The following is a 56116-nucleotide window of genomic DNA, read 5'->3' as shown; positions in this document are numbered from 1 at the left end:
CGGATACGGCTTCCCAGGCCAGCAGCTTCTGCAGCGAGGCTTCGAAATCTGCTGCGCCTGCATCCAGGCGCTGAATATTCAGTTCTGACATAACTCAGGCTCCACGCCGTGCCACAACAGCCTGCGCCATGCTGTCGACAATCGGCTGTATCAGGTCATATTTCATTTTCATCGACGCCTGCCCCACCACCAGCCTGGAGCTGATGGGTGCTATCAGTTCCAGCGGCTCCAGGCCGTTGGCCCGCAGCGTGTTGCCGGTATCGACGATATCAACGATCTGATCGGCCAGCCCCATGATGGGTGCCAGCTCCATGGCGCCATAAAGCTTGATGATATCCACCTGCAGCCCCTGGCGCGCAAAGTACTCGCGGGTCAGGTTGACGAACTTGGTGGCGATACGCAGGCGGCCCTTGACCGGTGCGGCCTTGACCAGACCCGCCGTCATCAGCTTGCAGCAGGCGATTTCCAGATCCAGCGGTTCATAGAGGCCTTCGCCGCCATGCTCCAGCAGGACGTCCTTGCCGGAGATCCCCATGTCCGCCCCGCCATATTCCACGTAGGTCGGCACATCGGTGGCACGAATGACCACCAGCTTCACATGGTCCTGATTGGTATCGAAAATCAGTTTGCGGCTGCTGAAAATATCTTCGGCCGGTACTATGCCCGCCGCCTCAAGCAGCGGCAGTGTTTCCTTCAGAATGCGCCCCTTGGAGAGCGCAATGGTCAACGGTTGAGTCATAAGTCTAGTGTGTCCCTGTCAACCCGGAATCCGAACGATGTGCGCACCCAGCTGGCGCATCTTTTCTTCAATATGTTCGTAGCCGCGGTCAATATGGTAAATACGATCGATCAGGGTGTCTCCGCGCGCCGTCAGGGCGGCAATCACCAGGCTGGCGGAAGCCCGCAGGTCGGTCGCCATGACCGGTGCGCCCTGCAGCTTTTCAACGCCTTCGATCATCGCATTGTGACCATCGATGGTAATTTTTGCGCCCATGCGGATCATTTCCTGCATGTGCATGAAACGGTTCTCGAACACCGTTTCGCGAATCTGGCTGACACCCTGAGCCACCACATTCATGGCCGCAAACTGCGCCTGCATGTCGGTGGGAAAAGCGGGATAAGGCGCCGTGGTAATGCTCACAGCCTTGGGCCTGCGCCCCTTCATGTCGAGCTCGATCCAGTCGTCACCGCTGGTGATTTCAGCACCGGCCTCGGTCAGCTTCTGCAGCACGGCATCCAGCGTATCAGGACGGGTGTCGGTGCAACGTACACGGCCACCGGTCGCCGCCGCCGCCACCAGGTAGGTGCCGGTTTCGATGCGATCGGGCAATACCGAGTAGCTACCACCGGCCAGGGACTCAACGCCCTGCACCCGAATGGTATCGGTGCCCTGGCCTGTGATCTTCGCACCCATGGCGATCAGGCAGTTGGCCAAATCCACCACTTCGGGTTCACGGGCGGCGTTTTCAAGAATGGTTTCGCCCTCTGCCAGGGTCGCCGCCATCAGAATATTTTCGGTGCCGGTGACGGTTACCATGTCGAAAAACACCCGGGCACCTTTCAGGCGACCGTTGCTGCGCGCATGGATATAACCTTCTTCCACCAGTATTTCAGCACCCATAGCCTGCAGACCGCGAATATGCTGATCGACCGGTCGGCTGCCAATGGCACAACCACCCGGCAGGGACACCTGAGCCTCGCCAAAGTGCGCCAGCATCGGGCCCAGTACGAGGATGGAGGCGCGCATGGTTTTCACCAGATCGTAGGGCGCGTGGTACTCGCGAATGGTACGGGCATCAATCTGTACATTCAGGTTTGCGTCAGCGACCACCTCCACGCCCATGCGCCGCAGCAGCTCGAGCATGGTGGTTACATCGTTCAGGTGCGGCAGATTGCTGATATGCACAGGCCCGTCGGCCAGCAACGCCGAGGCAAGGATGGGTAGCGCGGCATTCTTTGCACCCGAAATGCGGACTTCACCATTAAGGGTGACGCCGCCTTCAATCTTGAACTTTTCCATCAGGGGTCCTGTCGTTAAAAACGGCTTAGGATTGCAGCGTCTGCCACTGTTCCGGGGTGTAGGTCTTGATGGTCAGCGCATGAATGGCGCCACTGGCGATATGCTGCTGCAGGCACTGATATACAAGCTGCTGCTTTTTCACCGGCGTCAGACCGGCAAAGAGGTCACCTACGACGGTCACCTGAAAATCACAGCCTTCACCAGCGGGGTAAACACTGCAGCCATCAAGCTGAGATTCAATAATCTGCTTTACTTCTTGCGCTTGCATACCGCTCTCCAACACTCATTCTTCAAATCAAAACAGGCGCCGAATAATAGCCGAATGACGGCTAAAACGCGACGCCCCGCAGGGGCTGCTCCTGGACGATAAAGCGTTACCGCCGGGTACTAAGCCCTAAGCTTGAGTACCGCTCACTACTCACTGATCACGGAACTGAACAGGTGACCCAGACCGACCAGGCCGGCGATCGACAGCAGATCTTCCGGCACATAGCGGGCCTGCAGATCGATATTGCGCTCCTGCGCTTCGCGCTGACAGCACAGCCAGAGCGACAGCGCAGCGCTGTCGACACTGGTGACGGCGGAAAAGTCCACCACACAGTGCGACTCGCCGGTGGCAATAAGCCGCTCGAGGCGCTCACGCACCCCGGATACGGTGGCAAAACGCAGATCACCGCTCAGCGCCACCTCGTCGGCGGCGCGTACCTCGACAGAAGCCTGCATCAGCTGCCCTCGGTTTTGGTCACCCGGCTGTCAACCTGGCTTTCCCAGCTGGTGATAACCTGCTGGATATTGCCATTGTTGCGTTCAGCCAGATCGGCGAACTGATTGGTGAACGTCAGACGCAGGTTGATACCATCCAGAATAACGTTTACCAGCTGCCACTGGCCGTCGCGCTCCAGCATGTAGTTCACCAGGCTGTACCTGGTGCCGGCACCGGAGTAGACATTCAGGGTTACAACCTGCTTGTCGGGTTCAGGGCTTTCAGGCCCCTGAGGTGCCACTTCAACGCGGCTGATTTCAAAGCCGGCCAGTGCCTTTGTATAGGTTTTCACCATGGTGTGCTTGAAGACGGTGGCAAAGTGAGCACGCTCGGCATCATTGGCCCGACGGTAAAACTTGCCCATCACGCGCTGCGCGATGTAGTCAAAATCGATCAGGCCGTCCAGACGCTGTTCAACCCGAGCCATGGCGTCATTGAGGGATGCATCGTTATTGATATCGACACCCTCTTCCAGCAAGGTCACCATGTCCTGAGTCACTTTTTCAACCACACCGCTGGCCGCTTCCCAGCTGGCCTGAGCCGGCAGCGTTGGCAGCAGTAATGACAACATCAACGCAACGCTTGTTAACAATCGCTTCATGACAAACCTCACTCACTGACCTTGTTGAAAAGGAATTTGCTTACCAGGTTTTCCAGCACCAGTGCTGATTGAGTATTCTCCAGCGCATCGCCGTCCTCGAGCATCTCATCTTCAGCACCTGGCGTAATACCGATGTACTGTTCGCCCAGCAGGCCCGCCGTCAGAATCTGCGCCGAACTGTCACGGCTCAGATAATCCACCGAACTATTGATATCCAGTTCAACCACCGCCATCAGCAGGCGCTCATCAATCGAAATTGACTTCACCTGACCAATCTGGACGCCGGACAGCGTCACCTTGGCTCGGGGCGCCAGGCCACCGATGTTTTCGAACCGCGCCAACACGCGATAGCTGCTCCCGCTATCAGACACTTTCAGTCCGCTGACATTCAGTGCCAGCAGAATCAATGCCAGGATCCCTGTCAGCATGAAGCCGCCAACACTGATCTCCACCACCCTCGTACGCATCCTAAAACTCTCCAAACATCAAAGCGGTGAGAATAAAATCGAGCCCCAGTACCCACAGCGACGCATACACCACGGTACGCGTTGTCGCCTGGCTGATCCCCTCGGAGGTCGGCACGCAGTCATAGCCCTGGTATACCGCCACCCAGGTCACCACGAAACCGAATACCACCGCCTTGATCAGGCCATTGAGGACATCGTCATAGAAGTCCACCGACTGCTGCATATTGGCCCAGAAAGAACCCTCATATATCCCCAGCCAGTCAATGCTCACCAGGGCTCCGCCCCAGACACCAACCGTTGAGAAAATGGCTGCCAGGATTGGCAGACAAATAAAACCGGCCCAGAAACGCGGAGCGATAATACGCCGATAGGGATCAACCCCGATCATTTCCAGACTGGACAACTGCTCAGTGGCCTTCATCAGGCCAATTTCGGCCGTGAGGGCAGACCCTGCCCGGCCGGCAAACAAAAGTGCCGTGACCACGGGGCCGAGCTCGCGCACCAGGCTCAGCGCCACCATCTGACCGACGGCCTGTTCGGAGCCATAGCTGACCAGGATGGTGTAGCCCTGCAAGCCGAGCACCATGCCGATAAAGGTGCCCGACACCAGAATGATAACCAGCGACAACACACCCACGAAGTAGATCTGTTTCAGCAGCAGCGGAAACATCACCATGGGCTGGGGTCGCGCGATAAGTACGTGCGCCAGCAGCGACCCGGAGCGGCCCAGGGCAGACAGCCCTTCCAGTCCGATATGGCCCAGCGCCTGAAGGCGATCCAGCATCCTTTACGACCCTTTCATCAATTCGGCCTGGTAGTCACCGGCCGGAAAATGGAATGCTACAGGACCGTCCGGCAACCCGTGCATAAACTGTTTCACCTGTTCGGACTCATCGGCCCGCAGTTCGGCCGGAGTGCCGCTGGCAATCACCGAACCCCCCGATACCAGATAGATGTAATCAGCTATACCAAGGGTTTCCTGAATGTCGTGTGAAACGATAATGCTGGTATGCCCCAGCGCCTGGTTCAGACGCCGGATCAGATTGACCAGTACCCCCATGGCGATGGGGTCCTGCCCGGTGAAGGGTTCGTCATACATAACGATATGCGGATCCAGCACTATGGCCCGCGCCAGCGCCACGCGCCGCGCCATGCCACCGGACAGTTCGCTGGGCATCAGATCCTGGGCACCGCGCAGACCCACGGCCTGCAGCTTCATCAGCACCACATCACGGATCATGTCCTGAGGCAGATCGGTATGCACCCGCAGCGGAAAGGCCACATTCTCGAACACCGTCATGTCGGTGAACAGGGCTCCGCTCTGAAACAGCATGCCCATGCGCGCGCGCACCTCGAACAGGTCCGCCCGCGACAGCGTGGGAATATTGTCACCCTCAAGCTCAATGCGTCCGGTATCGGGCAGCAGCTGGCCCCCGATCAGTTTCAGCAAGGTGGTTTTACCTGTCCCCGAAGGCCCCATGATCGCAGTGATCTTGCCGCGCGGGATCTGCATGTTCAGATCGCGGAAGATGCTACGTTCACCACGGGAGAAACTCAGGTTACTGATATTGATTGTGAAATCTTCGATGTTTTCCATATATGAAGCAGCAGGTCAGCCTTGAGCCTGCCGTGATATTCGCCCTGGCAGATTAAAAGGCTGAAATATATCATTGCGGCGCACAAACCGGAAATTTTACTTAGGCAACGGCGCCCACAGGGCCTGATTTCCGGCTCCACGCTTGCACGGACTTGCCATTCTGTTCTAATAGATGCCCTGCGCAGCCTGCCACGGGGCCTGTGCCTTAGTGTGCAGCCAGATCCAGGCCGCTGCCGGGAGCTGTCCGTGCCGCTCCGTCATGCATTCAGTGCCGAAAATCCGGCCCTGCTCTGAGCGGCACTGTGACCGGCACTGCTGTACACTGTGCGTATTTTGAAAGCCACGACCATTTAACAACCCGCAAGGCCGAATTCGATGAGCGAACCCTTCGACTATCTCAGCACCGCACGCCGCACCATCGAACTGGAGCGTGACGCTGTATCCGACCTGCTCAATCACCTGAACGGCGATTTCACCCGCGCCTGCGACCTGCTGCTTGGCTGCGAGGGCCGCGTGATCGTGACCGGCATGGGCAAGTCCGGCCATATCGGCAACAAGATAGCCGCAACCCTCGCCAGCACGGGCACCCCGGCGTTTTTTGTTCACCCGGGTGAAGCCAGCCACGGCGATATGGGCATGATTACCAGCAAGGATGTGGTTATTGCTCTATCCAACTCCGGCGAAACCTCTGAAGTCGTGACCATTTTACCCCTGATCAAACGCATGAATGCCCCCCTGATCAGCATTACGGCCAACCCCAACTCCACCATGGCCCAGGCCTCGGATGCCAGCCTGCATATCGGTGTCGAGCGCGAAGCCTGCCCCCTGGGCCTGGCGCCAACGTCCAGCACCACGGCTCAGCTGGTGATGGGAGATGCCCTGGCCATCGCCCTGCTGGAAGCCCGCGGTTTCAGCGCCGAAGACTTTGCCTTTTCCCACCCCGGCGGCAGTTTGGGGCGCCGCCTGCTGCTCAAGGTCAGCGACCTGATGCACACCGGCGACGATATCCCTTGCGTCAGCAGCGATACTTCGATTAATCAGACGCTGCTGGAAGTAACCCGCAAGCGCCTGGGCATGACCGCGGTGACCGATAGCGAAGGCCGCCTGTGCGGTCTCTTTACCGACGGTGACCTGCGCCGCACTCTGGATCGCGACATCGACCTGAAGAACACGCCCATCAGCGAGGTCATGACACCGGACTGCACCACGGTCGCCGCCGGCATTTTGGCCGCCGAGGCGTTGCAGGTGATGCAGTCACGCCAGATCAACGCCCTGCTGGTGGTGGACGAGAACCGTCGCCCGGTCGGCGCCCTGAACATGCACGACATGCTCAAGGCAGGAGTGATCTGATGAGCCTTTACAACCCCTCTGCGTCACTACCCAGTGAACTGGTTGAACGCCTGCGCAAGGTTACCCTGGCGGTGTTTGACGTCGACGGCGTGCTGACCGACGGTCATCTTGATTTCCTCCCCGATGGCTCCGAAGTAAAAAGCTTCAATACCCTGGACGGCCTGGGCATCAAGCTGCTGCAGCAGGCCGGCATCGAAACCGCCATTATTACCGGTCGCCGCTCACCCCAGGTGGAAATGCGTGCCAAGGCACTGGGCATTACCCATCTGCTGCAGGGGCGTGAAGACAAGCTGGTCGCACTCAAGGAAATCTGGGCCCAGACGGCGCACGACAGCGACACCACCGCCTATATCGGCGATGACTGGCCGGATCTTGCAGCCATTCGCGCCGTCGCCTTTGGCGCTACAGTTCCCAACGGCCATCCGCTGATGCTGCAGCATGCACACTGGTGCACCCAGCGGGCAGGCGGCGCAGGCGCGGGACGCGAATTCTGCGAGCAGATACTCAGCGCCCGTGGCCAGCTCGAGTCCCTTATTAGCGAGTACCTCTAGATCATGTTGAGCAGCCGGACGCGTCTTATCCTCGCCACCGCCCTGCTGGCACCAATACTGCTTTACTGGGGGGCCGATCGCGCCCCCACTGAGGCAGCAGCACCCGAGCTAACACCAGGCAGCGCCGATACGGACTACTATCTGCGCGATGCCACCATTCGCCAGTTCGATGCCCGCGGACAGCTGCATCAGGAGCTCAGATCGCCGCAGCTCGAACACTACCCGCAGCCCGGCGAACTGCGCGCCCGGACGCCGGACATAGTGCTGTTTCGCAACGATAGTCGGGGCGAGGTGCTGATCAGCGCCCAGCAGGGCCGGATGCAGGACAGTGACGAGCAGGTCCGGCTCAACGGCGCCGTGCGCGTACAGAGCAGCAGTGACAAAGGCGCCAGCAGCACACCGCTGCGGCTGGAAACCGAAGCACTGACCCTGATGCCATCAGAACAATTTATCGAAACAGACACCGCCGTCACGCTGTTCAGCCAGGGGGGTGAAACCCGGGCCAATGGCATGAAGGCTTACCTGAATAGCCGCCAAGTCGAGCTACTGTCCGATGTCGAGGGACGCTATGAAACCAAATAATACCCGCCTCTGGCTGGCAGCCCTGCTGTCCCTGAGTCTTTCCGGCACCAGTCTGGCCCTGCCGACCGATCGCAACCAGCCGATCCATGTCAGCGCCGACACCGCCACCATCGATGACAACACCGGCATCACCACCTATAGCGGCAATGTCGAGATTGCCCAGGGCACGTTGAAAATCAACGCCCGCAATGTTGACCTGCACCGCAGCGAATCCGGCGTCAATCGCATTCTGGCCACGGGGGATGTCAAGTTCGAGCAACAGGCGGCCAAAGACAAGCCGGTGACCAATGCCTATGGCGAGCGCATGGACTACCAGGTCAATCGCCAGGAAATCACCATCACCGGCAAGGCCCGGGTGGTGCAGCAGAAAGACACCTTTACCGGGCAGAAGATCGTTTACAACCTCGACAAATCCCTGGTCAACGCCTTCAGCGGCGAAGGCGGCCAGGGCCGTGTGCAGATGGTCATCCAGCCCAAAGGGGCGGCGCAATGACCAGCACACTGGAAGCGCGCCAGCTGGCCAAAAGCTACAAGGGCCGGGCCGTTGTACGGGATGTTTCACTGAGCCTGAAAAGCGGCCAGATTACGGGGCTGCTGGGCCCCAACGGGGCCGGCAAGACCACCTGCTTCTACATGATTGTCGGGCTCGTTAACGCCGATCAGGGCCAGGTACTGCTCAACGACCAGGACATCACCTCCCTGCCGATGCACGGCCGTGCCCGCAAGGGACTGGGCTACCTGCCCCAGGAAGCGTCCATTTTTCGCAAGCTCAGCGTGCGTGACAACCTGATGGCCATCCTCGAGACCCGCAAGGATCTTGACCGCGCCGGCCGCGAGCAGCGTCTTGAGCAATTGCTGGAAGAATTCCACATTGTGCACATCCGCGACAGCCTCGGCATGGCGCTGTCCGGCGGCGAGCGTCGCCGGGTCGAGATTGCCCGCTGCCTGGCCACCGAGCCGACCTTTATTCTGCTCGACGAGCCCTTTGCCGGGGTGGACCCCATTTCGGTCAACGATATCAAGAACACCATCCGCCACCTGCAGACCAAGGGCATCGGCGTCCTGATCACCGATCACAATGTGCGCGAAACCCTCGACATCTGCGAACACGCCTATATCGTCAGCGAAGGCGGCATTCTGGCCCAGGGCACACCGGCGGACATCATCGCCAACAAGCAGGTCAAGGCCGCCTACCTGGGCGAACAATTCAGGCTTTAAGCCCGGACTGGGTGATATCTCTTTTTTTGGCGCTGCATGACCACCGCGGCGGTGTTTCTTCAGTCTGCCTGACAGATAGACGACGCCCGCCCCCGGTTAGGCATATAATGCACAGCAACTCGACCCACTCCCACAGATAACGCAGTCTTTCTATGAAGCAAGGGCTCCACCTAAAAATTGGTCAGCACCTGACCATGACGCCCCAGTTACAGCAGGCCATTCGCCTGCTGCAGTTGTCGACACTCGACCTCCAGCAGGAAATTCAGGAAGCGCTCGAAAACAATCCCATGCTCGAGTCCTCCGACGAGGATCACGACGAAGCAGCGGATGCCGATTACAACGAGCACCAGAACTCCGAGGCGCCACAAAAGGCCAGCGAGAGCGAGGGCGAACGCGCCAGTGCGGAAAACTCCGCCAGCGACGACAGCCCCCAGGCCGAAGACAGCTGGAATGACGACATCCCCGAGGAGCTTGGCACCGACAGTTCCTGGGACGACACCTTTCAGAGCAGCCAGCCCAGCGGCCCGGCCCGCGATGACGACGGCAGCATGGAGTCCAATGATACGGCGGAGGAAACGCTGCAGGATCATCTGGAGTGGCAGCTTAACCTGACACCCATGAGCGACCTGGACCGTTTTATCGCCACAGGCATTGTCGATGGCATCGATGCCAACGGTTACCTGCGTATATCTCTGGATGAACTGCTGGAACACTTCAAGCAGGAAAACCCGGAGGATTTCGAAGACGTCGACTCCGACGATATCGAAACCGTACTGCACCGTATCCAGCAGTTCGATCCCGCCGGCGTCGGCGGCCGGGATCTGGGCGAATGCCTGGCCATTCAGCTGCGTCAGCTACCGGAGTCGACTCCCTGGCGCAAGGAAGCAATTCGCGTGGTCAGCGAGTTTATCCAGCTGCTTGGCAGCCGGGATTACAAACAGCTGCTGCGCCGCACAAGGCTGAAAGAACACCAGCTGCAGGAAGTCATACTGCTGATTCAGAGCCTGAACCCACAGCCCGGCGCCAGCATCACCACCAGCACCGCCGAATATGTGATACCCGATGTTGTGGTCACCAAGGTCAAGGGCTTCTGGACGGTCGCGCTCAACCCCGACACAGCGCCGCGCCTGCGCATCAACACCCAGTACTCGGATCTGATCCGACGCGCCGACAACAGCTCCGACAACACCTATCTGAAGAACCACCTGCAGGAAGCACGCTGGTTCATCAAGAGCCTGCAGAGCCGCAACGAAACCCTGCTGAAGGTATCGCGGGAAATCGTCGTTCGCCAGGAGGGCTTTCTCGAGCAGGGCGAAGAGGCCATGCAGCCGCTGGTGCTGCATGACATCGCCGAGGCCGTCGAGATGCATGAGTCCACAATCTCCCGGGTCACCACCCAGAAGTACATGCACACCCCCCGGGGCATCTTCGAGCTGAAGTATTTTTTCTCCAGCCACGTCGGTACCAGCGACGGCGGCGCCGCCTCTTCCACCGCCATTCGGGCGCTGATAAAGCGCCTGGTGGCAGCGGAAAGTACCACCAAACCACTGAGCGACAGCAAGATCGCCACGCTGCTTGACGAGCAGGGTTTTCAAGTCGCCAGGCGTACAGTGGCGAAATACCGTGAAGCAATGAATATTGCACCTTCTAATGAGCGCAAGCGTCTGGTTTAATTGAGATGCAAACAAGGCGATCTTTCGCCGCTGTTGACTAGGAGAAAACTATGCAGATCAACATCACAGGACATCACGTCGAACTTACCGATGCACTGCACGAGTATGTACATAGTAAATTCGGCAAGCTTGAGCGGCACTTCGATAACATCACCAATGTCCAGGTTACCCTGAGTGTAGAAAAGCTGCGTCAGCAGGCCGAAGCCGATGTTCACCTTGCAGGAGGCAAGTTGTTTGCGACTCACGAACACCAGGACATGTACGCCGCCATTGATGGTCTGACCGACAAGCTTGACCGTCAAATCATCAAGCACAAAGAAAAAACCAAAAACCACAAATAACGGTAAACAAATAAGCCCATGTATCTGCATGAACTGCTGACCCCCGCTCTGACATTCTGCAACCTTGATGGGGGCAGCAAAAAACGTGTACTGGAAACAGCCAGTAACTTGATCGCCGAGCAGGCACAAGGGCTGGCCGCTGAAGAAATCTTCAGCGGCCTGATTGGCCGGGAACGGCTTGGCAGCACCGGTATTGGCAGCGGCATCGCCATTCCACACTGCCGGCTTGAGAACGCTACCCAGGCCAGCGGCATGATGATCAAGCTCGCTGAACCTATTGATTTTGACGCCATCGACAACCAGCCGGTGGACCTTCTTTTTGTACTGCTGGTGCCCTCCGAGGCCAGCGATGAACATTTGCAAACCCTGGCCATGCTGGCCGAACTCTTCAGCCGCGCAGAAGTACTGACAGCGCTTCGCGATACCACTTCTGACCAGCAGCTATTCGATACTGCCCTGCGTCTGGCATCGCACTGAGTACAAATCCCATGTCACAGGCCCTGCTTACCCCCACAGCATCCCGCCTGATGGCTCCAGCATGAAACTGGTGGTCATCAGCGGCCTGTCCGGCTCCGGCAAAAGCACCGCGCTCCAAGCACTGGAAGATGTCGATTTCTACTGTATCGACAACCTTCCTGCCCTGCTGCTGCCCAGCCTGATCGAGCAAATGCTGAAGGACCCTATGCCGCCGGAGAAACTGGCGGTCAGCATTGATGCCCGCAACCTGTTGAGCAACCTGCGTCAGTTCCCCAAGTTGCTCAAGAAGATGCGCACCCGCTATGCCGAGGTCAATACCGAGGTCCTTTACCTGGACGCCTCGGACCCGACGCTGCTCAAACGCTACAGCGCCACGCGGCGCAAGCACCCACTGTCCGGCGAGAACACAGGCCTGCAGCAGGCGATAAAAAACGAGCGGCTACTGCTCGAACCCATCGCCAATATGGCTGACCTGCGCATCGACACCACCCGCTTGAAGCTGTACGACCTGCGGGACAGCATCAAGCTGCGCGTATCCCAGCGCACCGAACAGCAGCTCTCGGTCCAGTTCGAATCCTTTGGTTTCAAACACGGTGTGCCACTGGATGTCGACTTCACCTTCGATGTGCGGGTACTGCCGAACCCCTTCTGGATTCCGGAGCTGCGCGGCTTTACCGGCCTCGACGATCCCGTCATCCGCTTTCTCGAACAGGCCCCGGAAGTGGCGGAAATGACCGGCGACATCCGGGACTTCATCGCCAAATGGCTACCGCGCTTCAAGAGCAACAACCGCAGCTATATCACCATCGGCATCGGCTGTACCGGCGGGCAACACCGCTCGGTCTTTATCGCAGAGCAACTCGCTGGTCATTTCCGGCGGTCTGTGGATAATGTGCATGTTCGTCATCGCGAACTGAATTAACCGCGGGACAAACGGATATATTGATCGAGGACAAGGCCCGGCATGATCGAAAAGCACGTCACTATTATAAATAAGCTGGGACTTCACGCCCGTGCTGCCGCCAAGCTCATCAGCACCACCGGGAAATTTTCCAGCCAGATCCGCATCAACAAGGACGGCCGCGAAGTCGACGGCAAAAGCATCATGTCTGTGATGATGCTCGCCGCCAGCAAAGGCACCGAACTGCTGATTCGCGCCGAGGGAGAAGACGAGCAGGCCGCCATTGATGCCGTCACCGCCCTTATCGACGACTATTTTGGTGAAGGCGAATAAAAAAACCGTTTTTGCACCCCGCCCGACGCCCGCCCCCGCTGATACCCGCCCCCTGATTCCGGTATACTGTCATTCCCAGCCCGGCCATCAGGCCCGAACCGCCCAGCACGGCACCCGGGGCAAAGCCATTTGAGCTCCCCCTTCCAGACCAGCCCCTGGGCAGCGCAAGGATGTCATGAGCAGCAAAGAGCCTCTCTCGCCGATTGAACGACTGAACGCCGCCATGGACAGCGGTGAACTGCGTCAGGTGCGCTATACGCTGAATAACAGCCTGCGCCCGGTGGAGATCGCCCATCTGCTGGACAAGTCCCCGCCCAAGGAGCGCCAGCTGCTCTGGGGCCTGGTCAACAAGGATCTGGAAGGGGATGTGCTGCAGCACCTGGGCTATGACGTCCAGGCCGAAATTCTGAGCCGCATGGAAACCCGGGAAGTCCTCGAGATCACCGAAGGCCTGGATATTGACGACATGGCCGACCTGCTGCAGCAGCTGCCGGAGCGCATCATGCGCGAACTGCTGCAGACCATGGACATCCAGAACCGCACCCGGGTCGAGCAGGTTCTGTCCTATGACGAGGACACCGCCGGCGGCCTGATGAACACCGACACCGTGACCATCCGACCGGATATCACGGTGGAAACGGCGCTGCGCTATATTCGCCGTCACAAGGAAATACCGGACATGACCGACAGTCTGTTCGTGGTCAGCCGCAGAGACGCCTATATTGGCATCCTGCCCCTGACCAAACTGCTGGTGTCGGATCCCGACATGCTGGTGCGCGAAATCATGAGCACCGACATTGAGCCCATCGAAGCCACGATGACAGACAGCGAAGTCGCCCAGCTGTTCGAGCAGCACGACCTGATTTCCGCGCCGGTCATCGACGAGGACGGCAAACTGCTCGGCCGTATTACCATCGATGACGTGGTCGACGTTATCCGTGAAGATGCCGACCACTCCCTGATGAGCATGGCGGGTCTGGGGGAAGACGCCGACACCTTTGCACCGCTGATGCGAACGACCCGCAACCGCGCTATCTGGCTGGGTATCAACCTGCTCACCGCCTTCATCGCCTCGGCGGTAATCGGCGTGTTTGAAGACACCATCGAGAAAGTCGTGGCCCTGGCCGTGCTAATGCCGATTGTCGCCTCCATGGGCGGTATCGCCGGCAGCCAGACACTGACGCTGGTGATTCGCGGCCAGGCGCTGGGGCACGTGGAGCGCAGCAACATCGGCTGGCTGCTGAATCGCGAACTGGTTGCAGGCGCCCTCAATGGCCTGCTCTGGGCTTCGGTGGTCGCCGCCGTCGCCATTATCTGGTTTCAGGATATCTATATCGGTGGCATTATCGCCGCCGCCATCGTGATTAACCTGATTGCCGGCGCTCTGGCCGGCACTCTGCTGCCCATCGGCCTCAAGGCCGCCGGCATAGACCCGGCCCTGGCCGGCAGCGTTCTGCTCACCACCATTACCGATGTTGTAGGCTTCTTCGCCTTCCTCGGACTGGCTACCTACTTTTACAGTTAAAGAACCGACCTATGACTAACGAAGAAGATTTTGAACAGCTAGACCCCGCCGACCAAGACGCAGAGCTGATCAGTAAAAGCCAGGCCAAACGCGACATGCATGCGCTGCAGGACCTGGGCAAAAAACTGGTCGCACTAAACAAGGATCAGCTGGCCAAAGTCCCGATGGATGAGACCCTGCGCGGCGCTGTAGAAGAATGCCGTCGGCTGAAAAAGGGCGAGGCCATTCGACGCCAGCTGCAATACATTGGCCGCCTGATGCGCCTGGCTGATACCGATGGCATCAGCCAGACAATGGACAGTTTCGAGGCGGGCAAGCAGGCCCACGACGCCCACTTCCATCGCCTGGAGCGCTGGCGCGATCGCCTGATCAACGGCACGCCCGACGACCTGACCGACTATGTGGCGGCCTTTCCCCATGCCGATATTCAGCATCTGCGCCAGCTGATACGCAACGCACAGCGCGAGGCGCTGCAGCAGAAACCACCGGCCAGCTCACGCAAGCTGTTCAAGTACCTGCGCGAGCTGGCTGAAGTGCCCAACTGATCCGGACCAGGCTTCGCCAGGAGCGCAGACAAAAAAAGCCGGAGTTGCACTGTGCAGCTCCGGCTTTTTGTTGTGGTACTCAAACGTTTACAGCGTTATTCGCCTATGCGCGCTCACCGGCATGCGCTGACGCAGACGCCGCAGTTCATCCAGATCGATCTCGGCACTGCACCAGCCCTCGCCCAGGGCCAGACTGGCGCTCACCTCGCCCCAGGGGCCGACAATCATGGAATGCCCCCAGGTTTCACGCCCCTTGCCATGCTGGCCACCCTGGTTGGCTCCCAGCACATAACACTGGAATTCCACCGCCCGGGCCCGCAACAGCAACTCCCAGTGCGCAGCACCCGTGACCGCAGTAAAGGCCGAGGGCACGCTGATCAACTCGGCGCCGGCATCGCGCAGGCGCTGGTAATGATCGGCAAAGCGCAGGTCGTAACAGATACTCAGCCCCAGGCGCCCGCAGGGTGTGTCGACCAGCACTATCTCGCTGCCAGGCTCGATATAGACGGATTCGCGATAACTCTGTTGCGCATCCGCCACTTCTACATCAAACAGATGCCGCTTGTCGTAACGCGCCCGCTGCCGCCCCTGATCATCAAATACAAGGCTGGCTGAACGCACCCGCCCATCGGCCACCTCAGCACCATCATCTCGCAGCATGAGCGGCACGGAACCCGCCACCAGCCAGATACCGGCGCTCTTGGCCAGGGCGCCGAGGCGTTGTTGCAACTCGCCCAGGCCCTGGGCACAGGCCAGGGCTCGCAAGCCGGATGAATCGAACAGGGCGAAATTCTCCGGCAGCAGCACCAGACGCGCGCCCTCAGCGGCGGCGGCGCGTACCAGTCGCTCGGCGGTGCCGAGATTGACCTCAAAGTCGGGCCCCGACACCATCTGTATTACTGCACAGCGCGACATCTTCACCTCCAGTTTGAAACTTGAGTTACCGCGGGCCTGCCGAGCGACAGGTACAAAGGTTCAACGTCTAGGGCGAGGCCGAACGCATGACCGACACCTCGGGATCATTCCAGTCACCGGACACGCGATAGCGAATCGAGGTCACCTTTTCCAGCTTGTCGCCAATCAGCTTGTCGATCAGAAACATGGCGCCGGCCACCTGGGGCGCCCCCAGCAACACTGCCGCCAGCGGTATGTTGCTGGTCAGCGGCAGGGTCACTTCCATTTCCTGCTCCACGGTTTCGTTCAGCAGATTCAGGCTGCCGGTCATGGTCATGTCGGCGGAGGGACCCTGCAGGCGCAGCGGCTCAAGTGTGCGGGCCAGGCCGCGCTCAAAGCGATAGCGGCCTGCCAGACTGTCGTAGGCCAGACCGCTTCTCAGCAGGTCGGAAAAATCCAGCTTGAAGCGCCGCGCCAGGCTGTTGAGATTCAGAATACCGAAAATGCGCAGTATATTACTGGCACCACCGCTTTCGATGATGCGCCCGTCCTCGAGCCTGAAGGCCAGCTCGCCCTGCGCCTGGACCAGCGATATATCCCAGGGCCGGCTCAACCAACCCAGCTGCAAATAGGCATCGCTCGCGTCGGACGTGAGCACTCGCCCACTGCCCCAGACTTCGAGCAGGGCACCTATATCACCCCCCTGCAGCTTGAGGGTCAGCTCCGTGCTAATGGCCGGCTGCTCGCGCCAGCTGCCCTCGCCGCGAACATCCAGCCCGCCGATATGCCCCTCAATCGCCTCGATCGCCAGACGTCCGCTTTGCGGGCGCAGCGCAAACTGCCAGCGCCCGAGGTTTCGGGCCCCCAGACTCAAACTGCTGATGCTAACATCCACCGCCGGTATACCACTGAGATCAATGGGCTCAAGGGCAGGCCCCGCGTTTGATTCCGCCGACTGCCGGGCTGACTCAGGCCGGGGCTCAGGCTCAGGCAGATTCAGCGCCTTGATCTGCAGCCGGTAAGGCTGCCCTGGCTGCACCGGCCAGTCCAGGGTGGCATCCATTTGCGCACTCTGTACAAAAAGTTGCCAGGGTGCCGTCCCCAGATGTACGCTGGCCTGGGTAAATGGCATGCCGCGCACATCCAGCTGCCCGACCTGCACATCCACCGCCCGCAGCGCCAGAAGCTCATCGACGACACCCGCTGCGCCCGCACTCGCAGCCTCGCCAGCCAGACCATCCAGCCACCCCTGCGACTGCAGGAAAGCCTCCAGCTGATTGGTACTCAGGGACTCGATGCGCCCATCCACCCAGAGCCCGGCCGACAGCGGCAGCTCGGGCCTTGCGCCGCCAAACGTCACCCGACCACGGCCGAGCAATGGCGGCGCCACACCAAAGACAGCCCGCAGACGCTCGTCGTAGTTCAGCCGCACCGAGCCCTCATCCAGCCCCAGCACTACAGTCAGCGCACGCGACTCTGCCCCCTGCTTGCCGAGAAACCCGGGCCAGGGCACCGCAACACCGGCAAGATCACTGCTAATCACCAGCCGATTGCAGTCGTCAGCACCGCTGCACAATTCAAGGCGGGCGTTATAGGCCGCCTTGCCGCTAAGATCCTGCAGAATATCCAGCTCGGACCACTGCGCCAGCTGCGCCATGGGCAGCTCTCCGGCCAGGCTGACACGGGTACGCCAGGGCTCGGTGCCGGGCGTGCTGATCTGGGCCCGCACCGGCTGGCCGAGCATATTGCCATCGAGCCGATCGCTGCGCAGACCCTTCGCCGTGCTGTAGTGCAGATCGCCGTGCAGGTCGGAAAATGTCAGGCGCAGCGATTCGGATGCCAGGGTGCCATTGGCCAGACGTGTCGCCACCCCGACACTGGGCAGCGGCTTGCCATCAAGCGGAATACTCAGCCGCAGCGCCGTCTCGGCAGGGCCGCTGAGCTTCCACTGTGCCAGCGCATCCCCCACCAGCGGCCGCAAGGGCGACTCCATCAGCAGGCGATGAATATCGGCGGCATCCCCGCCAAGCTGCCCGTCGATCTGCAGGGGCGCACCCGGCCCCTGCAGATAAACGCGGGCATGCTCAACCCGGGAGTCCATCAGCTGCCCCCGCTCCACTTCAACCAGCAACGCCCGGTCACGCAGCATGACAAAAACCTTGCCGTCCTTTACCGCCGGCCAGCCGGGCTGATAAGCCATGTCGGCCTGTTCCACATCGAAGAACATCTGCACCGTGGGCCCCACGCCATCGTCCAGCCCCCGGGTTCCGCCATGCAGCAAAAACCCGCCCTGCTGCACCCTGCCACCCTGAATGGCGCCGGCCAGCCAGTCATACAGACCACGTCCGACCGCACCCGGCGGCACATAGTTGGCCGTTTGCAGGGCATCGCTGTCGGTCATGCCGATCATGAGGGTCAGTTCGGTCTGTTCCTCATGCACATAGGGCAGACGCATGCTGAATCGCCCCGCCGCCGACACCGAGGCATTGGTCAGGTGCAGCAGTTCGCTGCCAATCACCACAGCATCCGGCTCCAGCGACCAGCGCACTATGCCGTCGGCCTTGTCGTAGGCCCAGCCACGGTCGTAGAGATCGGGAAAAAACAGTTCAAAGTCAGTCGTGGCCAGATGAATACGGCCGCCGCTCAGGTTCGCATCCAGCCGACCGCTGACACCGCTGACACGGGGTGCCCCCCAGGCCGCTTCGCTCGACAGACGATCCAGATCGGCCTGCAGTTCGAACGCACTCCAGTCGTCGTTCTCAGGCCAGTTGGCGCGAAAGCGGGTCAGCACACCGGTTGGCGCCAGTGGTAGCAAGGCTTCCTTCAGGCCCTGGGGCAGAAAGGGCTGCTGCTGCAGCCAGTGCGCCAGCGGCGCCAGATCAATGCCGGAGCCGGCAATCTGGCCGGGCTTGAGCTGTCCGTCCTGCCAGAGCGCCTCCAGCAGTAGCTGCGGCACCGCAAGTCCGGCGCCGGCACTGGTCAGCGCCAGCGCGTTGAGCTGCAGCTGATAACGATCACCGCTGCGCAGGAGCGCAAAATCAGTACGGGCTTCACTGATATCCGGCAGATCGGGGGATGCAGCGGAGAACTCCGCCACCGCAACAGCCCCCTGCAAACGTTCCAGCTGCCCCCCGGAGAAACGGCCCCAAAACTCGGTACTGGCCCGCAGACTGTCGATTTGAAACGGCAACAGCTCCAGATTCAGCAGATCCGGGCCCAGCTCATCCAGCGACAGGTAAAAGTCATAGGGCGCGTGCAGCAGGTTATCGCCGGTGTCGCGGGTTTCGATGGCAAAACGCACAGCCCCCTTGTCGCCGGCTGCCGGCAGGACCAGAGAGCCCCCCAGCTGGTGCTCCCGATTGCTGTTCTGCAACAGCAGCTCGGGGGCCCGCAGCACACGGGGGTCTCCTGCTTCTGGCAATAGGGTGAGCTGTACATCGGTAAGGGTGACACTGGGCTGAATCATGGCCAGACCCAGCATTCGACTCAAGGCCTCGGCCTTGAGACCAGTGCCGCCGTCACTCTCGCCAGGGCTATGCAACCAGCGGCCGTCACGCTCGCTCCAGGTCAGCTGCAGGCCGCTCAGCTGCGCCTGGCGAAAGACTGGAATCAGGTTGGCAATAGAGGCAGGAAGATCAAGCTCAACACTGAGGTGGTCAAACCGGGCACGCACTTCGGGCCCGGCATCGGTCTTGGCAGCTGTATCGGCAAAAAAGCGCACGCCGCTCACCGACAGCTGTGGCCAGCGGCCGCTCCAGTGTGCATCGATGCGTTCGATATCCAGCGGTACGCCAAGCTGCTCACTGAGCAGCGCCGTCAGTTCCTCGCGATACTCACTGACCGCCGGCAGAAACTGGCGCAACAGCGTTACCAGCAAGGCAATCAGCAACAGCAGGCCGGCACAGAACCAGCCCAGCCCACCCAGCACAGACCCCAGCCTGAGGTTCACGCCGCGCTCCGCTTAGCGCAGCACGACGTCGAACTGCTCTGGACTGTAGAGCGTCTCGACCTGAAAACGAATGGTTTTACCGATAAAAGCTTCCAGCTCCGCCAGATGTTCGGATGCATCATCCAGCAGATAATCCACCACCGACTGGGCCCCGAGCACCAGATAGGAATCGGTATCGTAGGCGCGGTGCTGGCGCAGGATTTCACGGAAAATATCATAGCAGACGGTTTCCGCCGTCTTGATCATGCCGCGTCCCTGACACTGGGAACAGGCATCGCACAGCACCTGTTCGAGGCTTTCCCGCGTACGCTTGCGGGTCATTTCCACCAGGCCGAGCTCAGAGACACCGGTGACCTTGCACTTGGCGTGGTCTTTTTCCAGCACCCGTTCCAGCGTGCGCAGCACCTGACGCTGATGGTCGGAATCTTCCATATCGATAAAATCGATAATGATAATGCCGCCCAGATTGCGCAAGCGCAGCTGACGCCCGATGGCGGTGGCCGCCTCCAGGTTAGTCTTGAAGATGGTTTCTTCCAGATTACGGTGACCGACAAAGCCGCCAGTGTTGATATCCACCGTGGTCATGGCTTCGGTCTGATCAAAGATCAGATAACCACCGGATTTCAGCTCGACCTTGCGTCCCAGGCCGCGCTTGATTTCCTCTTCCACATTGAACAGATCGAATATCGGGCGCTCACCGGGGTAGTACTCCAGCTTGTGCTGAATTTCCGGCACCAGCGCCTGCACGAACTCCTGCGCCTTCTGGTAGGTCTCACGCGAATCAATACGAATGCGCTCGACACCGGCATGGGCCATGTCCCGCAGCGCACGCATATTCAGCGGCAGGTCTTCGTAAACGATCTCCGGCAGGCCGGCGCCCTTGATCTTGTCCTGTATGGCGCCCCACAGGCGGTACAGGAACAGCAGGTCGGCGCGCAGCTCGGTTTCGTTGGCACCTTCCGCCACGGTGCGCAAAATGAAGCCGCCACGGCTTTCTTCACCCGCCTCTTCGGCCAGCGAGTCGATCAGGCTGCGCAGGCGGTCGCGTTCGTCATTGTCCTCAATGCGCTGGGACACGCCTATGTGTTCGTTGCCCGGCATATACACCAGATAACGGGACGGAATGGACAGATGAGTGGTCAGACGCGCACCCTTGGTGCCTATCGGGTCCTTGGTCACCTGCACCAGCAGGCCCTGACCCTCGCGCAGTACCTGGGCGATGGAGGTATTGCTGCGCTCCTCCGCCGTGGCGGACTGACCCAGCACTTCCTCGACATGAATGAAGGCCGCACGCTCCAGGCCGATATCGACAAAGGCCGCCTGCATGCCAGGCAGTACCCGTACCACCTTGCCGTTATAGATGTTACCCACAAGACCGCGGCGCTTGGCCCGCTCAATGTAGAGTTCCTGCGGGACACCGTTCTCGATCACCGCTACGCGGGTCTCCATCGGCGTAAAGTTGATCAGAATTTCTTCGCCCATCACTTACCGCCTGCTCCTTCGACTCTCAGTTAAGCTGACCGTGAAACCGATCTCCTGATCGACTTACTGCCCGGCCGGGCCCCATGACCCTCGTCCTGCGCAGCGAGCAGCCTTACCACTGATCTACTGCGCACGCATATTCTATATTATGCAGCACTGTACCAGAGCGGCACGCCAAACTGTGTCAGTAACTGTGCGGTTTCAGCCAGCGGCAAACCCACCACCGACGAATAACTGCCATTGATGGCCGTCACGAAAACAGCGCCCAGCCCCTGAATGGCATAGGCACCCGCCTTGTCCAGCGGCTCGCCACTGGCCCAGTAACGCCGGCACTGTGCCTCGTCCAGCACGCGAAATTCCACCTCGGTGGTCACGACGCGCGCCTCGGCCCGGTGCCCATCCACCAGCGCGACACCGGTCATGACCTGATGGCGCCGGCCCGACAGCAACAGCAGCATGCGCACCGCATCCTCTTCATCGCGGGGCTTGCCCAGTATCTCATCACCGCAAACCACCGCAGTATCAGCCCCCAGTGCCGGGCATCGGGCACCGCCTAGCTCAAAGCCGGCCTGCGCCTTTTCAAGCGCCAGCCGGCGCACATAGCTCTGCGGCGCCTCCCCCGGCAACAGCTGCTCGGGCAGATGGGGCGCACAGACCTCAAAAGCGACGCCGATCTGTGTCAGCAGCTCACTGCGCCGCGGCGATGCGGAGGCCAGAATCAGGCTCATCATGGTACTGTTGAATTCCCTTGAATAGTGCCGCCAGGCAGGATGTCAGAGCCCGGACGACTCTGCTGTCAGGTTACCCGGAAGGTACGCCTAATGCTACGCAGCAGCACAAAGACGCAGGGCCAGAGCACCGCACTCACCAGGGACGGCAGCATAAACATCAGGCTGTCCCGGGTATTGCCGGCAATGGATTGCATCCAGTGAAAGGTCAGTTGGTTGATACCCACCAGCACCAGCACCATCATGGCCTGCTTCCATAACGGAAACATGCGCAGGCGCTGGTGAATCAGCAGGGTCAGAAAGGCGATCAGGGTCAGCGCCAGGGCATTGAGCCCCAGGGCACTGCCCTTGAGCAGATCCAGCGTCAGGCCAAGCATCCAGGCGGTGCCTATGCTCACCCGGTGTGGCAATGCCAGTACCCAGTAGATCAGGATCATGGGTACCCACTCCGGGCGCACCCACTCGAATTGCACCGGCAGCGGCAGCTGGCTCAGGGTCAGCCCGACGAGAAAGGTTCCGACGATAATCAGAAAGCCGCCGGGACGCACCTCACTCATTAATCACCCCGGCCATCGGGGGTTCCTGTGGAACCTCCCTGGGCCCGCGTACCAGCAACAGGTGCCGGCTCTTGTCCAGGCGCGCCGTGGGCTTGGCCGTGACCAGGGAGAACGGCCGACCCGGATCCCGAATCACCCCGGTAACGACCGCAACCGGATAGCCCCGGGGAAAGCGCCCGCCCAGGCCCGAGCTGATCAGCAGGTCGCCCTCGCGCACGTCGGCGGTATCGGGCACATGCTCAAGCTCGATCTCGTCATAGACGCCCTTGCCCAGCGCGATGGCGCGCAGACCGTTGCGGTTGATTTCCACCGGAATGGCATGGCGGGCATCGGTAATCATCATGACGCGGCTGGTATAGTGACTGGCTTCAACTACCTGACCGATCACGCCACCGGCATCCAGAACGGCCTGCCCAATGTAGGCGCGATCTTCGGCACCGCGGTTGATGATGACCTGATGCAGGAAGGGGTCTGGATTGACGCCAATCAGCTCGGCCAGCATGACTTCGTCCTTGACTCGTTCCTTGCCGTCAAGCAGCTCACGCAGACGCAAATTCTCGGCCGTCAGGGCAGCGATCTGCTGTACCTTGCGCTCCAGCAGCAGGGCTTCGGACTTGAGGCGCTCGTTTTCCTTTAGCAGGGTCGTGCGATCCACCAGCACGCCGGACAGATCGTCCGCCACCCGTCCGGGCACGTCGACCAGCCATTGCAGGGGCGTAATCAGAAGGGACAGATAGCCGCGCGTCTCGCGCATCTTTGACCAGTTGAGGTCGGCGATGATGAGCAATAACGCCATCAGCACCAGCACAACAAAAAGGGCACGGGGCGACCCGCCCCTGAAGATCAGCTTAATGGGACACCTCTGGGCGACTGCCGCAGTGTCCCGGCTGGCTTGAAAAGACTGAGCAGAGCATCAAACCACTATTCGTAGGAGAGTAACTCAAAGGCACGGTTGTCGAGCATTTCCAGCGCCTTGCCACCACCACGGGCCACACAGGTCAGCGGATCCTCGGCAATGATCACAGGCAGGCCAGACTCTTCACTGATCAGTCGGTCGATATTGCGCAGCAAGGCACCACCGCCGGTAATCACAATACCGAATTCGGCAATATCAGCCGCCAGTTCAGGCGGGCACTGCTCCAGTGCGCTCTTCACCGCCTGCACGATCGCCGCCAGGGGCTCCTGCAGCGCTTCGAGAATCTCGTTACTGTTAAGGGTGAAGCGACGCGGAATGCCCTCGGCCAGGTTACGGCCGCGCACGTCAATTTCGAGCACTTCGGAGGTCGGGTACGCCGTACCCACTTCCTGCTTGATGCGCTCCGCCGTGGCATCACCGATCAGTGAGCCATAGTTGCGGCGCACATAGGTGACGATAGCCTCGTCGAAACGGTCACCACCGACCCGCACGGATTCGGCATAGACGATACCGTTAAGCGAGATGACGGCAATTTCGGTGGTACCACCACCGATATCCACCACCATGGAGCCGCGCGCTTCGTCCACCGGCAGACCGGCGCCTATGGCAGCCGCCATGGGTTCTTCGATCAGGTACACCTCGCGGGCACCGGCGCCGAGCGCCGATTCCTTGATGGCGCGACGCTCAACCTGGGTTGACTTGCAGGGCACGCACACCAGCACTCGTGGGCTGGGCGTGAGGAAGTTGCCTTCATGTACCTTGGCGATAAAATACTGCAGCATTTTTTCGGTGACGTGAAAGTCGGCAATGACGCCATCTTTCATCGGACGAATAGCGGTGATGTTACCGGGAGTTTTCCCCAGCATGCGCTTGGCATCCATCCCCACTGCGGCGACTGACTTGTGATTACCGTTATGTCGAATGGCAACTACAGAAGGTTCGTTCAGCACTATATCTTTATCACGAACATAAATAAGCGTGTTCGCCGTGCCCAGGTCTATGGACAGATCGCTGGAAAAAAGACCTCGGATTTTCTTGAACATGGGGATGGGGTACCTAAACAGATGCCGCGCGACGCGCTGATTCTGAAAACACGTAACTCTAGCAATGGCGGGGATTTAGAGCAAGGAACAAATATGTTAACTTAGCCGTCTTCCCCAGCACCGCCGAGTGCCGAAAACCTTAAAAAATCATTGAGAATTGCAACATGGCTCTAGAGCGTTCCGACGTGGAAAAAATTGCCCACCTGGCGCGGCTGCAAATCCGTGAAGAAGAAGTCCCGGGCTACACCCAGACGCTGTCCGACATCCTTGCGCTGGTCGACCAGCTGCAGGCCACCGACACCACCGATGTCGAGCCCATGGCCCACCCGCTGGATGCCGTGCAGCGCCTGCGCGCCGACGTTGTCAGCGAAACCAACCAGCGCGAACAGCTGCAAAGCGTGGCGCCGGCGGTGGAGAACGGCCTGTTCCTGGTTCCCAGGGTTATCGAGTAAACACCGCCACGTTCCGAATTTGTGAAGGATACCCAACCCCATGTTTGACAAGACACTGGCCGAACTGGCCGGCGGACTGGCCGCAGGCGACTTCAGCAGCCTTGAGCTGACCGAATCCTGCCTCGCTCGCATCAAGACCCAGGATGCCGCCTACAACAGCTTTATTACCGTCACCGAAGAGCTGGCCCTTGAACAGGCCCGGACGGCGGACAGCCTGCGCGCCGCCGGCAAGGCCGGCATATTCACCGGCCTGCCGCTGGCCCACAAGGACATTTTCTGCACCCAGGGCGTTCGCACCAGCTGCGCCTCGCGCATGCTCGACAACTTCATCGCGCCTTATGACGCCACCCTGGTGCGCAAGTTCAATGAAGCCGGCGCCGTGACGCTCGGCAAGACCAACATGGACGAATTCGCCATGGGCTCGTCCAACGAGTCGAGCTTCTATGGCCCCTCGCGCAACCCCTGGGACACCGACCGCGTTCCTGGTGGTTCCTCCGGCGGCTCGGCCGCGGCCATCGCCGCCCGCCTGGTGCCGGCGGCCACCGGCACCGACACCGGCGGCTCCATCCGCCAGCCCGCCGCCCTGTGCGGCATCACCGGCCTCAAGCCCACCTATGGCCGGGTATCGCGCTACGGCATGATCGCCTTCGCCTCGTCGCTGGACCAGGCCGGCCCCATGGCCCGCACCGCCGAAGATGCCGCCCTGATGCTCAACGTCATGGCGGGCTTTGATCCCATGGACTCCACCTGCGTTGACCAGGACGTACCGGATTACAGCGCCAGCCTGAACGACAGCCTCGAGGGCCTGCGCATCGGCCTGCCGAGGGAGTACTTCGCCGACAACCTGGACCCGGCCATCGCCGAACAGGTACAGAACGCGATTCGCGAGTTCGAAAAGCTCGGCGCCAGCGTCAGGGAAATCAGCCTGCCCAATACGGCACTGGCGGTACCGGCCTACTACATCATTGCGCCGGCCGAAGCCTCCACCAACCTGTCCCGCTTTGATGGCGTGCGCTACGGCTATCGCTGCGACAACCCCGTCGATCTGGAAGACCTGTACAAGCGCAGCCGTGGCGAAGGCTTTGGCGACGAGGTCAAACGCCGCATCATGGTAGGCACCTATGCCCTGTCCGCCGGCTACTACGACGCCTACTACCGCAAGGCACAGCAGGCACGCCGTCTGATTCAGCAGGACTTTATCCAGGCCCTGACCGAGGTCGATGTCATCATGGGCCCGACCACGCCGCAGCCGGCCTTTCGCATCGGCGAAAAGTCCGCCGATCCGGTACAGATGTACATGGAAGACATCTATACACTGGCACTGAACCTGGCGGGCCTGCCCGGCATGTCCGTGCCCTGTGGCCTGGCCCAGGGACTGCCGGTGGGACTGCAGATTATCGGCAACTACTTTGCCGAAGCGAAATTGCTCAATGTCGCGCACCGCTTCCAGCAGGCGACCGACTGGCACACACTGGCACCTGCGAGCATCAAGGGGTAAGGCACGATGGAATGGGAAACAGTAATCGGGCTGGAAATTCACGTTCAGCTCGCCACCAAGACCAAGATCTTTTCCGGCTCCAGCACCGCCTTCGGTGCCGAGCCCAACACCCAGGCCAGCGCCGTCGACCTGGCCCTGCCGGGCACGCTGCCGGTGTTCAACGAGAACGCCCTGCGCATGGCGGTGATGTTCGGCCTGGCCATTGATGCCGAGATCGGCAAGCGCTCGGTATTCGAGCGCAAGAACTACTTCTACCCCGACCTGCCCAAGGGCTACCAGACCACCCAGCTGGCGGAGCCCGTGGTGGGTCGCGGCCATGTGGATATAGAACTGGCGGATGGCCGCACACACCGCGTACGCATCCACCACGCCCACCTGGAAGAAGACGCCGGCAAGTCGCTGCATGAAGACTTCCACGGCATGACCGGCATCGACCTTAACCGCGCCGGCACGCCGCTGATTGAAATTGTCACCGAGCCGGACATGCGCAACGCCGAGGAAGCCGTGGCCTTTGCCCGCAAGCTGCACTCCCTGGTGACGTCACTGGGCATCTGCGATGGCAACATGGCCGAAGGCTCGCTGCGCTTTGACGTCAACGTGTCGGTACGCCCCAAGGGCACCGAAACCCTGGGCACCCGCACCGAAACCAAGAACCTCAACTCCTTCCGCTTTATGGAAGAAGCCATCGAGCTTGAAGTCGAACGCCAGATAGACGTGATTGAGGGCGGCGGCGACATCCGTCAGGAAACCCGCCTCTACAACGGCGACACCAAGGTGGCCCGCGCCATGCGCAGCAAGGAAGAAGCCAACGACTACCGCTATTTCCCCTGCCCGGACCTGCTGCCCATCGTTATCGACGATGCCTATATCGATGCCGTGCGCGCCACCCTGCCGATTCTGCCGGCACAGTGGAAAGCCACCTTCATCGAACAGTACGGCCTGTCGGACTACGACGCCAGCGTACTCTCGTCCAACAACGTCCAGGCGGCCTACTATGACCAGGTAGCCAGGAGCTGCGGTGACGGCAAGCTGGCCGCCAACTGGGTCATGGGCGAGCTGGCCCGACTGCTGAACCAGCATGACACCTACATCAAGGCCTCCCCGGTCAGCGCCGAACAGCTCGGAGGCCTGCTCACGCGCATCAAGGACGACACCATCTCCGGCAATATCGCCAAAAAGGTGTTCGAAGCCATGTGGCTTGAGGGCGGCAGCGCCGACGAGATCATCGAAGCCAAGGGCCTGAAACAGGTCACCGACAGCGGCGCCATTGAAGGTATCGTTGACCAGGTGATCGCCAGCAGCGACAAGCAGGTGGAGCAGTACAGAGCGGCCGAACCTGACAAGCGCGGCAAGATGCTGGGCTTCTTTATGGGCCAGGTAATGAAAGCCAGCGGCGGCAAGGCCAACCCCGGCGCCGTGACCGGCATTCTGAAGCAGAAACTCGACGCGCTGTGCGACTAGGGCCTGCAGGGCCCGGGCATTGCCACCGCAGTGCCCGGGCCTGAGCCCTCAACTCAATGAGCCGCATTCAAAGCTTTAACGCCGTATCCCGACCCGACGCCCGGCTACTGATTCTCGGATCAGTCCCGGGCGTCGCCTCGCTGGTACAACAGCAATACTATGCCCATCCGCGCAATGCCTTCTGGCCCATCATGGCCGAGCTGCTCGGCTTTGACGCCGACCTGCCCTACAGCACGCGCCTGCAAAGGCTACAGTATCACCGCATCGCGCTCTGGGATGTCGTGCACCGCTGTCAGCGCCCAGGGAGTCTGGATCAGAATATTGCGAAGGATTCCGTTGAGGCGAACGACTTTGCGACCTTCTTCGGGCAGCACTCGCAGCTCAGGGGCATCTGTTTCAATGGCGAGGCCGCCGAAACACTGTTCAAGCGCCATGTTATTCGGGGCGGCATTTCAATGCCCAGCGGAATTAAGCTGGCTCGGCTACCCTCGACAAGCCCGGCCAATGCCGGACTTAGACCTGCACAAAAACTCGAGCAGTGGCGCCGGGTGATCAACGATCTGCGCGCAACGAGCGACGCTCGATAAACACCAGGCACGCGGTAACGCATCAGACCCGCAGGGTGGGTGAAGCCATGCCGCCTTATGATGCCTGTCGATTGCCACAAGATAGGGGCAGAGTGCACCCCATCACATAGAGACGCCGGAAAAATCAGGCCTTTTTCAGGTAGGCCGCCACCAGCACGATCTGCACACCATTGACCTTGCCCTCGATATGCTTGGGGTTCGAGGTCAGGCGGATATCACGCACCGCCGTGCCGCGCTTGGCGGTAAAGCCCGCGCCCTTCACGTCCAGATCCTTGATCAGGGTGACAGAGTCACCTTCCTGCAAACGGCTGCCGTTACTGTCCAGGGTCGGCTCGCTGTCGTCATCTTCTTCAACGATGGCCGCCTGGGCCCAGCCCTCGAGCTCGGGGTCCAGATAGAGCATGTCCAGCAGGTCCTGCGCCCAGGGTTCAACAGACAGGCGCTTGAGCTGACGCCAGACCAGCACCTGGACAGCCGGCACCTGGCTCCACATGCTATCGCCCAGGCAGCGCCAATGATGCAGGTCCTGCGGATTATCGACCTGCTCGCTGCAGGTGGCGCAGAGCAGCGCCTGGTTATCCACACCGGCCGGGGCCAGGGAAACGTCACAGGCCGCCAGGTTCTGCGCACTGCCGCACAGCTCGCATTTAGCGCCACTGCGCTCCAAAAGTTGCCGCTCAATAGTCATGTATTTTGTCCGGGTATATAAATTTGCGGCGCACTATAACACGGGAAAACGGAGCGCGGCATACCGGACTCAGGCGCTGTCACGCGCCTGCAGCCGAAAGCCCAGATCCACCACCGTCTGCTGCAGCACCTCGCCGGCGAGACGACGCATCAGCATCTGGGCGGCGGTTTTACCGATATCGTACAGCGGCGTCTGAATTGAGGTAAGAGAGGGGTTGATGCAAGCCGAGCCTTCAAGATCATTGAAGCCTGCGATCGCCAGTTGCTGCGGCACGCGAATCTGCCGGCGCTGACACTCGTAAATGGCACCGTAGGCCAGGTCATCGTTGCAGCAGAAAACCGCATCCAGATCGGGGTTCGCCAGCAACAGGTCCGCCAGCAACTGGCCACCAAGGCGCACCGTAGAAGGCTCTGCGGTGGTCAGGACACGCTTGACGTCAGCCAATCCCGCCTCGGCCAGCACATCGATAAAACCCTGGATGCGCCGCTGGGAGCGATAATCCATCTGGGCGCCGAGCACGCCGATGCGCCTGTAACCGCGCTCCAGCATGTAGCGCGCCATGGCACCACCAGCCTCGCTGTGGGAGATACCCACACTCATGTCCAGCGGCGCCGAGGTGCCGACTTCCATGATCTGCACCAGCGGAATGGCGGCGGCCTCCAGCTGGCGTCGCGTGCTATCGGCCATGTCCAGCCCGGTGACTATCATGCCATCGGGGTGATGGGTCAGAAACTTGGAAATCAGGCTGGATTCCTGCTGCACCGAGTAATAGGTATTACCCATCAGCATCTCGTAGCCCGCCGGTGCACAGACATCGTAGATGCCGCGGATGACATTGTTGAACACGGCGTTAGACACCGATGGAATCACCACGGCGATGGTGTGGCTGCGACTGCCCGCCAGGGATCGTGCCGCACGGTTGGGGATGTAGCCCAGTGCATCAATGGCCTGCTCTACCCGCTCACGCACCTGTTCCGACACACGCTGCGGCTCGTTCAGCGCCCGCGAGACCGTCATTGCGCTGACGCCCGACATGCGCGCCACATCGCTCAGGGTTACCCGCCCCTTGCTGCGACTGCCCGGCTGACTTTGCCTGGTCGTCATTGTTACCGCTCCAGCACCCTAGAAGGCGCCATTCTAGCAGTATTTATGCAGCGCTAATACGGGCCTATGTTAGCGCTAAAATATTATTTGACGCACTTTAGCCGCTGGTATAGTCTTATACAACTCGCTAGGTTCCGCATTGGTGCGGTTTTTTTAGACCCACCAGTGTTAGCGCTAAACTCATTTTTACACTATGAAAACAAGAATATGAATCTAGTCATTATGGGCGTGTGCGGCTGCGGCAAAAGTACCATCGGCAAACTATTAGCGGATGAACTGGGTGCGCGTTTTATCGAAGGCGACAGCTTTCACCCGGTGGAAAACGTGCAGCGCATGTCCGCCGGCATCCCGCTGACCGACGCCGACCGCCAGCCCTGGCTCGAGCGCCTGCGCGATGAGCTCAGCGCCGCCCATGCTCAGGGCAGCCAGGCCGTGCTGTCGTGCTCGGCACTGAAGAAAGACTACCGCCAGACCCTGGCCAGCAGCGGCCCGCTGACCTTTGTCTACCTGCAGGCTGAGCGCGCTGAGATCGAGCGGCGCATGTCACTGCGCCAGAATCATTTTATGGTGGCCACCCTGGTGACCAGCCAGTTCGAAACGCTGCAGGAGCCCGGCACCGACGAAGCCTGTGTTCGCGTCTCCGTGCTGCAGAGCGTGCCTCAAATCGTGCAGGAAATTCTCGCAAAATTACCCCGATAACACCCCCGAGCCCGCCATCGACTAACCTTCTCAGGGTCGATGGACGGACTTGTAATCTAAAAACCACTGATAGGTGAAGCATGAAAATAACAACACCCCTGCTAACGTCTTCCAAGCGCCTGCTGACCGGCGCCATTATCAGCGCCGGCCTGCTGCTGGGCAGCGCCCAGGCGGCTGAGTTCAACTGGACCTTCCAGACCTCGGAAAACACCGGTGAGCCGCAGTTTGAAATCAAGAAAAAGTGGGCCGATAACGTCAAGACCATGTCCAGTGGGCGTATCGAGATCGAAATCCTGCCGGTCAATGCCGTGGTCCAGGCCAACCAGACACTGGATGCCGTAAGCTCCGGCATTCTGCAGGGCCACCTGACAGACCCGAGCTACTTCTCGGGCCGTGACCCCGCCTTTGGCATGCTCGGCAACCTGGTGGGCGCCTGGGGTGATCCGCTGGAATTCCTCGAATACATGAAATACAACGGCGGCGAAGAGATCTACAACGAGCTGGTTGAGCCCTACGGCGTGCACCTGATCGGTGCGGCCGCCACCGGGCTTGAAGCCTTCGTCTCCAAGAAGCCCATCCGTACCGTGGCCGACATGAAGGGCCTGAAACTGCGCGCACCTGAGGGCATGGTCTACAACATCTTCGAGAAAGCCGGCGCTACACCGGTGAACCTGCCGGGCTCCGAGGTCTATACCGCGCTGGAGAAAGGCGTTATCGATGCGGCTGACTACACCGTCTTCTCCACCAACCACGACCAGGGCCTGCACAGCTTCGCCAAGTACCCCAACTACCCGGGCTTCCATTCCCTGCCCATGGTGTCGGTATCGCTGAACAAGGATATCTGGGACGGTCTGCCGGCGGACCTGAAAGCCATTCTGGAAACCTCGGTTGATTCCATGGCCTACGAAATGGTCGCCACCCTGAAAGCCCGTGATCTTGTTGCCGTGAAGCAGGCCCGTGAAGACGCCTCCATCACCGTGATCGACATGGCGCCGGAAGAACGCGCGAAGTTTCGCAACATCGCCAAGGAAGAGTGGAAAGTCTGGGCGACAAAAAGCGAGCTTAACCAGAAGATCTACGACTCCGTGGTCGGCTTTCTGTCTGACCGCAACCTGATGTAATCCGGCGGGCTACAAGGAGGCTGCCCGATACTGCTTGCCGTAGCGAGACGGCTCGATTTTTTGCGCTGTTTTAAAGTGAATAGTGGTTCTATTCAACGCGAAACAGCGCAGAAAACAGCCCCTCTCTTTATTAAAGAGTCAGGTGGCTCGCTGTCGGTGGGTATTGTCGGACAACCTCCTTGACCCGCTTCGTTTTCAATCCGAATGACGGGCTGCCCTGCAGCCCGTGCGGAGGCTTCATGTCTACCCTTTCCAACACCCCAACACCCGCCGAAGACAGCCCGATCCACGACTCCATGGTCGGTGGCGAGCGCAATGGCCTGGACCGGATCATTTCCCGCTTTGGCGCCGCCGCCGCCTGGCTGGTTTTTCTGGCCATGGGCATCAGCGTGTTTGAAGTCATCATGCGCTATGTCTTCGATTCGCCCACATCCTGGGTACACGAAAGCGTGGTCTTTCTGGTCGCCGTGAGCTTTGCCCTGGGGGGCCCTGCAACCCTGGCCAAGAACAGGCATATTCGCGTGCGCGTGCTGTACGACAGCGTCAAGCCGGAGTTTCGTATCTGGTTCGACCGTTTCAATGATCTGGTGACCCTGGGCTTCTGCGTCGCCATGTCCTATGCGGCCTTCAACATGTTCTGGCGCGCCTCTCACAACCCGCTGGGTGAGTGGCAGCTCGAACGTTCAGGCACATCCTGGAATCCACCCATGCCCGCCCTCACCAAGGGCATCATCCTGTTTGCCTTAGGCCTGATGATGCTGCAGGCGCTGTTGCACCTGATCCAGTCGTGCCAGCGTGCACAAGGCACCGAGGAGTCCCGTTAATGGATATCGCCAACGCTACCTTTTTGATGGTCGGGCTGATTTTCGCCCTGCTGGTCACCGGCCTGCCGCTGGCCTTTATTACCGGCCTGATTGCCATGGCCTTTACCTTTGGCTGGTTCGGCAGCAACGCCCTGCCGCTGGTCACCAGCCGGGTGTACGGTTTCGTTACCGAGTATTCCCTAGTGGCGGTACCCATGTTTGTACTGATGGCATCCCTGCTGGATCGCTCCGGCATCGCCAAGGACCTGTTCAATGCCATGCGCATGTTTGCCGGTCGTCTGCCCGGTGGCGTGGCGGTACAGACCATTGTTGTAGCCTTTTTTCTGGCGGCACTGTCCGGCATTATCGGCGGTGAAATTGTACTTCTCGGCATTCTTGCCCTGCCGCAGATGCTGCGCCTGGGCTATGACAAGCATCTGTCCATCGGTGTGGTCTGCGCCGGCGGCGCGCTCGGCACCATGATGCCGCCCTCCATCGTACTGATCATCTACGGCATGATCGCCAGCGTATCGATTGCCGACCTCTTCACCGCCGCCATTACACCGGCGGTTATCCTGATGGCCTCCTATATCGCCTATGTGCTGGTGCGCTGTATCCGCAATCCCGCCATGGGGCCGCCGCTGCGCCCGGAAGACCACAACACCGGCTTTGACAGCAAGCGTCAGGCGTTAAAGGCGATTATTGTACCGGGGATGATTGCAGGCATGGTGCTGGGCACCATTTACGGCGGTATCGCCTCGGTGACTGAAGCCGCCGCCATGGGTGTATTCGGCGTGCTGCTGGCCATAGTGCTGCGCGGCGAATTTTCCCTCAAGGTGATGCACATCAGCCTGGGGCAAACGATGATCACCTGCGGCATGATTATCTGGATCGGCATAGGTGCCGCAGCCCTGGTGGGGGTCTACAACCTGATGGGGGGTAATCGCTTCGTGTCCGGCATGATTAACGGACTGGATGTGGCACCGATCGTCATCATTCTGGTGATGATGGCCATACTGCTGGTGCTGGGGCTCTTCCTCGACTGGATCGGCATCGCCATGCTGGCCCTGCCGATCTTCGTACCCATCGTGGTGCAGCTGGGCTTTGACCCGGTGTGGTTCGGCATCCTGTTCGCCGTGAACATGCAGGTTTCCTTCCTGTCACCGCCGTTCGGGCCGGCCGCGTTTTACCTCAAGGGCGTAGCCCCGCCGGAGGTCAGCCTCAAGGATATCTTTATCGCCGTACTGCCCTTTATCGCGCTGCAACTCTGTGTACTTGCGCTATTGCTGGCCTGGCCACAAACCGCGCTCTGGATGCTTAACTGAGGCCTGCGATGAAAATAACTGCGCTTAAAACCTGGCAGGTGCCACCGCGCTGGCTCTTCCTGAAAATTGAAACCGATGCCGGCGTCTATGGCTGGGGCGAACCAGTGGTTGAAGGCCGGGCGACTACTGTAGAAGCCGCCGTGCATGAACTGTCCGACTACCTCATCGGCCAGGATCCGCACCGCATCGAACACCTGTGGAACATGCTCTACCGTGGTGGTTTCTATCGCGGTGGCCCGGTACTGATGAGCGCTATCGCCGGCATCGATCAGGCCCTGTGGGACTTAAAGGGGCGGGATTTGGGGGTGCCTGTGCACCAGCTGCTCGGAGGCGCCTGCCGTGACAAGATGCGCGTCTACGCCTGGACCGGAGGCGACCGCCCTCAGGATGTCGCCGCCGGCGCCCGAGCCCTGGTGGATCAGGGCTTCACGGCATTCAAAATGAATGGTAGCGCCGAAATGGCTATCGTCGACAGCCACAGCAAAATTGACCAGGCCGTGGCCCGAGTGGCCGAGGCACGCGCCGAAGTGGGCCCGGATGTGGGAATCGCCATCGATTTTCACGGCCGGGTACACCGCCCCATGGCCAAGGCACTGCTGCGCGAACTGGAGCAGTACCATCCGATGTTCGTCGAGGAACCGGTACTGCCGGAACATTTGCCGGCGCTCAAGCACATCGCCGGTAATCTCGGCTATCCACTGGCCACAGGAGAACGGCTGCATACCCGCTACCAGTTCAGGGACCTGCTGGCCGAGGGCATGATCGACATCATCCAGCCGGACCTGAGCCATTGCGGCGGCATCAGCGAAGGCCTGAAGATCGCGACCCTTGCCAGCGCACATGATGTTGCCCTGGCACCCCACTGCCCCCTCGGCCCCCTGACACTGGCCGCCTCACTGCAACTGGATGCGGTCTGTCACAATGCCTTCATTCAGGAACAGAGCATGGGGATCCATTACAACAAGGGCAACGATGTGCTCGACTATCTGGTCGACAAGTCAGCCCTGAAAATAGAGAACGGCTTCATTGCCATACCGGATGGCCCCGGGCTGGGTGTAGAGATCGATGAAGCCTATGTCGAGGAGCGCGCCAAGGTGGGTCATCGCTGGCGCAACCCCGTCTGGACCCACGAGGATGGCAGCATCGCCGAGTGGTAACATGACGCCGCTGAGGCTACGCCCGTAGCCTCAGCTATCAGCCCCCTCCAGCAACGCCTGCGCTGCCGCCAGAGCGTCCAGCGTATTGATGTTCATAAACTCGACCGGGTCGTCACAGCGACACTCGACGTAGCCTTCCTGCTCCAGCCAGCCCCGTACCGCCCGCCGGCCTGTGGTCCGGAACAAATTTAGCGATGCGGCCTTCGCCACCGGCACTATCAGATGCAGCGTCTGCAAATAGTCACCATCGTGCACCACTACGATCTGATCGGGCGCCGCCTGACTGTGCGCGATCATCTGCCTGAAGCTTGCCAGTGACACCAGCGGCGTATCACAGGGCGTGATCAACAGATGACTGCAGCTCAGCTCCTGCAGCGCCCGACTGATACCGCTGAGGGGGCCAAGGCTATCGCCCTCGTCCAGCAGCAGACCATCGGCAACAGCCGTATAGTCCGCCGCCTGATCCTCACGACAGCTGATCCAGACATGCTCGGTACAGTCTCGCAGCCGCGTCCCAAGATGGTCGATCATCGGCCGTCCCGCCAGACTGAGCAGCCCCTTGTCACTCCCCCCCATTCGCCGGCCTTCACCACCGGCCAGAATCAGCGCATCCAGCTTCACGCCCAACCCCTGTCATCAGATAAGAAAACGCCAAGCAGCGCAGATTCGCGACCATATACCAGCTGCCGACATGACTCAAGCCACTGCTGATGACTCCTGCGTCCAAACGGCTGATTTAGGTACCCTGCACCGGATGACCGAACAGGCGCTGGCGTACCCTTTTTAGCTGACGGGCTTCGTAAGCGGAGTGCGTGGCATCGCCACTGAACGACGACTCCCAGGCATTGCAGTCCAGCAGCTGGATTTCATAGGGATAGATGCTGCGTCGGCCATCCGGCAACTTCACGATAAGCCGCTCGACAAACTTGAACATGCGAAAGGCGCGGTCACTGAAGGGATTATCACCGGACAGCTCCGCCAGTGGCAGCATGGCGCCCGCGGGCTGCTCAAGAACAAAGGGCGGCGCACTGACGCCGTAGAGCCGGTGTATTTCATCGAGTTCGGCAAGGGAGTTACGGCTGCGCTCAGGCAGCTGATTGGCAAACATGATGATATTGCGACTGCGCAGAAACTTGATCAGCAGCACCGCCGAAAAGATATCGTGCGTCACCAGCCGCACACCCAGGCGGTCAAACACCTCCAGCGCCAGGTTGCCGGGTTTGTGCAGCAGCTTGGTCATAAAGCGCTCGAAGGGCTTTTCCTCCTTGATATGAAAATCCACCAGCGGAATCTTGCAGTTCTCATCGCCAATCCACTGCTGCCCCGCCTGCTCGAACAGAAAAGGCAGGAAACGCGCCCGCACACTTTGCAGGGCCGCCTGGTGCGCTTCGAGATCCGAACTGAAGAGCGCATGGGTGGCACAGTGCAGCACCTTGAGCAGAACACAGGGCCAGTTGGGCCATTCACCCGTCGGTGGCTTAGCCGCGGCGACCAGCAGATCCTCGATCGGCATGCTACGCCAGGGCTCAGGCACAGCCCCGAGCCACTGCCAGGGCAACACCACTTCATCCAGATAGCGAATGGCGCGCGCATGGATCTGCTCCATGGCGCGGCAGTCACCAGGGTCCGTGGTATCAAAGCCATAGGCCTGCAGGAAACGCGCGGCAGAGCGATCATCCGTCACCGGTAGTTGCTGCAGGTCCACCACTGAACGGCCGCCGATAAGGGTTTCAAGCGTAGACCAGGGAATATCAAGCTCCGCCGCACTGCTGAGTCGGGGCGCCAGGGCAGCCCCCTCTTCGCGTTTTGCCATCGAGTCAGTCCATTTACAGCCAGAGAGCCCACCATGCTGCTGATAACCAATGCTGTCAAGCGTGGCGCAACGCCTGCAATAGCAAACTTTACGTTAAGGTAAAGCTCACGTATAAATAGGTACATTCCCTTATTGCATACCCTTATCCCCCAAAAAACTGCGGAGCCCGCCATGGACCTGTCACTGACCGAAGAACAAAGCCTGATCCAGGACACGGCGCGCCGTTTTGCAGAGGCGGAGCTCGCACCCGTCGCCGCAGAGCTTGATCGCACGGCCAATCATGCACTGCTCAAACAGCACTGCGCCAAGCTCGCGGAACTCGGTTTCATGGGCCTGAACATCGACAGCCAGTACGGCGGCACCGAGGCCGGCGTGGTGGCCTTTAGCCTGGCCATTACCGAAATCGCCAGAGCCTGCGCTGCCACGGCCGTTACCATGTCGGTGACCAACATGGTGGCCGAAGTCATCCAGGCGGTGGGGAACAACGCACAGAAAGCCGCCTATCTGCCCAGGCTCTGCAGTGGCGAGTACCTCAGCGGCAGCTTCTGCCTGACCGAAGCCGGCGCAGGCTCAGACCCGGCCTCGATGCGAACCCGCGCCGAGCCAACCGCCGATGGCTGGCGCATCAGTGGCACCAAGCAGTGGATTACCAGCGCAGCATTTGCCGGTGTTTTTGTGGTCTGGGCCGTCACCGACCCTGCCGCCGCCAAGGGTAAGGGCATCAGCTGCTTTCTGGTGGAAGCGAACAGGCCCGGCATCAGCGTAGGCCCGGCCGAACACAAGATGGGACAGTGCGGATCAGCTACCAACGAAGTGCATTTTGACAACGTAGAAATCCCCCAGGGCGCACTTCTGGGCAAGCTCAACGATGGCTTTCGCATTGCGGTATCGGAACTTGCAGGCGGCCGTATCGGCGTCGGCTCGCTGGCGCTGGGCATTGGCCTGGCGGCGATGGACTACGCCACCCGCTACGCTACCGAGCGCAAGCAGTTCGGCCAAGCTATCGCCGATTTTCAGGGGTTGCAGTGGATTATTGCCGATCGCGCCACCGAGCTTGAAGCGGCGCGCCTGCTATTGATGAGCGCAGCCGATCGCAAGGAGAAGGGACAAAGCTTCGCCAGGGAAGCCTCCATGGCCAAGCTGTTCGCCAGCGAGAAAGCCAACCAGGCCTGCTACAGCGCGCTGCAGCTGCTCGGCGGTTACGGCTACATGTGCGAATACCCGCTGGAGCGCATGACACGGGATGCGCGCATCACCAGCATTTACGAGGGCACCAGCGAAGTACAGCGCATCGTCATCGCCCGGGACATACTGCGCCAGTACGTAACATAAGCGCCGAGCCTAAACGCCGCCTGCCGCAATCAGGGGGCCGGCCTGGCCTGAACATCACGGGGCAGCTCGCCGAACAGGCGCTTGAACTCGCGGCTGAACTGGGACGGGCTGCTATAGCCCACCCGGTAGGAGGTATCACTGGCCTGGTTGCCGCCCAGCAGCATGGCGCGAGCGCGGTGCAGGCGCAGATTCTTGACGAACTGCATCGGCGACATCGAGGTGACCTGCTTGAAATGCTCGTGCAGTGACGAGGCACTCATGCCGGCAAAGCGCGAAATGCTGTCGATATCCAGCGACTCATGGAAATGTGCCTCGATAAAATGCACCACCGGGGCAATGCGGTTGGCGCCTGCGTGACTGGTCACACAGTTGCGCAGCAGATAACCGTAGGGGCCCTTGAGCACCTCATAGTAAATCTGCCGCTGCAGCACAGGGCCCAGCACCTGACGGTCCACCGGGTCAGCGAGCGTGCCGAGCAGCTGCACCAGGCTCTGCTGCAACCGCTCGGTCACTACAGTGGCACTGATAATCGGCGCTGCGGCGCCCCCCGATGGCAAGCTTCCCAGCGCTTCCATTTCCTGCAGTAACTGACCCACAAGGTCCCGGTCCACCGCCAGGCTCAGGCCCAGATAGGGCCTGTCTTCAGTGGCATCGACCACCTGCACATCCACCGGCAGCGTCAGGGAACTGATCAGATAATTATGCTGATCATAACTGCAGGTATGCTCACCGTAAAAAATCCGTTTGCGCCCCTGGGCAATCACGCAAATCGATGGTTCATAGACCGCAGGCATGCGCGCCGAAACGCTACCGCTACGGTACAGCATCAGGCCATTCACCGCCGTGGGACAGGCACCATCGGCCTTGCCCTGAGCCGCAATGGCCTGCACCAACTCTGAATCCAACCCCATAGACCCCTCCAGCGCACCTGCTCCATAATGGCGATAATTATGCCCCGCGCCGGCAAAGGCGTGCCATGACTAAATAGCAGTTTTGGAGTTTTAGGCAAGTAGTTCGGATGATCACGCTATCAGCTGCGCAGTGATCGCGGCTAGATTATCCACTTAAGCCAGTTCAGGAGAATCCCATGCCCGTTACGATCCAGGTAAACGGTGTCAGCCATGCGCTGGACGCCACGCCCGACACCCCACTGCTCTGGGCCATCCGCGACCATGTGCGCCTGACCGGCACCAAATTCGGCTGCGGCATGGCCATGTGTGGCGCCTGCACCGTACATGTCGATGGTCAGCCAACGCGCTCCTGCGTCACCCCTATCTCGGCGGTGCAGGGCAAGGCAATCACGACCATAGAGGGTATCGAATCGGCAGTCGCACAGGCGATTCAGCAGGCCTGGACCGAGCTTGAAGTCCCCCAGTGCGGCTACTGCCAGTCGGGGCAGATCATGTCCGCCACCGCCCTGCTGGAAAAAAACCGCCAGCCCAGCGATGCCGACATAGACGCAGCCATGGCGGGCAATATCTGCCGCTGCGCCACCTATGTCCGCATCCGCAGTGCCATCAAGCAAGCCGCCGAACAGCTGGCATAAGGGGAATCCAGATGCGTAGAATCCGCTCCAACAAACATCAGGGCCTGGTTTCCAGCCGCCGCGACTTCCTGAAACTCATCACCACGGCAGGTGCAGGCCTGACGCTGGCCATGAACCTGCCCCTGGCGATGGCCGCCGAATCCACTGCCGCCGCTGGCGTCGACTTTGAGCCCAATGCCTTTGTTCGTATCGGCACCGATGGCCGCGTCACCGTACTGATGAAACACCTGGAAATGGGCCAGGGCACCTTCACCGGCCTGGCCACCCTGGTGGCCGAAGAGCTCGATGCCGACTGGTCTGCGCTCGTAGCAGAAGGCGCGCCGGCCGATGCCTCGCGTTACAACAATCTGCTCTTTGGCACCGTACAGGGCACCGGCGGCAGCACCGCCATGGCCAACTCCTTTATGCAGATGCGCACCGCCGGCGCCACCGCTCGAGCCATGCTGGTCGCCGCCGCCGCACAGCGCTGGAAAGTCCCCGCCAGCGAGATTCAGGTCAGCCAGGGCATCCTCAGCCATAGCGCCTCCGGCAAGAGCGCAGGCTTTGGCGAGCTGGCAGAACTCGCCGCGCAGCAACCCGTTCCAGATGTACAGTCGCTGCGCCTGAAGGACCCGGCGGACTTTGCCTATATAGGCCGGTCGCTGCCACGGCTGGACCGGGGCAAGACCGATGGCAGTGCACTGTTCACTCAGGACGTGCAACTGGAGGGCATGCTGACGGCCCTGGTCGCCCACCCGCCGCGCTTTGGCGCCAGTGTCAAACACTATGACGCCGCCAAGGCACTGGCATCGCCTGGTGTGGTGGACGTGGTGCAAATTCCCAGCGGCATCGCGGTGCTGGGACATGATTTCTGGAGTGCCAAGAAAGGCCGAGACCTGCTCAGCATTGACTGGGACGAAAGTGTCGCCTTTACCGGTAGCAGCGCAGACATGCTGCACAAATACCGCACCCTGGCCGACCAGCCAGGCGCCGTCGCCCGCGCCGATGGTGATGCAGTCACAGCCCTTGCAAGCGCCACCACAGTGGTGGAAGCCGTATTCGAAGTGCCCTATCTGGCCCACGCCGCCATGGAGCCCATGAATGCCGTGGCGCTGGTAAACGCTGCCGGCTGTGAAATCTGGAACGGCGAGCAGTTCCAGACCGTCGACCAGTCGGCCGTAGCCACCGTGCTGGGGCTCAAGCCCGAACAGGTGAAGATCAACATGCTGCTGGCCGGCGGCAGCTTCGGTCGCCGGGCCAATCCCCATTCCGACTACGTGATCGAGGCCGTCCTGATCGCCAACGCCAGGCAGGGCACGCCGGTCAAGCTCGTCTGGACCCGCGAAGATGACACCCGCGCCGGCTATTACCGCCCGATGTACGTACATAAAGTCCGCGCAGGCCTGGACGCCAGCGGCAACCCCGTTGCCTGGGAACAGCGCATCGTCGGCCAGTCCATCGGCACGGGCACCGCCTTCGAAGCCTTCATCGTCAAGGATGGTATCGACTCCACCTCGGTTGAAGGTGCCTCCAACCTGCCCTACCAGATCCCGAACCTGCAGGTGGAACTGCACAGCGTGGATAATCCGGTGCCGGTGCAATGGTGGCGTTCGGTGGGTCACACTCACACCGCCTTTTCCACCGAAATTATCGTCGATGAACTGGCTCGGGCCGCGAAGCAGGATCCGGTGGACTTTCGCCTCAAACTGCTGAGCCAGCACCCCCGTCACCATGCCGTACTGAAAATGGCCGCGGAAAAAGCCAACTGGGGCGCAGCATTGCCCGCAGGCTGGGGGCGTGGCGTGGCCGTACACGAATCCTTTAACAGCTTCGTCGCCCAGGTGGCCGAGGTTTCGGTACAGGAAAACGGCAGTTTCAAGGTGGAACGCGTCGTCTGCGCGGTGGACTGCGGCCTGGCCATCAACCCGGATATCATCCGCACCCAGATCGAAGGCGGTATCGGTTTTGGCCTGTCTGCGGCATTACTGAGTGAAATTACCCTAAAGGACGGGCGGGTAGCGCAATCCAACTTCCACGACTTCCAGGTACTGCGCATTAACCAGATGCCGGCCATCGAAGTGCATATCATGCCCTCGGCAGAAGCTCCCACGGGCGTGGGCGAACCCGGTACGCCACCCATAGCACCGGCCGTTGCCAACGCACTTAGTGCCGCCACAGGCCAGCGCTTCCAGCGCCTGCCGCTGAAGCTCAACAGCTAAGCGCCACCACCGGGGCGCCCCTGGGCGTGCCCGGTCACCCTTTCCTATGTGATGCACAATGTTTTATCAAGAATGAGCGCTGCTTATGGCAAATGACCTCTCCCACCTGCTGCAGCAATGGTACCCCCAGCGGGACAGTGCCAACTGGGTGCTGGGTACCGTTTACCAGACCGAGGGCCCCTGCTACCGCAAGCCCGGCGCCACCATGCTGTTCAACAGCCTTGGGCAGCAGTTTGGGCTGCTCAGCGGCGGCTGCCTGGAATCAGACATTCACCGCCATGCTCGTCAGGTCATGCACAGTCACAAGGCCATGACACTCTGCTACGACGGCAGCGACGAGGATGACCTGTCATACCAGCTGGGCATTGGCTGCGGCGGCACCGTACATATTTTGCTGCAACCCATTCTGGCGCAACAGCAGTACCTGCAGCTCGATGCCCTGCACCAGGCGCTCGGCAACCGCACAGGCGGCTATCTGTACCAGCGCATTCCCGATGCCGCCGGCCAGGTAGAAAACCGCTTTATTGCCACAGACGCGCCCAGCGAAACTATGACCTCGGCATCCCGCCTGATCATGGAAGCCGGGCAGCAGTGGCTGGTGACACAGATCCGCCCCGCCCCCCACCTGCTGATCGCAGGCGGCGGCCTCGATGCCCGGCCTCTCGTCGCCATGGCGCACCAACTGGGCTGGCACACCAGCCTGTGGGACCCGCGCCCCGCCAACGCCAGGCGCGAACACTTCCCCACAGCCAATCGCATCATCCAGACGCCTGTCGATAGTCTCGCCGACTATGCCCGCACCGAGAAGGTCGATGCCACCGTACTGATGACCCACAACATAGGCCTCGATGCCGCCGCCCTGGAAGCACTCAACAGCACCCCGCTGCGCTACTGCGCCCTGCTGGGCCCACAGCACCGCCGCGCCCAGGTACTGCAGGCCGCGAACCTGAGCGAAGCCCAGCTCACCACCCCCATCGCCGGCCCCGCTGGACTCGACATAGGCGCCGAACTGCCCGAAAGCATCGCCCTGGCCATCCTCGCCGAATGCCACGCCCAACTACAGCAGCGCAGCGCCCGCTCCCTCAGCAACCCCGCATTGCGTATTCCGGCGAAGATGAACACCGATTCCGGACGAACGTGAACACCTGATTTCTCAACGCATCACGCCCTGGTGTTTTTAGCCCAGGTGTTCATCTTCGGTCAACTGCCCAAGGAGTTTTCGCATCGACTCGCCCTTCAGCGGGAGCCGGTGCGCGTTGTGCATCAGCCGGTCCAGGATGGCGTCCGCCAGGGTATTGTCGCCGATGCTGGCGTACCACTGGTCGGTCGGCAACTGGCTGATCACCAGCGTCGAGGTCTGGCCGTGGCGGTCGTCCATGATCTCCATCAGGTCGTTGCGGTGAGCCGGCTTCAGCGGCTCCAGTCCCCAGTCGTCGATCTGTAGCAGCTGAACCTTCGCCAGCTGCTTGAGCAGCTTGTGGTAGCTGCCGTCGGCCTTGGCCTGGGTCAGCTCCAGCAGCAGACGGGAGAGCCGGTAGTAGCGGACGCTGTAGCCCCGCAGGCAGGCGCTGTGGCCCAGCGCGCAGCCGAGGTAGGTCTTGCCGCTGCCGCAGGGCCCCGTGATCAGCAGGTTCTGGGCCCGGTCGATCCAGTCCCCCTGTGCCAGCCGGGCAACCTGGGTCTGGCTGACGTTGCGCGGGTGCTGGTAGTCGATGTCCTGCACGGTGGCGCTGAGCTTGAAGCGCGCCTGGCGGATCAGGCGCTCGTGCTTGCGGTGCTCCCGGCTTAGGCTTTCCTGCTCGACCAGCAGACCGAGCCGCTCGATGAACGACAGCGCCTCATAGGTGCCAACCTGTTCCAGCTGGGTTTGCAGGGCGCGGGCCATGCCGCCGAGTTTGAGGTGGCGCAGCTGCGCCAGGATCTGGGTGCTCATAGGGGTTGTCCTCGGGTGTGTCGAAGGCGTCAGTGGAAGCTGTGGGGACCACGGATGTTCTCGTGCTGCTGGGGCAGCTCGGCCTGGACGCTGAGCGTCTCGGGCAGCCGGTCGCGGTTGCTGAGCAAGATCGACTTGATCTGCTTCAGGCGGATCAGGCCCTCCCGGTTGGCGATGCCGCAGGCCGCATCCAAGCGCTCGGCTGGATAGTCCCGACTCAGGTTCAGCAGTCCCAGGCAGATCCGGTAGGCCTGCTCGGGATGGGCTTTGGCGGCCAGTTGCTCCGCCACCCAGGTCAACACCTCGGGCCCGATGTCCTTGGCCCAGTTCTTGAGCCGTCCCGGCGTCCATTGCTGCTGCTTCTGGTGGCGCTTGGGCATGTGACTGGCCTCAGTCGTGGTGCCGGGCCGGTGCTTGCGCGGGTGGGAGGCGACCGGCCGTTGCCGGAAGTACAGGGTGATCAAGGTGTCGCTGGCGTGCAGCTCCAGGGTCTCGCCGACATACTGGTGCGGCACCGAGTAGTGATGCTGCTGGTACTGGACGTGGTAATCGATGTTGACCTTGACCCGCTTGATCTCGACGTAGCGGTAGGGGTGGCTGGGCAGCGGTCGCAGTGCTGGCCGGTCGAGCTGCTCGAAGGCCTGCCGGCGGTTGCCCGGCAGTTGCTTGAACGGCTTCTCGTTCAGCTCCTCCAGAAGGGCCCGAATACACTGGTTGACCTCGGCCAGAGAGAAGAAGCTGTGGTGGCGTAGGCGGGCCAGGATCCAGCGCTCGACGATCTGCACCCCAACCTCGGCCTTGGCTTTGTCTTTCGGACGATAAGGGCGCGCCGGTACCACCGCGACCTGATAGTGCTCGGCCCACTGCTGGTAGCTCGGGTTCAGGTCCGGATCGTAGCGACAGGCCCGGCTGACGCCGCTGCGGAGGTTGTCGGGCACCACGATTTCGGTCGACCCGCCAAAGTACCCCAGCATCCGCACATGACTGCCCAGCCAGTCCGGCAGCGACTGGCTCAGAGTCGCCTCGGCGTAGGTGTAGTTCGATGCCCCGAGCACCGCCACGAACACCTGCGCCTGACGCACCTCACCAGTGCTGGCGCAGATGATCGGTACCGTCGGCCCACAGTAGTCGACGAAGCACTTCTCGCCGGCCCGGTGGGTCTGGCGCATCGAGCGCTTCTGCTGGCCGCACCACTGGCGGTAGCGGTCGCAGAACTGGGAGTAGCTGTAGCAGCGGTTGGGATACTGCTGGGTGTACTCCTCCCACAGCAACTGCTTGGTCATGCCCTTGCGCTTGAGCTCCTGATGGAGGGCGGACCAGTCGGGGACTTGGTAGCGGGTGAAGGGAGCGGTATCGGCACCGGGGTAGAACAGCCGCGCCAACTGGCTGTCGTCCAGCTCGTCGGGCAAGGGCCAGACAAGCCCGAGTTCATCGGCTTTACGCAACAGTTTCTGGATGGCGCCGACACTGATTTTGGTGCTGTCCTTGATCTGACGGATCGACAGCCCAGCGGCTAGCCGCAAGCGGAGAACGTCTCGGATTTTACGCATTGGAGTCCTGTTAGCCGGCATAGCCTCTCCCTAAAAATGAGGAGAGGTTACCAAATAAGTTGAAAATCAATGCGTTAAGAATGATTCCGGACGAACGTGAACACTTATTCCGGGAATATGAACAGTGATTCCGGTGCCGTGAACGGCGATTCCGGAAATCCGACAAAAATGTTCACCTTGGGCCGGAACAGGTGTTCACGTTGAATCAGAATGGGTGTTCACGTTCCGCCGGAATGGCTGTTCACGATGGGCCGGAATATGCAGCATAGAGCCCTTTCACAACACAACTTCGCGGCAACTCTAAGAAGCAAACCCAACGCCCGCCTCTTCCAATACACAGCCTTGCCTTCAAAACAAAAAAAGGCCCGAAATCTTTCGACTTCAGACCTTTCAGCAAGACTGATTAACCACTAATTATCTATCTCTAAATACGGTAGCGGGGACAGGATTTGAACCTATGACCTTCGCTGCAGTTATAGAGAGCGAGCCCGACGCGTGGCTTTTGGCTTTTTCTGGAAAACAAAAAAGGCCTGAATCCTCTCGAATTCAGGCCTTTTTCAAGACAAATAACGATTTGTTATCTGCCTTTTAAATATGGTAGCGGGGACAGGATTTGAACCTATGACCTTCGGGTTATGAGCCCGACGAGCTACCAGACTGCTCCACCCCGCATCAACGTGGAGCGAATATTACGCGCCTTTTCTAAATAGCGCAACCCTATGAAACAAAATACTTTTTATAGCTCCTCACAGAGCACGGCACAGCCACGCCCGCTCGCAACCTCGGTATACTCAGGCCTTGCAACCAAAGCGGACGAGCGGATCTTCAGGTGTCCAAACGCTATTACATAGGCCTGCCCCAGTGGAACCATCCGCACTGGGGCAGCAGCGCCCTGAGCGGCCCCGCCGCACAGTCGACACTGCAGCGCTACGCCTCGCACTTTTCCTCGGTAGAAGGCAACTCCACCTTCTACGCACTGCCCAACGCCGCCACAGTAGAGCGCTGGCGCGAAGAAACACCGCAGCACTTCCGGTTCTGTCTCAAACTTCCACAGCACATCAGCCATCGCCTGCAACTGCGCCATTGCCAGGACGAACTGCGCGGCTTTATCGACTGCATCAGCCCGCTGCAGGACAAGCTCGGTCAGCTGTTCGTTCAGCTGCCGGCGCGCTTTGGGCCTGACGGCCTCGACACTCTGAGACAATTTCTCACGCAGCTGCCAGCAGGCTTCAGCTATACCCTGGAAGTGCGGCACCCCGAATTTTTCGCCAAGGGCGAGGCGGAACGCGCGCTCAATCGCCTGCTGATCGAGCGGGGCATCAACCGCACTCTGTTCGATACCCGCGCGCTCTTTGCACTGCCGCGGGACGATGCCGCGACACAGGACGCATTGCAAAAGAAACCGCGGGTGCCGCTGCACGTTATCGCCACCGCACAGGCACCGATGGTACGCTTTATCAGCCCCATGGATTATCGCAGCGCCGATCCCTGGCTGGCGCCCTGGGTCGGCATGGTCGCGCGCTGGCTGGAGGAAGGCCGCCAGCCCTATCTGTTCTTTCATACGCCGGATAACCGCGAGTCACCCTTGCTGGCCGAGCACTTTGCCCGCGAGCTGGCCAGCCACTGCCCCGACGCCCAGGGGCTGACACCCTGGACACACACCGTGCAACAACAGGAGACACTGTTCTGATGAATGCTCTGATCTATATCATGGACCCCATGTGCAGCTGGTGCTGGGCCTTCGTCCCCGAGCTGCAGACGGTTCGCAGCCGTTTCACCAAGCTGCCGGTCAGTTTCATCATGGGCGGGCTGGCACCGGACAGCACCGACCCCATGGATGCGGGTCTGGCCCGCCAGATTCAAGCCACCTGGCAGCAGATTGAAGACCGTACAGGCACTGTCTTCAATCATGATTTCTGGACACAGAACAGCCCGCGCCGCGCCACCTACGATGCCTGTCGTGCGGTGATTGCCGCCACACGCATTCGGCCGGATACGCAGGAGGCCATGATCGATGCGATTCAGCGGGGTTATTACCTGCAGGCGAAGAATCCGTCCGACAAAGAGGTACTGATAGAAATGGCCCAGCAGATCGGGCTGGAGGCTGAACTTTTCGGCCAGTATCTGGGCGATGACATGACCCAGGGCATGCTGCAGCAACACCTGGCAATCAAGGGAAGTTTGGGGGTACAGGGATTTCCGACACTGCTGCTGCAACAAGGCGAGGAACTGCACTGGCTCAGTACAGGATACCGTCAGGCAGACGGCATTATTGCGCAGCTGGAGAAATTAACAGGGGAGCACTGAGCTCCCCCTTGTGACAGGGGTCAGGTACGGGCGACTGAAACGTCTTCCGCCTGCAAGCCCTTGTCGCTTTCGCGTACATTGAAGCGAACCTGCTGACCTTCTGTCAGCGAACGGTGTCCACGGCCGCGAATGTTGCGAAAATGCACGAATACATCGTCGCCATTCTCACGCGTAATAAAACCAAAACCCTTGGATACGTTAAACCACTTTACCTGACCGGTTTCACGGGTATCGTTTTCGTCATCATACTCCTCTTCACTTAACTCCATTTCAGTAGCCTGGGCCTGGGATTTCACACCCCATCCCGACGCTAGGGAAGCCGCCAGAACAACCACAAAGACTACCGCCAGTACCGGAACACTCAGTGCTACTTCTACCTTGGCAACAGCAGCCAATAAAACCGGAATCAATACTGCAGCTAAAGCGCTGACAACAAGGCCGCGTATCAGTTGATTACCACTCATTTAGTCATCTCTTGTATTAATCCATTTACATCAAAATAAACCCGCCCACACCAATAGAACGGGGGACGATCGCCACATATAGCGAATTTTGCGTATTTTTTCAACAGCTTAAGCCTTTTAATAGACTATTATCTGTAGAATACTGGCTGATTTAGACTGTAACCTTCACGCCTGCACGGAACCAATTGCACATGAGTGACACACCACGGCTGGACGATCTGGAGTCCCGGATCGCCTTTCAGGAAGACACCCTCGATACGCTTAATGCAATAGTGGCACGCCAGGATATCGAGATTCAGCGCCTTACCAGCATGGTCAAAGCCCTTAGCGGCCAGGTCAAACAGCTGGCACCGGCACCGGCATCGGCCGATGATATGGCCGACGAACCACCGCCACCGCACTACTGATATGAAGCTGCTCGAGCTGGTCGGCCGCCCGCTACTGTCCTGGATGGTTACCGCCACCACTCTGGGCAGCGCCCACCTGCACGGCGGCCCGCGGGTACGCTATGTACTGGAAAGCGATCGCTGGAGTCATGTGCAGCTGCTGCTTGAGCAGGCCCGCCGCGCCGGTGTGGACATTAAGACCGAACAGATCATTTTTGCCCGCAGCGGTGGCCAGCAGGTACTGAAGCAACACCTGAGCGAACTCTGCCAGCAGAGCCTGCAGGACCCGCAATACAAGATTGAGCTGATCCCGGTGTCCATTTTCCATGGCCGCCTGCCCATCCGCGAAACATCCTGGCTCAATCTCATGTACGCCGAGGCCTGGGATCAGGGAGGACGCATCGGACGCCTGATGCAGCTGCTGATCAACGGCCGCCAGAGCCTGATTCAGATAGACCCGCCGCTGCAGCTGCAGGACCTGGTTAACAGCACCCCGGATGCCACCACCCTGACCCGCAAGGCCAGCCTGTTGCTGCTGCAGCACTTTCGTACCCGGCGCCGTGCCGTGGTCGGCCCGGATCTATCCCATCGCCGTACACTGATGAGCATGATCCTGCATCACCCCGGGGTACAGCAGGCCATCGCAACCAGGGCCCGGGAAAAGCGTGAAAACATTCACCAGGCCAGCCGCTATGCGGCACGCGAACTGCAGCGCATTGCGGCCAACTTCAGCCCGGTCACTGCAAGACTACTGCACCCACTGCTCAATGCCACCTGGCGCCGACTCTACGACGATGTTGAAATCCTCGGGCTCGACCGGCTGCGCGAGCGCGCCCTGGACCACCAGCTGGTATACCTGCCTTGCCACCGCAGCCACATGGACTATCTGCTGCTGTCCTGGGCGCTGTACCGCCACGGTCTGATGCTGCCCCACGTTGCCGCCGGCGACAATCTGGACATACCGATCATAGGCCCGATTCTCAAACGCGGCGGCGCCATCTTCATGCGCCGCAGCTTTCAGAACGATGGCCTCTACCGCGCACTCTACCAGCAGTACCTGGCCCTGATGTCGCGCCACGGCCACGCCCTGGAGTATTTTATCGAGGGTGGCCGCAGCCGCACCGGTCGCCTGCTACCCGCCCGCACCGGGCTGCTGAACATGACGCTGGATGCCTGGTGCGCCAGCCCGGAACGCCCGGTGGCATTGGTGCCCGTCTGGATCGGCTACGACCGGGTGGTCGAAGCCCATAGCTATCAGCGCGAACTCAGCGGTGACAACAGCCGCCACCCGGGCACCCTCAATAGTCTACAAAGCGTCTGGCAGGTGCTGCGCCAGCGCTTCGGTCGGGTGTCTGTCAGTATCGGCGAGCCCATTGCACTGGCCGATGCGGTCAATCCACACCTGCCCACCCGCCCCCAGGCCCATGCCTTAGGCCGGCAGCTCTTGGAGCGCATCAACCAGGCCGCCGTACTGACCGAAACGGGCGTGCTGGCAACCGTAATGCTGGGGCAGCCCCAACTGATACTGGATAGCGACAGCCTGGCCCTGCAGTGCGACCAGCTGCGTCAGCTTGCACAGCGCCTGCCCAACGCGCCTGCGAGCGTACCGCCCGAAGCCCCGGCCCACTGGATCACCCGCGCCCGCGACCGCAAACAGCTCGAACAGTCCGGTAACCAGGTACGGCTGGAGCCGGCCCAGGGGCGGGAAATGACCTTTTATCGCAACAATATGATGCACCTGTTCGTGCTGCCGGGCCTGTGCCTGCTGCTGGTCAGGCGCAGCGCCAAACCGCTGCCACAGCTGATTACCCGCATGTTGCGGGTACTCTATCCCTACCTGCAGGCCGAGCTGTTCCTGCCCTGGCCGGAGCCAAACTTCAGCGCCGTGGCGGCACAGTTGCGCCAGAGCCTGCTGGATCAGGGCCTGCTGACACGCGAGGGCAAACAGCTGCGCGCCTGCGACAGCGATACCGCCCTGTGCCTGATGCGCAACGCCGAGCCCGTACTGCTGCGCTATTACCTGCTGTGCAGAATACTGCAGCGCTACAAGGCGCTGGAGCAGGACGAACTGATGGAAAGGTCGCTGCAACTGGCAGCAAAGCTGCAGCGCGAGTTTGGTTTTGATTCGGCGGAATATGCCGACAAGCGGGTACTGAGCGGATTTGTTGAGCAGCTGATCGATCGGGAGATACTGCAGTTCAAGGGCAGCCAGATTCAGCCACGGGTCTCACTCGATGGCCTGATGAAACAGGCCCGCGGCCTGCTGACAGAGCGCCGACTGAGCTTCATCGACCAGCAACTGGACGACCAAAGCCAGCGCTCACTTGAGGGCTGAACCTAAGCCAGCTTTTTCAGCGCATAAATATCGTAACGACTGGACTTGCCCGCCAGCTGCACACTGGGGGCCGGGCCCGGAATCACCGGCGCCTTGCGCGGGCGCTTCACCACCACCCGGTTGGCCGCCGCCGCAAGAGCGGCCTCCAGCAAGAGGCCGGCATCGGCATCATCGCCCACCAGATCGCGGAACAGCCGCATTTCCTTTTTCACCAGGGCGCTCTTGTCCGAGTGCGGAAACATCGGATCCACATAGACCACCTGGGGTCTGTCTTCACGCCCCGCCTGCTCGGCCAGCCAGGTAATGCTGTCCGCCTCTATCAGCTGCATGCGGGCGACAATTTCTGCCACCTCCAGATCATCCTGCCGAGCCCGGCCCAGGCCGTCGGCCAAGAGCAACTGAATAACCGGAACACGTTCAATCAGCTGCACCTCGCAGCCAAGGCTCGCCAGCACAAAGCTGTCGCGCCCAAGGCCCGCGGTCACATCCGCCACCCTGGGGCGCACGCCCTGGCGCACGCCCACGGCCTTGGCTATCAGCTGGCCGGAGCCGCCACCGTGCAGCCGCCGATGGGCCACGGCTCCGCCAACAAAATCCACCCACACAGGACCTGGCGCCTTGCGCCCGGTGGGCTGCAACTGCAGCCCCTCGCGGGTAACACGCAGCAGCGACTCATAGTCACAGCGGCCAAGATCTGCGCCACAGAGTAAGTTCAGCCCCAGCTGCTCAGACAATTCCCGGGCGCGGGTTAGGTGTTCGGGGTGAGTGTACTCAACGGCAAGACTGGCGGATTCTGTCATGAAGAGGTCTATATGAGGAGGTCTATTCAGGGGCAGCTTTGGCGCGCTGCGGATAAATAAGGTGCGGGGGCTGACCGTCAGATCAGCACATCGACAAAGGCCACATCGGCCAGGCCCGAGGGATTGCGCGACTGGGTAGCATCATAAGCCAGCAGCGCGCGCTGACTGTGATAATCCAGCGAGGCAAAGTGCGCATCAGCCTGGGCATCACGCCGACGTCCTTGTCCCTGGCTCGCCAGACGCGGCTCCCACTCCCCTTCACGCACCAGCTCCTGCGGCTCGGTGGCGCTGCGATCAGCCTGGCGACGCTTGAGCGCCGCCCGGGGTGCCGGCAGGCGAAAACTGGAACCTATCTGCATACATCAAGTCTGGCGCATTAAGGGATTCCAGTATCGCCAATAACGCGCCGGAAATAAACGCCAACGCTCGGCCAGAGCCTATTAAGCGGCGAAATACACCACCAGCAAGGCCACACCCAGCAACAGCCGGTAGATAACGAAGGGCAGCATGCCAATACGGTTCAGCCAGCTCAGAAACAGCCAGATACAGGCCCAGGCACTGAGTGCCGCCAGCACGGCACCCAGCCCTACCAGTTCCCAGCTGGCGGCGGAGCCTGACTGCGCCAGATCAATGCCCTTGAAAACACCGGCGCCAACGATAATCGGAATGGACAGCAGGAAGGAAAAACGCGCCGCAGCATCGCGATCAAATCCCAGCATCAGACCTGCGGTCATGGTAATACCGGAACGGGATGTACCCGGAATCAGCGCCATGGCCTGGGCCAGACCGATCCAGAGCGCATCCCTAGGGCCCAGGTTTACCAGTGTACGCACTTCCTGGCGCCGGCTGTCCGCCCAGCCCAGCAGGGCGCCAAAGATCAGCGTGGTGCCTGCGATCACCAGAATCGAGCGGGCAAGGTGCTCGATCATATTGCTGAGGAAAAAGCCCGCAAATACCGCCGGCAACGTTGCCAGCAGCAGATACCAGGACAGGGCCGAGTCCGCCGTGCGGGTGCCGCCAAGAGAGCGGTACCAGGCGCTAATCAGTCGCGCCAGGTCCGCACGAAAATAGAACATCACCGCCACCAGGGTGCCGACATGCACCCCGACATCAAAGGCCAGACCCTGATCAGGCCAGCCAAACAACTGCGAGGGAAGAATAAGATGGGCGGAACTCGAAATCGGCAAAAACTCGGTCAATCCCTGAATCACGGCCAGCATAATGGCCTGATAAATATCCATGTTTACTGCTGTTCCTTTTTCTTCCAGCCACCTTCACGAATATACACCGGCAGCCCATCCTCAGGTGCCAGTCCTCGCCCGCAGGCCAGATCCCGCGCTGCAATCGGCAGCATCGCACTGGCCCTTGGGTACACCTCAAGCACAGGCGCGGTAATAGCCGCCTGCACCGCAGCACTCATGTCCGCCAGATAATTGAAACCGGGGCCGACGCCCTGCCAGCGCGCATCTTCCATTAACCTTAACTCGGAGGCGGCACAAACCTGCTCATCCAGCATGGCTTCGGGCAGGCCATTTTCCAGCCGATAGGCACACCAGTAGATTTCATCCATGCGCGCATCCAGGGCTGCGATCACCCGCTCAGCCCCCAGCAAGCGCCCCTGTTCCAGCGCCATGGCCGCCAGTGTGGAGACCGGCAAAACCGGTATATCCGCTGCAAACGCCAGCCCCTGGGCAATTCCCGTAGCGATACGAATACCGGTAAAGGAGCCAGGCCCGCGACCAAAGGCCACCGCATCCAGATCACGGGCACTCAAGCCCGCCTCACTCAGCAGGGCGTCTGCCATGGGCAGCAGCAGCTGTATATGCTTACGCGGCACTACGCGAAAATCTTCCACCACTTCACCGTCCTGCCAGAGGGCAACGGAACAGGCGTCGGTGGAGGTATCCAGTGCGAGTATCTTGCTCATTACGACCTTCTTGAACACAAACTTTTAGGCACAGGCCCCGCGCCAGCAAACACAGCGAACACAGACCCGGCAAATTCAGAGCTGGCACAACAACGGCGCACAACAGCCTGACGATTAGACAGCCGGCATTCTACCCTCGGCACTGTTACATTTCATTACCGGGGTCAATCCCTGGATGAGAGCAACCCTTCCCCCCAGCGGGGCAGCAGCGTCTGCTCAACCCCCAGCTGGTTAAGGATACGGGCGACGATGAAGTCCACCATGTCCTCTACCGACTGCGGCCGATGATAGAAACCAGGACTCGCCGGCACCACCACCACACCCATGCGGGTGAGCTTGAGCATGTGCTCCAGGTGAATCTCCGAATAGGGCGCCTCGCGGGGAACCAGTATCAGCTGACGCCGCTCCTTGAGCGCCACATCGGCGGCACGTTCGATCAGGTTGTTGCTGGCGCCGGTGGCAATGGCCGACAGGCAGCCGGTGCTGCAGGGACAGACCACCATGGACGAAGGCGCGCCTGAACCCGACGCCACCGGCGCCATCCACTGCTCGCGCCCGAACACCCTAATCTGATCCGATTTGGCGCCGTACAGCTGGCTCAAGCAAACCTGCTGTTCGTCCGGCCGGCCCGGCAATGCCAAGTCGGTTTCGGTGGCGATCACCACCTGGGCGGCCTTGGAAATCATCAGCATGACCTGAATATCCGCCGCCACCAGACACTGCAACAGCCGCAGACCGTACTGAGCCCCTGAGGCTCCGGTAATGGCCAGGGTGATGCGGCGCGGATCGCTCTGACTCATGCCAGGGCCTCCCGTTCGCGCAACGCCTGCACCAGACGCTGATGAATGCCCTCAAAGCCGCCATTGCTCATGACCAGAATATGGCTGCCGCTACGGGCTTCGCGCACCAGTTCCTCGATCAAGGCTGCGGTATCACGTGCCAGGCTCGCCGGCACCGACGACTGCGCCACTACCTCATCGAGGGACCAGTCCAGCCCCTGCGGCTGATACCAGTACACCTGACTTGCGGCCGCAACCGAAGGTGCAAGGGCGTCCCTGTGGGCCCCAAGACGCATGGTGTTGGAACGCGGCTCCACCACGGCGATGATCGGCGCCTCGCCGACTCGGGCACGCAGGCCCGCCAGGGTGGTTTCGATGGCCGTGGGATGGTGAGCAAAATCGTCGTACACGCAGACCCCGCCGACCTCGCCCACCAGCTCCATGCGCCTTTTCACGCCGCCAAAACGGCACAGCGCCTCTATGCCATGCTGCGGCCGTACGCCCACATGCCGTGCCGCCACCAGGGCCGCCAGGCCGTTGCTGACGTTATGCCGGCCAGTGTGCGCCCAGTCAACGATGCCCTGGCACGCGCCCTGGAACCAGACTTCGAACCGGCTGCCGTCATCACTCAGCAGGCGCGCCTGCCAGGCCGCCTCAGTGCCCTCATCGCCGCTGCCGCGCTCATTACCCTCATCGGCAACATCGGTGCGCACCAGCTCAGACCAGCAGCCCATCTCGATAACCGCCTCCAGCGCGGGCTGATCCCGCGGCACCACCAGCTGGCCATTGCCCGGCACTATGCGTACAAGGTGATGAAACTGGCGCTGAATAGCCGCCAGATCAGGGAAGATATCGGCGTGATCGTATTCAAGGTTATTCAGGATCAGCGTGCGCGGATGGTAGTGCACAAACTTGGAACGCTTGTCGAAAAAGGCCGTGTCGTACTCATCGGCTTCGATAACGAAAAACGGTGAATCTCCGAGGCGCGCCGATACCGGAAAATCCTTCGGCACTCCGCCAATCAGAAAGCCCGGCGCCATGCCGGTGTGCTCCAGCACCCAGGCCAGCATGGTGGCCGTGGTGGTCTTGCCGTGGGTTCCCGCCACCGCCAGCACCCAGCGCTCGTGCAGCAGGTTCTCCGACAGCCACTGCGGACCCGACTGATAGCGCAGCCCGCGATCCAGCACGGCCTCGACACAGGGGTTGCCGCGGGACATGGCATTGCCAACGATCACCATATCGGGCGCAGGCTCAAGCTGTACCGGGTCAAACCCCTGGGTCAGCTCGATCCCCTGCTGCTCCAGCTGGGTGCTCATGGGCGGATAAACGTTGGCGTCG

Annotated in this window: 59 protein-coding genes and 1 tRNA gene (2 of these 60 cut by a window edge); 29 read left to right on the top strand and 31 right to left on the bottom strand. The window is 60.6% G+C overall.

Going from position 1 to position 56116, the window contains the following annotated elements; genetic code table 11:
• The 9 genes from hisD to A8C75_RS05815 form a co-directional block, all read right to left on the bottom strand.
• Nucleotides 1-91, bottom strand: partial view of a histidinol dehydrogenase gene (gene hisD, locus A8C75_RS05855; RefSeq protein WP_067379377.1) — the 5' portion only. Its footprint begins 1220 nt before the window's first position; the window shows 91 of its 1311 coding nt (coding positions 1-91); it begins with the start codon at nt 89-91; its stop codon lies beyond the left edge, outside the window.
• Nucleotides 92-94: 3 nt separating this feature from the next.
• Nucleotides 95-739 (bottom strand): ATP phosphoribosyltransferase, encoded by a 645-nt coding sequence (hisG, locus tag A8C75_RS05850; RefSeq protein WP_067298643.1) that lies wholly within the window; start codon nt 737-739, stop codon nt 95-97.
• Between the two features lie 18 nt (nt 740-757).
• On the bottom strand, nt 758-2020 hold the full coding sequence (murA, locus tag A8C75_RS05845) for a UDP-N-acetylglucosamine 1-carboxyvinyltransferase (protein ID WP_067379374.1): 1263 nt from the start codon (nt 2018-2020) through the stop codon (nt 758-760).
• 25 nt (nt 2021-2045) lie between these two features.
• Nucleotides 2046-2288, bottom strand: coding sequence for a BolA family protein (locus A8C75_RS05840; protein ID WP_067379373.1), 243 nt, complete (start codon nt 2286-2288; stop codon nt 2046-2048).
• Between the two features lie 146 nt (nt 2289-2434).
• Nucleotides 2435-2743 carry an STAS domain-containing protein gene (locus A8C75_RS05835; protein ID WP_067379371.1) on the bottom strand — a complete coding sequence of 103 codons (309 nt, stop codon included), beginning with the start codon at nt 2741-2743 and terminating at the stop codon, nt 2435-2437.
• The gene (locus A8C75_RS05830) at nt 2743-3354 is read right to left on the bottom strand and encodes an MlaC/ttg2D family ABC transporter substrate-binding protein (protein ID WP_157890227.1); all 612 of its coding nucleotides are present in this window, start codon (nt 3352-3354) and stop codon (nt 2743-2745) included. Before A8C75_RS05830 ends, A8C75_RS05835 begins: the two co-directional genes overlap by 1 nt.
• A gap of 38 nt (nt 3355-3392) precedes the next feature.
• Nucleotides 3393-3851, bottom strand: a complete 459-nt coding sequence (mlaD, locus tag A8C75_RS05825) for an outer membrane lipid asymmetry maintenance protein MlaD (RefSeq protein ID WP_067379366.1) — start codon at nt 3849-3851, stop codon at nt 3393-3395.
• Nucleotide 3852: 1 nt separating this feature from the next.
• Nucleotides 3853-4635, bottom strand: a complete 783-nt coding sequence (gene mlaE, locus A8C75_RS05820) for a lipid asymmetry maintenance ABC transporter permease subunit MlaE (protein ID WP_067379364.1) — start codon at nt 4633-4635, stop codon at nt 3853-3855.
• 3 nt (nt 4636-4638) lie between these two features.
• Nucleotides 4639-5448 carry an ATP-binding cassette domain-containing protein gene (locus tag A8C75_RS05815; RefSeq protein ID WP_067379363.1) on the bottom strand — a complete coding sequence of 270 codons (810 nt, stop codon included), beginning with the start codon at nt 5446-5448 and terminating at the stop codon, nt 4639-4641.
• A gap of 375 nt (nt 5449-5823) precedes the next feature.
• Here A8C75_RS05815 and A8C75_RS05810 point away from each other — a divergent pair, with 375 nt between their 5' ends.
• From A8C75_RS05810 to yjgA, 12 genes are all read left to right on the top strand, one after another.
• Complete coding sequence (locus tag A8C75_RS05810; RefSeq protein WP_067379361.1) at nt 5824-6798, top strand: KpsF/GutQ family sugar-phosphate isomerase; 975 nt, start codon at nt 5824-5826, stop codon at nt 6796-6798.
• Nucleotides 6798-7349 (top strand): KdsC family phosphatase, encoded by a 552-nt coding sequence (locus A8C75_RS05805; RefSeq protein ID WP_067379359.1) that lies wholly within the window; start codon nt 6798-6800, stop codon nt 7347-7349. Before A8C75_RS05810 ends, A8C75_RS05805 begins: the two co-directional genes overlap by 1 nt.
• A 3-nt stretch (nt 7350-7352) precedes the next feature.
• Nucleotides 7353-7931: an LPS export ABC transporter periplasmic protein LptC gene (gene lptC / locus A8C75_RS05800; protein ID WP_067379356.1), complete on the top strand. Its 579-nt coding sequence runs from the start codon at nt 7353-7355 to the stop codon at nt 7929-7931.
• Nucleotides 7918-8424 carry a lipopolysaccharide transport periplasmic protein LptA gene (lptA, locus tag A8C75_RS05795; protein WP_067379354.1) on the top strand — a complete coding sequence of 169 codons (507 nt, stop codon included), beginning with the start codon at nt 7918-7920 and terminating at the stop codon, nt 8422-8424. The genes lptC and lptA overlap by 14 nt, the downstream gene beginning before the upstream one ends.
• The gene (gene lptB / locus A8C75_RS05790) at nt 8421-9149 is read left to right on the top strand and encodes an LPS export ABC transporter ATP-binding protein (protein WP_067379351.1); all 729 of its coding nucleotides are present in this window, start codon (nt 8421-8423) and stop codon (nt 9147-9149) included. Before lptA ends, lptB begins: the two co-directional genes overlap by 4 nt.
• Before the next feature lie 152 nt (nt 9150-9301).
• Entirely contained in the window at nt 9302-10822 is a 1521-nt protein-coding gene (locus A8C75_RS05785) for an RNA polymerase factor sigma-54 (RefSeq protein ID WP_067379349.1), read from the top strand.
• A 50-nt stretch (nt 10823-10872) separates the two neighbouring features.
• Nucleotides 10873-11163: a ribosome hibernation promoting factor gene (hpf, locus tag A8C75_RS05780; protein WP_067298657.1), complete on the top strand. Its 291-nt coding sequence runs from the start codon at nt 10873-10875 to the stop codon at nt 11161-11163.
• Nucleotides 11164-11181: 18 nt separating this feature from the next.
• Nucleotides 11182-11640 carry a PTS IIA-like nitrogen regulatory protein PtsN gene (gene ptsN, locus A8C75_RS05775; protein ID WP_067379348.1) on the top strand — a complete coding sequence of 153 codons (459 nt, stop codon included), beginning with the start codon at nt 11182-11184 and terminating at the stop codon, nt 11638-11640.
• A gap of 61 nt (nt 11641-11701) precedes the next feature.
• Nucleotides 11702-12562: an RNase adapter RapZ gene (gene rapZ, locus A8C75_RS05770; RefSeq protein ID WP_067379346.1), complete on the top strand. Its 861-nt coding sequence runs from the start codon at nt 11702-11704 to the stop codon at nt 12560-12562.
• Nucleotides 12563-12604: 42 nt separating this feature from the next.
• The gene (locus tag A8C75_RS05765; protein ID WP_067379345.1) at nt 12605-12874 is read left to right on the top strand and encodes an HPr family phosphocarrier protein; all 270 of its coding nucleotides are present in this window, start codon (nt 12605-12607) and stop codon (nt 12872-12874) included.
• Nucleotides 12875-13049: 175 nt separating this feature from the next.
• Complete coding sequence (gene mgtE / locus A8C75_RS05760; protein WP_067379342.1) at nt 13050-14399, top strand: magnesium transporter; 1350 nt, start codon at nt 13050-13052, stop codon at nt 14397-14399.
• Nucleotides 14400-14410: 11 nt separating this feature from the next.
• Nucleotides 14411-14944 (top strand): ribosome biogenesis factor YjgA, encoded by a 534-nt coding sequence (gene yjgA / locus A8C75_RS05755; protein WP_067379340.1) that lies wholly within the window; start codon nt 14411-14413, stop codon nt 14942-14944.
• 87 nt (nt 14945-15031) lie between these two features.
• Here the strand turns inward: yjgA and A8C75_RS05750 are convergent, their stop codons facing one another.
• The 7 genes from A8C75_RS05750 to A8C75_RS05720 form a co-directional block, all read right to left on the bottom strand.
• Entirely contained in the window at nt 15032-15859 is an 828-nt protein-coding gene (locus A8C75_RS05750; protein ID WP_067379338.1) for a carbon-nitrogen hydrolase family protein, read from the bottom strand.
• Between the two features lie 67 nt (nt 15860-15926).
• Complete coding sequence (locus tag A8C75_RS05745; RefSeq protein WP_084783779.1) at nt 15927-19787, bottom strand: YhdP family protein; 3861 nt, start codon at nt 19785-19787, stop codon at nt 15927-15929.
• Nucleotides 19788-19799: 12 nt separating this feature from the next.
• The gene (gene rng / locus A8C75_RS05740) at nt 19800-21269 is read right to left on the bottom strand and encodes a ribonuclease G (RefSeq protein WP_067379334.1); all 1470 of its coding nucleotides are present in this window, start codon (nt 21267-21269) and stop codon (nt 19800-19802) included.
• A 146-nt stretch (nt 21270-21415) separates the two neighbouring features.
• Nucleotides 21416-22000 (bottom strand): Maf family protein, encoded by a 585-nt coding sequence (locus tag A8C75_RS05735; RefSeq protein ID WP_067379331.1) that lies wholly within the window; start codon nt 21998-22000, stop codon nt 21416-21418.
• Between the two features lie 65 nt (nt 22001-22065).
• On the bottom strand, nt 22066-22554 hold the full coding sequence (gene mreD / locus A8C75_RS05730; protein ID WP_067379329.1) for a rod shape-determining protein MreD: 489 nt from the start codon (nt 22552-22554) through the stop codon (nt 22066-22068).
• Nucleotides 22547-23362, bottom strand: coding sequence for a rod shape-determining protein MreC (mreC, locus tag A8C75_RS05725; RefSeq protein WP_257737041.1), 816 nt, complete (start codon nt 23360-23362; stop codon nt 22547-22549). Before mreC ends, mreD begins: the two co-directional genes overlap by 8 nt.
• Nucleotides 23363-23475: 113 nt before the next feature.
• Complete coding sequence (locus A8C75_RS05720; protein ID WP_020683090.1) at nt 23476-24513, bottom strand: rod shape-determining protein; 1038 nt, start codon at nt 24511-24513, stop codon at nt 23476-23478.
• 164 nt (nt 24514-24677) lie between these two features.
• Here A8C75_RS05720 and gatC point away from each other — a divergent pair, with 164 nt between their 5' ends.
• The 4 genes from gatC to A8C75_RS05700 are packed head-to-tail and all read left to right on the top strand — an operon-like array spanning nt 24678 to nt 28511.
• On the top strand, nt 24678-24965 hold the full coding sequence (gene gatC / locus A8C75_RS05715) for an Asp-tRNA(Asn)/Glu-tRNA(Gln) amidotransferase subunit GatC (RefSeq protein WP_067379324.1): 288 nt from the start codon (nt 24678-24680) through the stop codon (nt 24963-24965).
• Between the two features lie 40 nt (nt 24966-25005).
• The gene (gene gatA / locus A8C75_RS05710) at nt 25006-26463 is read left to right on the top strand and encodes an Asp-tRNA(Asn)/Glu-tRNA(Gln) amidotransferase subunit GatA (RefSeq protein ID WP_067379323.1); all 1458 of its coding nucleotides are present in this window, start codon (nt 25006-25008) and stop codon (nt 26461-26463) included.
• Nucleotides 26464-26469: 6 nt separating this feature from the next.
• Nucleotides 26470-27924, top strand: coding sequence for an Asp-tRNA(Asn)/Glu-tRNA(Gln) amidotransferase subunit GatB (gatB, locus tag A8C75_RS05705; RefSeq protein ID WP_067379320.1), 1455 nt, complete (start codon nt 26470-26472; stop codon nt 27922-27924).
• 56 nt (nt 27925-27980) lie between these two features.
• On the top strand, nt 27981-28511 hold the full coding sequence (locus A8C75_RS05700) for a DNA-deoxyinosine glycosylase (RefSeq protein ID WP_067379316.1): 531 nt from the start codon (nt 27981-27983) through the stop codon (nt 28509-28511).
• 124 nt (nt 28512-28635) lie between these two features.
• Here A8C75_RS05700 and A8C75_RS05695 read toward each other — a convergent pair whose 3' ends face one another.
• Entirely contained in the window at nt 28636-29199 is a 564-nt protein-coding gene (locus A8C75_RS05695) for a PhnA domain-containing protein (RefSeq protein WP_067379314.1), read from the bottom strand.
• A gap of 69 nt (nt 29200-29268) precedes the next feature.
• A complete protein-coding gene (gene gntR / locus A8C75_RS05690) occupies nt 29269-30303 on the bottom strand; it encodes an HTH-type transcriptional regulator GntR (protein ID WP_067379312.1) in 1035 nt (344 codons plus the stop codon).
• 207 nt (nt 30304-30510) lie between these two features.
• On the opposite strand from gntR, the gene A8C75_RS05685 reads away from it, so the two are divergent.
• The 5 genes from A8C75_RS05685 (at nt 30511) to dgoD (ending at nt 35408) form a co-directional block, all read left to right on the top strand.
• Nucleotides 30511-31002, top strand: a complete 492-nt coding sequence (locus A8C75_RS05685) for a gluconokinase (RefSeq protein ID WP_067379309.1) — start codon at nt 30511-30513, stop codon at nt 31000-31002.
• A gap of 80 nt (nt 31003-31082) precedes the next feature.
• Nucleotides 31083-32123 carry a TRAP transporter substrate-binding protein gene (locus A8C75_RS05680; protein WP_067379307.1) on the top strand — a complete coding sequence of 347 codons (1041 nt, stop codon included), beginning with the start codon at nt 31083-31085 and terminating at the stop codon, nt 32121-32123.
• Between the two features lie 239 nt (nt 32124-32362).
• Nucleotides 32363-32947, top strand: a complete 585-nt coding sequence (locus A8C75_RS05675) for a TRAP transporter small permease subunit (RefSeq protein ID WP_067379305.1) — start codon at nt 32363-32365, stop codon at nt 32945-32947.
• The gene (locus tag A8C75_RS05670; RefSeq protein WP_067379304.1) at nt 32947-34251 is read left to right on the top strand and encodes a TRAP transporter large permease; all 1305 of its coding nucleotides are present in this window, start codon (nt 32947-32949) and stop codon (nt 34249-34251) included. Before A8C75_RS05675 ends, A8C75_RS05670 begins: the two co-directional genes overlap by 1 nt.
• Nucleotides 34252-34259: 8 nt before the next feature.
• A complete protein-coding gene (gene dgoD, locus A8C75_RS05665; protein WP_067379302.1) occupies nt 34260-35408 on the top strand; it encodes a galactonate dehydratase in 1149 nt (382 codons plus the stop codon).
• A gap of 30 nt (nt 35409-35438) precedes the next feature.
• Here dgoD and mobA read toward each other — a convergent pair whose 3' ends face one another.
• The gene (gene mobA, locus A8C75_RS05660; RefSeq protein ID WP_067379299.1) at nt 35439-36029 is read right to left on the bottom strand and encodes a molybdenum cofactor guanylyltransferase; all 591 of its coding nucleotides are present in this window, start codon (nt 36027-36029) and stop codon (nt 35439-35441) included.
• A 115-nt stretch (nt 36030-36144) separates the two neighbouring features.
• Nucleotides 36145-37221 carry a TIGR04552 family protein gene (locus A8C75_RS05655; RefSeq protein WP_067379297.1) on the bottom strand — a complete coding sequence of 359 codons (1077 nt, stop codon included), beginning with the start codon at nt 37219-37221 and terminating at the stop codon, nt 36145-36147.
• 171 nt (nt 37222-37392) lie between these two features.
• Here A8C75_RS05655 and A8C75_RS05650 point away from each other — a divergent pair, with 171 nt between their 5' ends.
• Nucleotides 37393-38553, top strand: coding sequence for an acyl-CoA dehydrogenase family protein (locus A8C75_RS05650; RefSeq protein ID WP_067379295.1), 1161 nt, complete (start codon nt 37393-37395; stop codon nt 38551-38553).
• 29 nt (nt 38554-38582) lie between these two features.
• Here the strand turns inward: A8C75_RS05650 and A8C75_RS05645 are convergent, their stop codons facing one another.
• Nucleotides 38583-39464: an AraC family transcriptional regulator gene (locus tag A8C75_RS05645; RefSeq protein WP_067379293.1), complete on the bottom strand. Its 882-nt coding sequence runs from the start codon at nt 39462-39464 to the stop codon at nt 38583-38585.
• A gap of 176 nt (nt 39465-39640) precedes the next feature.
• Here A8C75_RS05645 and A8C75_RS05640 point away from each other — a divergent pair, with 176 nt between their 5' ends.
• The 3 genes from A8C75_RS05640 to A8C75_RS05630 all read left to right on the top strand — a co-directional run bounded on the left by A8C75_RS05640 (nt 39641) and on the right by A8C75_RS05630 (nt 43438).
• Nucleotides 39641-40099: a (2Fe-2S)-binding protein gene (locus A8C75_RS05640; protein ID WP_067379292.1), complete on the top strand. Its 459-nt coding sequence runs from the start codon at nt 39641-39643 to the stop codon at nt 40097-40099.
• An 11-nt stretch (nt 40100-40110) separates the two neighbouring features.
• Entirely contained in the window at nt 40111-42297 is a 2187-nt protein-coding gene (locus A8C75_RS05635) for a xanthine dehydrogenase family protein molybdopterin-binding subunit (protein ID WP_067379290.1), read from the top strand.
• An 85-nt stretch (nt 42298-42382) separates the two neighbouring features.
• Entirely contained in the window at nt 42383-43438 is a 1056-nt protein-coding gene (locus A8C75_RS05630) for an XdhC family protein (protein ID WP_067379288.1), read from the top strand.
• A 36-nt stretch (nt 43439-43474) separates the two neighbouring features.
• On the opposite strand, the gene istB is transcribed toward A8C75_RS05630, so the two are convergent.
• The 3 genes from istB to A8C75_RS05615 form a co-directional block, all read right to left on the bottom strand.
• The gene (gene istB, locus A8C75_RS05625) at nt 43475-44230 is read right to left on the bottom strand and encodes an IS21-like element helper ATPase IstB (RefSeq protein ID WP_067379286.1); all 756 of its coding nucleotides are present in this window, start codon (nt 44228-44230) and stop codon (nt 43475-43477) included.
• A gap of 29 nt (nt 44231-44259) precedes the next feature.
• Entirely contained in the window at nt 44260-45801 is a 1542-nt protein-coding gene (istA, locus tag A8C75_RS05620) for an IS21 family transposase (RefSeq protein WP_067379283.1), read from the bottom strand.
• Nucleotides 45802-46375: 574 nt separating this feature from the next.
• Nucleotides 46376-46452 (bottom strand) — tRNA-Met (locus tag A8C75_RS05615).
• Nucleotides 46453-46609: 157 nt separating this feature from the next.
• Here A8C75_RS05615 and A8C75_RS05610 point away from each other — a divergent pair.
• Both A8C75_RS05610 and A8C75_RS05605 read left to right on the top strand, forming a co-directional pair.
• Nucleotides 46610-47470 carry a DUF72 domain-containing protein gene (locus tag A8C75_RS05610; RefSeq protein WP_067379280.1) on the top strand — a complete coding sequence of 287 codons (861 nt, stop codon included), beginning with the start codon at nt 46610-46612 and terminating at the stop codon, nt 47468-47470.
• Nucleotides 47470-48087, top strand: coding sequence for a DsbA family protein (locus A8C75_RS05605; RefSeq protein ID WP_084783777.1), 618 nt, complete (start codon nt 47470-47472; stop codon nt 48085-48087). The genes A8C75_RS05610 and A8C75_RS05605 overlap by 1 nt, the downstream gene beginning before the upstream one ends.
• A 20-nt stretch (nt 48088-48107) precedes the next feature.
• On the opposite strand, the gene A8C75_RS24175 is transcribed toward A8C75_RS05605, so the two are convergent.
• Entirely contained in the window at nt 48108-48551 is a 444-nt protein-coding gene (locus tag A8C75_RS24175) for a cold-shock protein (protein WP_067379276.1), read from the bottom strand.
• Nucleotides 48552-48742: 191 nt separating this feature from the next.
• On the opposite strand from A8C75_RS24175, the gene A8C75_RS05595 reads away from it, so the two are divergent.
• Complete coding sequence (locus A8C75_RS05595) at nt 48743-48958, top strand: SlyX family protein (RefSeq protein WP_067379273.1); 216 nt, start codon at nt 48743-48745, stop codon at nt 48956-48958.
• Nucleotide 48959: 1 nt separating this feature from the next.
• Complete coding sequence (gene plsB, locus A8C75_RS05590) at nt 48960-51272, top strand: glycerol-3-phosphate 1-O-acyltransferase PlsB (RefSeq protein WP_067379271.1); 2313 nt, start codon at nt 48960-48962, stop codon at nt 51270-51272.
• Nucleotides 51273-51274: 2 nt separating this feature from the next.
• On the opposite strand, the gene A8C75_RS05585 is transcribed toward plsB, so the two are convergent.
• The 6 genes from A8C75_RS05585 to mpl all read right to left on the bottom strand — a co-directional run.
• On the bottom strand, nt 51275-52072 hold the full coding sequence (locus tag A8C75_RS05585; protein ID WP_067379269.1) for a class I SAM-dependent methyltransferase: 798 nt from the start codon (nt 52070-52072) through the stop codon (nt 51275-51277).
• A 77-nt stretch (nt 52073-52149) separates the two neighbouring features.
• Nucleotides 52150-52431 carry a hypothetical protein gene (locus A8C75_RS05580; protein WP_067379267.1) on the bottom strand — a complete coding sequence of 94 codons (282 nt, stop codon included), beginning with the start codon at nt 52429-52431 and terminating at the stop codon, nt 52150-52152.
• Between the two features lie 81 nt (nt 52432-52512).
• Entirely contained in the window at nt 52513-53313 is an 801-nt protein-coding gene (locus A8C75_RS05575) for an undecaprenyl-diphosphate phosphatase (protein WP_067379263.1), read from the bottom strand.
• A 2-nt stretch (nt 53314-53315) separates the two neighbouring features.
• A complete protein-coding gene (gene tsaB, locus A8C75_RS05570; RefSeq protein WP_067379260.1) occupies nt 53316-53999 on the bottom strand; it encodes a tRNA (adenosine(37)-N6)-threonylcarbamoyltransferase complex dimerization subunit type 1 TsaB in 684 nt (227 codons plus the stop codon).
• Nucleotides 54000-54163: 164 nt separating this feature from the next.
• The gene (locus A8C75_RS05565) at nt 54164-54799 is read right to left on the bottom strand and encodes a flavin prenyltransferase UbiX (RefSeq protein WP_067379257.1); all 636 of its coding nucleotides are present in this window, start codon (nt 54797-54799) and stop codon (nt 54164-54166) included.
• Nucleotides 54796-56116, bottom strand: partial view of a UDP-N-acetylmuramate:L-alanyl-gamma-D-glutamyl-meso-diaminopimelate ligase gene (gene mpl, locus A8C75_RS05560; RefSeq protein ID WP_067379254.1) — the 3' portion only. The gene runs 89 nt beyond the window's last position; only the last 1321 of its 1410 coding nucleotides appear in the window; its start codon lies off the right edge, out of view — the gene reads right to left on this strand; the stop codon is at nt 54796-54798. The genes A8C75_RS05565 and mpl overlap by 4 nt, the downstream gene beginning before the upstream one ends.

It is taken from the genome of Marinobacterium aestuarii (assembly GCF_001651805.1).
Classification (GTDB): domain Bacteria; phylum Pseudomonadota; class Gammaproteobacteria; order Pseudomonadales; family Balneatricaceae; genus Marinobacterium_A; species Marinobacterium_A aestuarii.
Note: the sequence above shows the minus strand (reverse complement) of the source record. Positions and strands in the feature narration are given on the sequence as shown.

Excerpts from the sequence above, each read along its gene's own strand:
- hisG (WP_067298643.1), bottom strand. The coding sequence starts at position 739 with ATGACTCAACCGTTGACCATTGCGCTCTCCAAGGGGCGCATTCTGAAG.
- murA (WP_067379374.1), bottom strand. The coding sequence starts at position 2,020 with ATGGAAAAGTTCAAGATTGAAGGCGGCGTCACCCTTAATGGTGAAGTC.
- A8C75_RS05840 (WP_067379373.1), bottom strand. The coding sequence starts at position 2,288 with ATGCAAGCGCAAGAAGTAAAGCAGATTATTGAATCTCAGCTTGATGGC.
- A8C75_RS05835 (WP_067379371.1), bottom strand. The coding sequence starts at position 2,743 with ATGCAGGCTTCTGTCGAGGTACGCGCCGCCGACGAGGTGGCGCTGAGC.
- A8C75_RS05830 (WP_157890227.1), bottom strand. The coding sequence starts at position 3,354 with ATGTTGTCATTACTGCTGCCAACGCTGCCGGCTCAGGCCAGCTGGGAA.
- mlaD (WP_067379366.1), bottom strand. The coding sequence starts at position 3,851 with ATGCGTACGAGGGTGGTGGAGATCAGTGTTGGCGGCTTCATGCTGACA.
- mlaE (WP_067379364.1), bottom strand. The coding sequence starts at position 4,635 with ATGCTGGATCGCCTTCAGGCGCTGGGCCATATCGGACTGGAAGGGCTG.
- A8C75_RS05815 (WP_067379363.1), bottom strand. The coding sequence starts at position 5,448 with ATGGAAAACATCGAAGATTTCACAATCAATATCAGTAACCTGAGTTTC.
- A8C75_RS05810 (WP_067379361.1), top strand. The coding sequence starts at position 5,824 with ATGAGCGAACCCTTCGACTATCTCAGCACCGCACGCCGCACCATCGAA.
- A8C75_RS05805 (WP_067379359.1), top strand. The coding sequence starts at position 6,798 with ATGAGCCTTTACAACCCCTCTGCGTCACTACCCAGTGAACTGGTTGAA.
- lptC (WP_067379356.1), top strand. The coding sequence starts at position 7,353 with ATGTTGAGCAGCCGGACGCGTCTTATCCTCGCCACCGCCCTGCTGGCA.
- lptA (WP_067379354.1), top strand. The coding sequence starts at position 7,918 with ATGAAACCAAATAATACCCGCCTCTGGCTGGCAGCCCTGCTGTCCCTG.
- lptB (WP_067379351.1), top strand. The coding sequence starts at position 8,421 with ATGACCAGCACACTGGAAGCGCGCCAGCTGGCCAAAAGCTACAAGGGC.
- A8C75_RS05785 (WP_067379349.1), top strand. The coding sequence starts at position 9,302 with ATGAAGCAAGGGCTCCACCTAAAAATTGGTCAGCACCTGACCATGACG.
- hpf (WP_067298657.1), top strand. The coding sequence starts at position 10,873 with ATGCAGATCAACATCACAGGACATCACGTCGAACTTACCGATGCACTG.
- ptsN (WP_067379348.1), top strand. The coding sequence starts at position 11,182 with ATGTATCTGCATGAACTGCTGACCCCCGCTCTGACATTCTGCAACCTT.
- rapZ (WP_067379346.1), top strand. The coding sequence starts at position 11,702 with ATGAAACTGGTGGTCATCAGCGGCCTGTCCGGCTCCGGCAAAAGCACC.
- A8C75_RS05765 (WP_067379345.1), top strand. The coding sequence starts at position 12,605 with ATGATCGAAAAGCACGTCACTATTATAAATAAGCTGGGACTTCACGCC.
- mgtE (WP_067379342.1), top strand. The coding sequence starts at position 13,050 with ATGAGCAGCAAAGAGCCTCTCTCGCCGATTGAACGACTGAACGCCGCC.
- yjgA (WP_067379340.1), top strand. The coding sequence starts at position 14,411 with ATGACTAACGAAGAAGATTTTGAACAGCTAGACCCCGCCGACCAAGAC.
- A8C75_RS05750 (WP_067379338.1), bottom strand. The coding sequence starts at position 15,859 with ATGTCGCGCTGTGCAGTAATACAGATGGTGTCGGGGCCCGACTTTGAG.
- rng (WP_067379334.1), bottom strand. The coding sequence starts at position 21,269 with ATGGGCGAAGAAATTCTGATCAACTTTACGCCGATGGAGACCCGCGTA.
- A8C75_RS05735 (WP_067379331.1), bottom strand. The coding sequence starts at position 22,000 with ATGATGAGCCTGATTCTGGCCTCCGCATCGCCGCGGCGCAGTGAGCTG.
- mreD (WP_067379329.1), bottom strand. The coding sequence starts at position 22,554 with ATGAGTGAGGTGCGTCCCGGCGGCTTTCTGATTATCGTCGGAACCTTT.
- A8C75_RS05720 (WP_020683090.1), bottom strand. The coding sequence starts at position 24,513 with ATGTTCAAGAAAATCCGAGGTCTTTTTTCCAGCGATCTGTCCATAGAC.
- gatC (WP_067379324.1), top strand. The coding sequence starts at position 24,678 with ATGGCTCTAGAGCGTTCCGACGTGGAAAAAATTGCCCACCTGGCGCGG.
- gatA (WP_067379323.1), top strand. The coding sequence starts at position 25,006 with ATGTTTGACAAGACACTGGCCGAACTGGCCGGCGGACTGGCCGCAGGC.
- gatB (WP_067379320.1), top strand. The coding sequence starts at position 26,470 with ATGGAATGGGAAACAGTAATCGGGCTGGAAATTCACGTTCAGCTCGCC.
- A8C75_RS05700 (WP_067379316.1), top strand. The coding sequence starts at position 27,981 with ATGAGCCGCATTCAAAGCTTTAACGCCGTATCCCGACCCGACGCCCGG.
- A8C75_RS05695 (WP_067379314.1), bottom strand. The coding sequence starts at position 29,199 with ATGACTATTGAGCGGCAACTTTTGGAGCGCAGTGGCGCTAAATGCGAG.
- gntR (WP_067379312.1), bottom strand. The coding sequence starts at position 30,303 with ATGACGACCAGGCAAAGTCAGCCGGGCAGTCGCAGCAAGGGGCGGGTA.
- A8C75_RS05685 (WP_067379309.1), top strand. The coding sequence starts at position 30,511 with ATGAATCTAGTCATTATGGGCGTGTGCGGCTGCGGCAAAAGTACCATC.
- A8C75_RS05680 (WP_067379307.1), top strand. The coding sequence starts at position 31,083 with ATGAAAATAACAACACCCCTGCTAACGTCTTCCAAGCGCCTGCTGACC.
- A8C75_RS05675 (WP_067379305.1), top strand. The coding sequence starts at position 32,363 with ATGTCTACCCTTTCCAACACCCCAACACCCGCCGAAGACAGCCCGATC.
- A8C75_RS05670 (WP_067379304.1), top strand. The coding sequence starts at position 32,947 with ATGGATATCGCCAACGCTACCTTTTTGATGGTCGGGCTGATTTTCGCC.
- dgoD (WP_067379302.1), top strand. The coding sequence starts at position 34,260 with ATGAAAATAACTGCGCTTAAAACCTGGCAGGTGCCACCGCGCTGGCTC.
- A8C75_RS05655 (WP_067379297.1), bottom strand. The coding sequence starts at position 37,221 with ATGGCAAAACGCGAAGAGGGGGCTGCCCTGGCGCCCCGACTCAGCAGT.
- A8C75_RS05650 (WP_067379295.1), top strand. The coding sequence starts at position 37,393 with ATGGACCTGTCACTGACCGAAGAACAAAGCCTGATCCAGGACACGGCG.
- A8C75_RS05645 (WP_067379293.1), bottom strand. The coding sequence starts at position 39,464 with ATGGGGTTGGATTCAGAGTTGGTGCAGGCCATTGCGGCTCAGGGCAAG.
- A8C75_RS05640 (WP_067379292.1), top strand. The coding sequence starts at position 39,641 with ATGCCCGTTACGATCCAGGTAAACGGTGTCAGCCATGCGCTGGACGCC.
- A8C75_RS05635 (WP_067379290.1), top strand. The coding sequence starts at position 40,111 with ATGCGTAGAATCCGCTCCAACAAACATCAGGGCCTGGTTTCCAGCCGC.
- A8C75_RS05630 (WP_067379288.1), top strand. The coding sequence starts at position 42,383 with ATGGCAAATGACCTCTCCCACCTGCTGCAGCAATGGTACCCCCAGCGG.
- istB (WP_067379286.1), bottom strand. The coding sequence starts at position 44,230 with ATGAGCACCCAGATCCTGGCGCAGCTGCGCCACCTCAAACTCGGCGGC.
- istA (WP_067379283.1), bottom strand. The coding sequence starts at position 45,801 with ATGCCGGCTAACAGGACTCCAATGCGTAAAATCCGAGACGTTCTCCGC.
- A8C75_RS05605 (WP_084783777.1), top strand. The coding sequence starts at position 47,470 with ATGAATGCTCTGATCTATATCATGGACCCCATGTGCAGCTGGTGCTGG.
- A8C75_RS24175 (WP_067379276.1), bottom strand. The coding sequence starts at position 48,551 with ATGAGTGGTAATCAACTGATACGCGGCCTTGTTGTCAGCGCTTTAGCT.
- A8C75_RS05595 (WP_067379273.1), top strand. The coding sequence starts at position 48,743 with ATGAGTGACACACCACGGCTGGACGATCTGGAGTCCCGGATCGCCTTT.
- plsB (WP_067379271.1), top strand. The coding sequence starts at position 48,960 with ATGAAGCTGCTCGAGCTGGTCGGCCGCCCGCTACTGTCCTGGATGGTT.
- A8C75_RS05585 (WP_067379269.1), bottom strand. The coding sequence starts at position 52,072 with ATGACAGAATCCGCCAGTCTTGCCGTTGAGTACACTCACCCCGAACAC.
- A8C75_RS05580 (WP_067379267.1), bottom strand. The coding sequence starts at position 52,431 with ATGCAGATAGGTTCCAGTTTTCGCCTGCCGGCACCCCGGGCGGCGCTC.
- A8C75_RS05575 (WP_067379263.1), bottom strand. The coding sequence starts at position 53,313 with ATGGATATTTATCAGGCCATTATGCTGGCCGTGATTCAGGGATTGACC.
- tsaB (WP_067379260.1), bottom strand. The coding sequence starts at position 53,999 with ATGAGCAAGATACTCGCACTGGATACCTCCACCGACGCCTGTTCCGTT.
- A8C75_RS05565 (WP_067379257.1), bottom strand. The coding sequence starts at position 54,799 with ATGAGTCAGAGCGATCCGCGCCGCATCACCCTGGCCATTACCGGAGCC.